The 55,837-nt window shown below is 64.2% G+C and carries 54 protein-coding genes and 1 pseudogene (1 of these 55 cut by a window edge); 33 read left to right on the top strand and 22 right to left on the bottom strand.

Annotation, left to right across the window (positions count from 1 at the left end):
• Positions 1-188 carry the start of a LysR substrate-binding domain-containing protein gene (locus PCA31118_RS25175; protein ID WP_150627684.1) on the bottom strand. 742 nt of this gene lie to the left of the window's left edge, so only the first 188 of its 930 coding nucleotides appear in the window; the start codon lies at positions 186-188; its stop codon lies beyond the left edge, outside the window.
• Between the two features lie 101 nt (positions 189-289).
• Here PCA31118_RS25175 and PCA31118_RS25170 point away from each other — a divergent pair, with 101 nt between their 5' ends.
• Entirely contained in the window at positions 290-1,501 is a 1,212-nt protein-coding gene (locus PCA31118_RS25170; RefSeq protein ID WP_150627683.1) for an MFS transporter, read from the top strand.
• Positions 1,502-1,639: 138 nt separating this feature from the next.
• Here the strand turns inward: PCA31118_RS25170 and PCA31118_RS25165 are convergent, their stop codons facing one another.
• A complete protein-coding gene (locus PCA31118_RS25165; protein ID WP_150627692.1) occupies positions 1,640-2,197 on the bottom strand; it encodes a MarR family winged helix-turn-helix transcriptional regulator in 558 nt (185 codons plus the stop codon).
• 147 nt (positions 2,198-2,344) lie between these two features.
• Here PCA31118_RS25165 and PCA31118_RS25160 point away from each other — a divergent pair, with 147 nt between their 5' ends.
• Positions 2,345-3,226 carry an EamA family transporter gene (locus PCA31118_RS25160; protein ID WP_425495402.1) on the top strand — a complete coding sequence of 294 codons (882 nt, stop codon included), beginning with the start codon at positions 2,345-2,347 and terminating at the stop codon, positions 3,224-3,226.
• A gap of 78 nt (positions 3,227-3,304) precedes the next feature.
• Here the strand turns inward: PCA31118_RS25160 and moaC are convergent, their stop codons facing one another.
• Both moaC and PCA31118_RS27140 read right to left on the bottom strand, forming a co-directional pair.
• Complete coding sequence (gene moaC, locus PCA31118_RS25155) at positions 3,305-3,784, bottom strand: cyclic pyranopterin monophosphate synthase MoaC (RefSeq protein WP_150627682.1); 480 nt, start codon at positions 3,782-3,784, stop codon at positions 3,305-3,307.
• A 171-nt stretch (positions 3,785-3,955) separates the two neighbouring features.
• Positions 3,956-4,102, bottom strand: a complete 147-nt coding sequence (locus tag PCA31118_RS27140) for a hypothetical protein (RefSeq protein ID WP_174990602.1) — start codon at positions 4,100-4,102, stop codon at positions 3,956-3,958.
• 177 nt (positions 4,103-4,279) lie between these two features.
• On the opposite strand from PCA31118_RS27140, the gene PCA31118_RS25150 reads away from it, so the two are divergent.
• Both PCA31118_RS25150 and PCA31118_RS25145 read left to right on the top strand, forming a co-directional pair.
• Positions 4,280-5,863 (top strand): M48 family metalloprotease, encoded by a 1,584-nt coding sequence (locus PCA31118_RS25150; protein ID WP_150627681.1) that lies wholly within the window; start codon positions 4,280-4,282, stop codon positions 5,861-5,863.
• A 174-nt stretch (positions 5,864-6,037) separates the two neighbouring features.
• The gene (locus PCA31118_RS25145) at positions 6,038-7,447 is read left to right on the top strand and encodes an MFS transporter (protein ID WP_150627680.1); all 1,410 of its coding nucleotides are present in this window, start codon (positions 6,038-6,040) and stop codon (positions 7,445-7,447) included.
• A gap of 4 nt (positions 7,448-7,451) precedes the next feature.
• On the opposite strand, the gene PCA31118_RS25140 is transcribed toward PCA31118_RS25145, so the two are convergent.
• From PCA31118_RS25140 to PCA31118_RS25120, 5 genes are all read right to left on the bottom strand, one after another.
• Positions 7,452-8,093, bottom strand: coding sequence for a DUF2946 family protein (locus PCA31118_RS25140; protein ID WP_150627679.1), 642 nt, complete (start codon positions 8,091-8,093; stop codon positions 7,452-7,454).
• 43 nt (positions 8,094-8,136) lie between these two features.
• The gene (locus PCA31118_RS25135; protein ID WP_150627678.1) at positions 8,137-9,168 is read right to left on the bottom strand and encodes a YheT family hydrolase; all 1,032 of its coding nucleotides are present in this window, start codon (positions 9,166-9,168) and stop codon (positions 8,137-8,139) included.
• A 16-nt stretch (positions 9,169-9,184) separates the two neighbouring features.
• Complete coding sequence (locus PCA31118_RS25130) at positions 9,185-9,640, bottom strand: nuclear transport factor 2 family protein (protein ID WP_150627677.1); 456 nt, start codon at positions 9,638-9,640, stop codon at positions 9,185-9,187.
• A gap of 60 nt (positions 9,641-9,700) precedes the next feature.
• The gene (gene waaF / locus PCA31118_RS25125) at positions 9,701-10,726 is read right to left on the bottom strand and encodes a lipopolysaccharide heptosyltransferase II (protein ID WP_150627676.1); all 1,026 of its coding nucleotides are present in this window, start codon (positions 10,724-10,726) and stop codon (positions 9,701-9,703) included.
• Between the two features lie 150 nt (positions 10,727-10,876).
• On the bottom strand, positions 10,877-11,071 hold the full coding sequence (locus tag PCA31118_RS25120; RefSeq protein WP_150627675.1) for a zinc-finger domain-containing protein: 195 nt from the start codon (positions 11,069-11,071) through the stop codon (positions 10,877-10,879).
• Between the two features lie 532 nt (positions 11,072-11,603).
• On the opposite strand from PCA31118_RS25120, the gene PCA31118_RS25115 reads away from it, so the two are divergent.
• The 5 genes from PCA31118_RS25115 (at position 11,604) to fba (ending at position 16,955) form a co-directional block, all read left to right on the top strand.
• Entirely contained in the window at positions 11,604-12,461 is an 858-nt protein-coding gene (locus tag PCA31118_RS25115; RefSeq protein WP_246190429.1) for an AzlC family ABC transporter permease, read from the top strand.
• On the top strand, positions 12,458-12,781 hold the full coding sequence (locus PCA31118_RS25110) for an AzlD domain-containing protein (protein WP_150627674.1): 324 nt from the start codon (positions 12,458-12,460) through the stop codon (positions 12,779-12,781). The genes PCA31118_RS25115 and PCA31118_RS25110 overlap by 4 nt, the downstream gene beginning before the upstream one ends.
• 86 nt (positions 12,782-12,867) lie before the next feature.
• Positions 12,868-14,073: a phosphoglycerate kinase gene (locus tag PCA31118_RS25105; RefSeq protein ID WP_150627673.1), complete on the top strand. Its 1,206-nt coding sequence runs from the start codon at positions 12,868-12,870 to the stop codon at positions 14,071-14,073.
• Positions 14,074-14,324: 251 nt separating this feature from the next.
• On the top strand, positions 14,325-15,758 hold the full coding sequence (gene pyk / locus PCA31118_RS25100; protein WP_150627672.1) for a pyruvate kinase: 1,434 nt from the start codon (positions 14,325-14,327) through the stop codon (positions 15,756-15,758).
• Between the two features lie 132 nt (positions 15,759-15,890).
• Complete coding sequence (gene fba, locus PCA31118_RS25095) at positions 15,891-16,955, top strand: class II fructose-bisphosphate aldolase (RefSeq protein WP_150627671.1); 1,065 nt, start codon at positions 15,891-15,893, stop codon at positions 16,953-16,955.
• A 23-nt stretch (positions 16,956-16,978) separates the two neighbouring features.
• Here the strand turns inward: fba and PCA31118_RS25090 are convergent, their stop codons facing one another.
• Positions 16,979-17,623, bottom strand: coding sequence for a hypothetical protein (locus PCA31118_RS25090; RefSeq protein WP_150627670.1), 645 nt, complete (start codon positions 17,621-17,623; stop codon positions 16,979-16,981).
• Positions 17,624-17,791: 168 nt separating this feature from the next.
• On the opposite strand from PCA31118_RS25090, the gene PCA31118_RS25085 reads away from it, so the two are divergent.
• The 5 genes from PCA31118_RS25085 to PCA31118_RS25065 all read left to right on the top strand — a co-directional run bounded on the left by PCA31118_RS25085 (position 17,792) and on the right by PCA31118_RS25065 (position 23,534).
• Positions 17,792-19,693 (top strand): hypothetical protein, encoded by a 1,902-nt coding sequence (locus PCA31118_RS25085; RefSeq protein ID WP_150627669.1) that lies wholly within the window; start codon positions 17,792-17,794, stop codon positions 19,691-19,693.
• A 135-nt stretch (positions 19,694-19,828) separates the two neighbouring features.
• Entirely contained in the window at positions 19,829-20,719 is an 891-nt protein-coding gene (locus PCA31118_RS25080; protein WP_150627690.1) for a phosphoribosylaminoimidazolesuccinocarboxamide synthase, read from the top strand.
• A 17-nt stretch (positions 20,720-20,736) separates the two neighbouring features.
• On the top strand, positions 20,737-21,243 hold the full coding sequence (gene purE, locus PCA31118_RS25075; protein WP_150627668.1) for a 5-(carboxyamino)imidazole ribonucleotide mutase: 507 nt from the start codon (positions 20,737-20,739) through the stop codon (positions 21,241-21,243).
• A gap of 41 nt (positions 21,244-21,284) precedes the next feature.
• Positions 21,285-22,478, top strand: a complete 1,194-nt coding sequence (locus PCA31118_RS25070; protein WP_150627667.1) for a 5-(carboxyamino)imidazole ribonucleotide synthase — start codon at positions 21,285-21,287, stop codon at positions 22,476-22,478.
• Positions 22,479-22,481: 3 nt separating this feature from the next.
• On the top strand, positions 22,482-23,534 hold the full coding sequence (locus tag PCA31118_RS25065; RefSeq protein ID WP_150627666.1) for an L-threonylcarbamoyladenylate synthase: 1,053 nt from the start codon (positions 22,482-22,484) through the stop codon (positions 23,532-23,534).
• Between the two features lie 51 nt (positions 23,535-23,585).
• Here PCA31118_RS25065 and PCA31118_RS25060 read toward each other — a convergent pair.
• Positions 23,586-24,413, bottom strand: a pseudogene (locus PCA31118_RS25060) (sterol desaturase family protein); the annotation flags it as partial.
• A 209-nt stretch (positions 24,414-24,622) separates the two neighbouring features.
• Positions 24,623-26,146 carry a D-alanyl-D-alanine carboxypeptidase/D-alanyl-D-alanine endopeptidase gene (gene dacB / locus PCA31118_RS25055; protein ID WP_150627665.1) on the bottom strand — a complete coding sequence of 508 codons (1,524 nt, stop codon included), beginning with the start codon at positions 26,144-26,146 and terminating at the stop codon, positions 24,623-24,625.
• 479 nt (positions 26,147-26,625) lie between these two features.
• On the opposite strand from dacB, the gene PCA31118_RS25050 reads away from it, so the two are divergent.
• Positions 26,626-27,318, top strand: a complete 693-nt coding sequence (locus PCA31118_RS25050; RefSeq protein ID WP_150627664.1) for a response regulator — start codon at positions 26,626-26,628, stop codon at positions 27,316-27,318.
• The gene (locus PCA31118_RS25045) at positions 27,318-28,712 is read left to right on the top strand and encodes an ATP-binding protein (protein WP_150627663.1); all 1,395 of its coding nucleotides are present in this window, start codon (positions 27,318-27,320) and stop codon (positions 28,710-28,712) included. Before PCA31118_RS25050 ends, PCA31118_RS25045 begins: the two co-directional genes overlap by 1 nt.
• Positions 28,713-28,763: 51 nt before the next feature.
• Here PCA31118_RS25045 and PCA31118_RS25040 read toward each other — a convergent pair whose 3' ends face one another.
• A complete protein-coding gene (locus PCA31118_RS25040) occupies positions 28,764-29,153 on the bottom strand; it encodes a hypothetical protein (RefSeq protein WP_150627662.1) in 390 nt (129 codons plus the stop codon).
• Positions 29,154-29,455: 302 nt separating this feature from the next.
• Here PCA31118_RS25040 and PCA31118_RS25035 point away from each other — a divergent pair, with 302 nt between their 5' ends.
• Positions 29,456-31,012, top strand: a complete 1,557-nt coding sequence (locus PCA31118_RS25035; RefSeq protein ID WP_150627661.1) for a DegQ family serine endoprotease — start codon at positions 29,456-29,458, stop codon at positions 31,010-31,012.
• A gap of 102 nt (positions 31,013-31,114) precedes the next feature.
• The gene (locus tag PCA31118_RS25030; RefSeq protein ID WP_150627660.1) at positions 31,115-31,564 is read left to right on the top strand and encodes a carboxypeptidase-like regulatory domain-containing protein; all 450 of its coding nucleotides are present in this window, start codon (positions 31,115-31,117) and stop codon (positions 31,562-31,564) included.
• Between the two features lie 304 nt (positions 31,565-31,868).
• Here PCA31118_RS25030 and PCA31118_RS25025 read toward each other — a convergent pair whose 3' ends face one another.
• On the bottom strand, positions 31,869-32,894 hold the full coding sequence (locus PCA31118_RS25025; protein ID WP_150627659.1) for an XdhC family protein: 1,026 nt from the start codon (positions 32,892-32,894) through the stop codon (positions 31,869-31,871).
• Positions 32,895-33,391: 497 nt separating this feature from the next.
• Here PCA31118_RS25025 and PCA31118_RS25020 point away from each other — a divergent pair, with 497 nt between their 5' ends.
• From PCA31118_RS25020 to PCA31118_RS25000, 5 genes are all read left to right on the top strand, one after another.
• Complete coding sequence (locus PCA31118_RS25020; RefSeq protein ID WP_150627658.1) at positions 33,392-34,018, top strand: SRPBCC family protein; 627 nt, start codon at positions 33,392-33,394, stop codon at positions 34,016-34,018.
• A complete protein-coding gene (locus tag PCA31118_RS25015; protein WP_150627657.1) occupies positions 34,008-34,502 on the top strand; it encodes a winged helix-turn-helix domain-containing protein in 495 nt (164 codons plus the stop codon). The genes PCA31118_RS25020 and PCA31118_RS25015 overlap by 11 nt, the downstream gene beginning before the upstream one ends.
• 251 nt (positions 34,503-34,753) lie before the next feature.
• Positions 34,754-35,389, top strand: coding sequence for a cytochrome b/b6 domain-containing protein (locus PCA31118_RS25010; RefSeq protein WP_246190427.1), 636 nt, complete (start codon positions 34,754-34,756; stop codon positions 35,387-35,389).
• A gap of 60 nt (positions 35,390-35,449) precedes the next feature.
• Positions 35,450-36,268, top strand: a complete 819-nt coding sequence (locus PCA31118_RS25005) for a molybdopterin-dependent oxidoreductase (RefSeq protein ID WP_150627655.1) — start codon at positions 35,450-35,452, stop codon at positions 36,266-36,268.
• A gap of 105 nt (positions 36,269-36,373) precedes the next feature.
• Positions 36,374-36,658, top strand: coding sequence for a pentapeptide MXKDX repeat protein (locus PCA31118_RS25000; RefSeq protein WP_150627654.1), 285 nt, complete (start codon positions 36,374-36,376; stop codon positions 36,656-36,658).
• A gap of 162 nt (positions 36,659-36,820) precedes the next feature.
• Here PCA31118_RS25000 and modC read toward each other — a convergent pair whose 3' ends face one another.
• The 4 genes from modC to PCA31118_RS24980 form a co-directional block, all read right to left on the bottom strand.
• A complete protein-coding gene (modC, locus tag PCA31118_RS24995) occupies positions 36,821-37,927 on the bottom strand; it encodes a molybdenum ABC transporter ATP-binding protein (protein WP_150627653.1) in 1,107 nt (368 codons plus the stop codon).
• Complete coding sequence (modB, locus tag PCA31118_RS24990) at positions 37,917-38,615, bottom strand: molybdate ABC transporter permease subunit (protein ID WP_044456641.1); 699 nt, start codon at positions 38,613-38,615, stop codon at positions 37,917-37,919. The genes modC and modB overlap by 11 nt, the downstream gene beginning before the upstream one ends.
• A gap of 24 nt (positions 38,616-38,639) precedes the next feature.
• A complete protein-coding gene (gene modA / locus PCA31118_RS24985; protein ID WP_246190426.1) occupies positions 38,640-39,518 on the bottom strand; it encodes a molybdate ABC transporter substrate-binding protein in 879 nt (292 codons plus the stop codon).
• Between the two features lie 495 nt (positions 39,519-40,013).
• The gene (locus PCA31118_RS24980) at positions 40,014-40,679 is read right to left on the bottom strand and encodes a TetR family transcriptional regulator (RefSeq protein ID WP_150627652.1); all 666 of its coding nucleotides are present in this window, start codon (positions 40,677-40,679) and stop codon (positions 40,014-40,016) included.
• Positions 40,680-41,159: 480 nt separating this feature from the next.
• On the opposite strand from PCA31118_RS24980, the gene PCA31118_RS24975 reads away from it, so the two are divergent.
• From PCA31118_RS24975 to PCA31118_RS24940, 8 genes are all read left to right on the top strand, one after another.
• The gene (locus PCA31118_RS24975; RefSeq protein ID WP_150627651.1) at positions 41,160-42,392 is read left to right on the top strand and encodes an efflux RND transporter periplasmic adaptor subunit; all 1,233 of its coding nucleotides are present in this window, start codon (positions 41,160-41,162) and stop codon (positions 42,390-42,392) included.
• Between the two features lie 15 nt (positions 42,393-42,407).
• Positions 42,408-45,587 (top strand): efflux RND transporter permease subunit, encoded by a 3,180-nt coding sequence (locus PCA31118_RS24970; RefSeq protein ID WP_150627650.1) that lies wholly within the window; start codon positions 42,408-42,410, stop codon positions 45,585-45,587.
• A 3-nt stretch (positions 45,588-45,590) separates the two neighbouring features.
• Positions 45,591-47,078 carry an AdeC/AdeK/OprM family multidrug efflux complex outer membrane factor gene (gene adeC, locus PCA31118_RS24965; protein ID WP_150627649.1) on the top strand — a complete coding sequence of 496 codons (1,488 nt, stop codon included), beginning with the start codon at positions 45,591-45,593 and terminating at the stop codon, positions 47,076-47,078.
• Positions 47,079-47,550: 472 nt separating this feature from the next.
• Positions 47,551-47,814, top strand: coding sequence for an acyl-CoA-binding protein (locus tag PCA31118_RS24960; RefSeq protein WP_150627648.1), 264 nt, complete (start codon positions 47,551-47,553; stop codon positions 47,812-47,814).
• 588 nt (positions 47,815-48,402) lie between these two features.
• Positions 48,403-48,726, top strand: coding sequence for a hypothetical protein (locus PCA31118_RS24955; RefSeq protein ID WP_150627647.1), 324 nt, complete (start codon positions 48,403-48,405; stop codon positions 48,724-48,726).
• A complete protein-coding gene (locus PCA31118_RS24950) occupies positions 48,723-49,691 on the top strand; it encodes a PilW family protein (protein ID WP_150627646.1) in 969 nt (322 codons plus the stop codon). Before PCA31118_RS24955 ends, PCA31118_RS24950 begins: the two co-directional genes overlap by 4 nt.
• Positions 49,670-50,311: a pilus assembly protein gene (locus PCA31118_RS24945; RefSeq protein ID WP_150627645.1), complete on the top strand. Its 642-nt coding sequence runs from the start codon at positions 49,670-49,672 to the stop codon at positions 50,309-50,311. Before PCA31118_RS24950 ends, PCA31118_RS24945 begins: the two co-directional genes overlap by 22 nt.
• Positions 50,312-50,354: 43 nt before the next feature.
• Positions 50,355-50,870, top strand: a complete 516-nt coding sequence (locus PCA31118_RS24940; protein ID WP_174990600.1) for a GspH/FimT family pseudopilin — start codon at positions 50,355-50,357, stop codon at positions 50,868-50,870.
• Between the two features lie 147 nt (positions 50,871-51,017).
• On the opposite strand, the gene PCA31118_RS24935 is transcribed toward PCA31118_RS24940, so the two are convergent.
• The 3 genes from PCA31118_RS24935 to PCA31118_RS24925 all read right to left on the bottom strand — a co-directional run bounded on the left by PCA31118_RS24935 (position 51,018) and on the right by PCA31118_RS24925 (position 52,367).
• Entirely contained in the window at positions 51,018-51,566 is a 549-nt protein-coding gene (locus tag PCA31118_RS24935) for a DUF3318 domain-containing protein (RefSeq protein WP_174990599.1), read from the bottom strand.
• Between the two features lie 13 nt (positions 51,567-51,579).
• Positions 51,580-51,963 carry a phage holin family protein gene (locus PCA31118_RS24930; RefSeq protein WP_150627642.1) on the bottom strand — a complete coding sequence of 128 codons (384 nt, stop codon included), beginning with the start codon at positions 51,961-51,963 and terminating at the stop codon, positions 51,580-51,582.
• Positions 51,964-52,058: 95 nt separating this feature from the next.
• On the bottom strand, positions 52,059-52,367 hold the full coding sequence (locus PCA31118_RS24925) for an ElaB/YgaM/YqjD family protein (RefSeq protein WP_044456631.1): 309 nt from the start codon (positions 52,365-52,367) through the stop codon (positions 52,059-52,061).
• Between the two features lie 213 nt (positions 52,368-52,580).
• Here PCA31118_RS24925 and PCA31118_RS24920 point away from each other — a divergent pair, with 213 nt between their 5' ends.
• Positions 52,581-53,219 carry a peroxiredoxin gene (locus PCA31118_RS24920; protein WP_044456630.1) on the top strand — a complete coding sequence of 213 codons (639 nt, stop codon included), beginning with the start codon at positions 52,581-52,583 and terminating at the stop codon, positions 53,217-53,219.
• Positions 53,220-53,401: 182 nt separating this feature from the next.
• On the opposite strand, the gene PCA31118_RS24915 is transcribed toward PCA31118_RS24920, so the two are convergent.
• On the bottom strand, positions 53,402-54,595 hold the full coding sequence (locus PCA31118_RS24915; protein WP_150627641.1) for an acyl-CoA dehydrogenase: 1,194 nt from the start codon (positions 54,593-54,595) through the stop codon (positions 53,402-53,404).
• A 162-nt stretch (positions 54,596-54,757) separates the two neighbouring features.
• Here PCA31118_RS24915 and PCA31118_RS24910 point away from each other — a divergent pair, with 162 nt between their 5' ends.
• Complete coding sequence (locus tag PCA31118_RS24910; protein ID WP_246190425.1) at positions 54,758-55,606, top strand: IclR family transcriptional regulator; 849 nt, start codon at positions 54,758-54,760, stop codon at positions 55,604-55,606.
• The last annotated feature ends 231 nt before the right edge of the window (positions 55,607-55,837 follow it).

Here is a 55,837-nt window from a genome sequence, read left to right as displayed (position 1 = left end):
GTCGGTATCATCCGGGCGCCTACGCGGCGAAACAGGGCGGTGCCGAGCTGCTGCTCCAGCGAACGCATGTGATGACTCACCGCACTGTGCGTCAAATTCAACTCTTGTGCGGCACGCGTAAAGCTGCGATGACGGGCAGCGGCCTCCAGTGCACGTAACGACTGGAGAGGAGGGAGGTGTGGGAACATGATGTCAAATTCTACTCACAATGCGAGCGCAAAGGTTTCGTTGGCCTGGACGCCCGGTTCCGCCGACAATCGAGCCCATGCAATTTGCTAGGGTTTACGCCATGTCGAAAGCATTCAGAATTTTCGTGCTGTTCGCCTGCGGATACTTCGTCTCATACGTGTATCGCGGTGTGAACATCGGATTTGCGCCATTCATGACGCGCGAATTGGGCCTGTCGTCCGCTGACCTCGGACTACTCACCAGTCTCTACTTCCTCGGTTTTGCCGGCGCGCAGTTGCCGGCGGGCGTGTTGCTCGACAAGTTCGGTCCTCGTCGCGTGGCGTCGCTCGTGTTGCTGCTGGCCGCCGCCGGCGCCGCATTGTTCGGTCTGGCGCAAGGCATTGCCGCACTCATGGTCGGCCGTCTGCTCATTGGTGTCGGGGTGTCGGTCTGTCTGGGCAGTGCGTTCAAGGCGCTCGCGCAGTGGTTTCCGGTCGCGAGGTTGCCGTTGGTCAATGGTCTCGTGATGGCGGTGGGCGGCATGGGCGGGGTCGTCGTCGGCACGCCGTTGAACTGGGTGCTGGGGCTGACGGACTGGCGCGTCGTGTCGTTCGGCCTTGCGGCACTTACCGTTTTCATGTCGGCCGCCTTGTGGTTCGGTGCGCCGGACAAGCCCGGCGCGCACGCACAAGGCGGGTTGTCCGAGGCGCTGCAAGGGGTGCGTCAGGTATTGGGCAGCGCCATGTTCTGGAAGGTGACGTCGCTCTCGGGAATCACGCAGGGCGTGTTCTACGCGATGCAGTCGCTGTGGATGGCGCCGTTCATGCGTGACGTCGAAGGGTTGTCCGAGACGCAGGCCGCCTCGGTGGTGTCGGTCGTCGGGCTTTCGATGATGGCTGGCAGCGTGGTGTTCGGCGCGGCGGCCCGCTCGCTGGAGCGCCGGGGTGTGAGTCTCTTCGCCTTCTCCGGCGTGGGCATGGTGCTGTTCGTCGTCGTGCAGTTGCTGCTCATGCTGCGAACGCCGGTTCCGCCGGCCTGGCTGTGGGCCGCGTACGGAATCTTCGGTGGCACGGGCATTCTCTCGTACGCAGTGCTCGCCGAATATTTCCACGGAACGCTGATCGGTCGCGTGAATACGTCGCTCACCCTCGTCATTTTCGTGCTGATCTTCCTGTGCCAGGTCGGCGTGGGGACGATATTGGGGGCGTATGCAGCGCACAGCGCACAGGGTCACTTCGTGGCGTGGACGATACTGGTCGTGCTGCAACTGATGGGCGCCGTGTGGTACTTCTGGCCGCAACGTCAGCGTGCCGGCAAAGCGGTTGCGGCGTGATGGAGGGGGAAGCCGAATTGGCTTGACGTCAAGACACAGGGTCGCCATGGCGGCCCTGTGTCTATTTCGGCGTTTTCACTTTGTTTTCACTTCGCCTTCACATTGCGCCTCGCTTCCGACCCGAGGCTTGTCCGCGGCTTATTTGCCGCCTGTGGGCGACTTACCCGATTCGAGTACACGCAACCAGTCGCACAGCCCGGCATCGATTTGGGTGAGCGATGCCGTCGTGAGCGGTGCCAGCATGCGGTGCTCGTTGGCGACATGGGCCTCCACCGCGCGCTCGATCACCGCGAACCCTTCGTCCGTCAACTGGACGAGCGTGCTGCGCGCGTCCTCCGGATTGGCGACACGGACGATCCATCCGCGGCCTTCGAGGCGCTGCAACCGGTGCGTCATCGTGCCGGAGGTCACCATCAGCGTGGAGAAGAGTGCCGTCGGTGCCAGCCGATACGGGGCGCCTGAGCGACGCAACGTCGCCAGCATGTCGAATTCCCAGCCGCTCATGTCGAATTGGGCGAACGTTGCGTCGAGTTGTTGCTGGACGAGCGCCGCGCAACGTTTGAGGCGACCGATCACGCCCATGGGCGAGACGTCGAGGTCAGGGCGCTCGCGGCGCCACTGAGCAAGAATCGCGTCGACGGCATCGCCGTTCAATGGCGCTCGGTGCGAACCGCCCGTGCGACGCGCGCGGGCCATGCCGTGTGCGTCCTCGTGTGCGTCCTGCACTCGCTGCGTCGCTTCATCCTCTGTCGACCCGTTAGGCATACGTCCTCTCAAGTTGTCTTGACATCAAGACAAAAGGATACCAAACTCCAATTTATCTTGAATTGAAGATAAATCATCATGATCATCATGACAACGACGTCACCCCCGAAACGCACCTGGTTCGATATCGTGTTGACGGCGCTCGCGCCGGTCATCTGGGGATCGACCTACATCGTGACGACACAGATTCTGCCGCCTGACCGACCTTTTACCGCCGCGCTGATTCGCGTGTTGCCTTCCGGACTGTTGCTTCTGCTGTATGCGCGACGGTGGCCGGCGCGCGGGGATTGGGGGCGTCTGCTGGTGCTCTCGGCGCTGAATATCGGTGCGTTTCAGGCGCTGCTGTTCGTCGCGGCGTACCGGTTGCCAGGCGGCCTCGCGGCGGTGGTGGGCGCGATTCAGCCGTTGCTCGTCATGGCGCTGGCGTGGGGCGTGGAACAGCGGCGTCCGTTGGCGAGCACGGTCTGGGCGGCGGTGGCGGGGGTGGTCGGCATGGGGGTGTTGCTGTTGTCGCCGGGCACGGTGTTCGAGCCGGTCGGTATCGTTGCGGCGCTGGCCGGTGCGGCGAGCATGGCGACGGGGACGTATCTCACGCGTCGCTGGCGACTCAACATGCCGGTACTCGCGCTCACGGGCTGGCAATTGCTGCTGGGCGGCTTGATGCTGGTGCCGGTGACGCTGATGGTCGATCCTGCGTTGCCCTCGCTCACCGGGTTGCAGATTGCGGGCTACGCATACCTGTCGATGGCGGGCGCTCTGCTGGCGTATGCCCTGTGGTTCCGGGGCATTGCACGTCTGGCGCCGGTGGCCGTGTCGTCGCTGGGACTGCTGAGTCCGCTCACGGCCGTGGTGCTGGGCTGGGTGTTGCTGGGGCAGGCGATCAGGGGCCTGGCATTCGTGGGACTTGCGATGGTGTTCGCGAGCATACTGGCCGTGCAGTGGACCGCGTCGCGAACCTGATCGGTGCTTGATCGACGCTAGATGCCGTCCGATGCCGGACGGCTTGCCGTCAAGTTTTCCTGTGAGTTTTCCGTTGTCTTATTCGGCGACGACCCAGTCACCCGACTTGCCGCCGTGCTTCTCGAGCACGCGCACGTCGGTCATGGTCATGCCGCGATCGACCGCCTTGCACATGTCGTAGATCGTCAGCAGGCCGACTTGCACGGCGGTGAGGGCTTCCATCTCCACGCCGGTGCGACCGATGGTCTCGACCTGCGCGCGGCAATGTACGGCGTTCTCACCCTCGTCGATCAGAAACTCCACCGTAACGCGAGTCAGCGCCAGCGGGTGGCACAGCGGTATCAGGTCGGCCGTGCGTTTCGCCCCCTGAATGGCGGCGATACGGGCGATGCCCAGCACGTCGCCCTTCTTGGCGGAGCCGCTGCGAATCAGCGCCAGCGTGTCCGGTTTCATGCGGATGGTGCCGCGTGCGACCGCAATGCGATGTGTGCTGTCCTTGCCGCCGACGTCAACCATGTGGGCCTGTCCGGCGGTGTCGAAGTGGGTGAGTTCTGCCATGAGTCGATGCTGAGAAGGTGCTGGGATGATGACCGAAAGTGCGCATGAGCGCGCGTCGGATGCGCCGGATCTGCCAGGCGCGCAAACGCGATTTCGCTGATGCCTCGGACGTACGGGCGATGGTGCGGAACGTGCGCGTCTGGCTGCTATCATAGCAGCAGCCCAGAATGATCAGCGCCGTGCTGCGCCCCTATCCATGACGTTCTTGACGTCCATGAAGCCGATCACGTCAATCACGCCGACTACGTCGACCACGCTGCTCATGCCGCCCATGTCGCTCATGTCGCTCATGTCGCTAATGTCGCTAATGTCGCTCATGTCACTCATGGCGACCATGCCAAAGCGACGTCATTCGCTGCGTTCGTCACAACCCTTCCGCTCGTTGTGCGCCGCCTGCCGCATCTTCGGCGTGTCCCTCGCGACATTCCCATCCCATTCGGTACGCTGGCGCCGTCTGCTTCAGCCGCTTCAGGCGCCTTGCCTCGCATGATGCCCATGCCGACGCGCGTCCGACTCGCCAACACCGCCATCGCCCGCACGACCCACGTCGCGCGCTGGCGACGCGCCGTTGCTTTGGCCATGTTGCCCGTGATGACGGCAATGACGTTGGCGAGTGCCGTTGTGCCGACGCACGCCGCAGCGCAGGGACTGCCGACGTTGGGGCAGAGTTCGGCATCGGACCTCTCGCCGGCGATGGAGCGCAAGCTGGGCGAGCGCGTAATGCGCGAGATTCGCGCCGACCCGGACTATCTCTCGGATCTGCTGCTCTCCGACTACGTCAATGCGCTGGGCAGCCGGCTCGTCGCGGCGACCCGCAAGGTCGGACTGGACGCCAGCCAGAGCTTTGAGTTCTTCGTCGTGCGCGATGCGGCAATCAACGCCTTTTCGCTGCCCGGCGGGTTCATCGGCATCAATACCGGGTTGATCGTCACGACGCGTACCGAGTCGGAGCTGGCGTCAGTGGTGGGTCACGAAACCGGCCACGTCCTGCAACACCATATCGCACGAATGCTCGGGCAACAGGCGCAGAACTCGTGGATTGCGCTTGGTGGGCTGCTGCTTGGCTTGCTGGCCGGTATCGGCGCGAGAAGCTCCGATCTCGGGATGGGCATTGCGATGGGCGGGCAGGGGTTGGCCGTGGACCGGCAATTGCGATTCTCCCGTGACGCAGAACGTGAGGCGGATCGGGTCGGTTTCCAGTTGCTGCAGGCGGCGGGCTTCGACACGTATGCCATGCCGACGTTTTTCGAGCGTCTGCAACGTGCCGATGCCATTAACGAAGCGGGGGTGCCGGAATACGTACGGACTCACCCGCTGACGACCGATCGCATCGCGGACATGCTCAATCGCTCGCGCGGCGCCGGTTACCGGCAACCCGAGCAGTCGCCGGAATACGTGTTCGTGCGTGCCCGCTCACTCGTGTTGCAGCAAAAATCGGCCAGCGACTTCGCAGCGATTGCCGAGGCCCAGCGCACCGCCATCCGAACGCAGACGGCACCGAGCGTGGCCGGCGCATGGTATGCCGTGGCGCTCGCCGAGTTCAAACAACGTCGCTGGGAGCCCGCGCGCGATGCGCTCGAGAAGTCGCGCTCGGCGTTTGGCGGAACCGGGCCGGGCACACCCAGTCTTGCCGTGCTTGGTTCGGACATCGCGCGCCTGTCGGGCAGAGCCGATGAAGCGCTGCGCATTGCCACGCAGGCGCGTGCCGCCTTTCCGCTCTCGCAGGCGGCCGATATGGCCTATGCGGATGCCCTCGTCGCGAGTCAGCGCATTGCCGAAGCCACGAAATTCCTGCAGTCGCAAGTGGAGCGCTACCGCAGCGAGCCGATCTGGTGGCGCGCGTTAGCCGGGGCGTGGGCTGCGGGCGGCAAGCGAGCACGCCAGCATGAAGCGCTCGCGGAACAGTACGCGTTGCAGGGTCAGTGGATGGCCGCCGTCAGCCAGTTGAAACTGGCGCGCGACGCGGGAGATGCCGATTTCTACGAGATGTCGACCATCGACGCGAAACTGCACGAGTTCCAGCGCCGCTTCCGGGAAGACAAGGAAGACGAGAAAGACTTCAACAAGCAGTTCGGTTGACGTTCGGTCCCATACCTCCACAACAAATCCGTAGCCGCATTTTCGAAAGGTCCGATGCCTTGAGGAAATTCGGAAATCCGACCTTCGACTGCGTTTGTGGCCGGAGGCTGAGGTTAAATACGACTGACACGCCCTGGCGGGAACCCGAGGGGCGGCTCACTCGCTCCCATTCCCATGACAGCCACACCTGACGTTTCGGTGTGGCTGTTGCTTATCTTCGTCACTGTGCCTTCGTTCGCCATCTATCTGTTGCTGGATGCGTTGCTTGCGGCCTATCTCGGCATGTGGAACGTGATGGTGCCTTTCGTCCTGCTTGCCCGCTTTGGCACCGCGAGCGTTGTGGCCTACGAGATGGCACTTGCCGTATGCGCCGTCATCACGTTGCCTCTCGCGGCCTTATGGACTGACCGATTACCGCGCAGTCGAGTCATGCAGTGGGCTTGCATCGTCATTGCGCTCTCCGGGGTGTCACGCTTGGCGGTGATGAGTGCGACGCACAGTCTCGCCCTCTGGATTGTGAACGATGTCGTCGCTGTGGCAGCCTTCGCGGTCGTACAACCATTGCTAAGCATCTATCCGGCTGAGACCACCGGAAAAGATCGCGTGTTGTCCGCGTTTCGCATGCGTCGGATCGTGGCGAACTTCGGTCGCATTGCCGGGCCGTTATTGGCCGGAGGCGCATTGGCGCGCTTCGGTCAGCAACAGGCCATGTATTGCGTTGCCGTGCTCGGATGTCTTGTACTCCCGCTGGCGCTGCGACTTCCGGCATTGCCTGCGAGGCATTTTGCGGAGCGATCTCCCCGATCTCCCGGATCTCAATTAGCCAGCCTGCGGTCCCATTGGCGTTCCGCCTTCGCTGGCTTCGTGCTTAAAGTACGCTTGCCCGCCGAACGGTTTTTTTCGTTGCAGGACATCTTGCTCGGCATTGCGACGGCAGGCATCGTGCCGATACTGATTCCTCAATGGGTCAAGCATGCAGGACTTCCGAGTTCACAAGTCGGGTGGCTGACCGCCATGTTCGTTGTCGGATCGATTGGCGGTGTCGTTGTCGTTCACCCGCTGTTGTGCGGCGTGCTGCAACGAAGGTATGGCTATCTGTCGGTGTGGGCCGCGTTCTGTATCGGTTCCGTCGCTATCACGATCTCACAGACTGTCGGCACGCTGGGCGCCGCACTAGTGGCGACGGGCGCCTTCGGCACCTGTCTGTCCATGACCGGCATCGACCGGCGAGTCCTGGCGATTCCGCCATCGGTACGCGTCAGAGTCGCAAGCGCCACGCTGCTGACCGGACAATTGACGAGCATGTTGTCGTTCGCGTTTTATGGTGCGCTGTATGGCACGTTTCATGGCACGTTGCATGGCGCGTCATATGGGGGGAGCAACACATGGCGCGACGTGGGCGGGCCCTATGGTTGGTATGTCGGTCTGGCTTGCATCGCCGCGCTGGCCGCCTATCTCGCACGTAAGCCCTGGCGGTTGCTCAATCCGAATGAGGCCGACGACGATATCGAGACGTTCTACATGCGCCGTTATCCCGACCTGTTCGATGAAAGCCAGCATGTCCGGGGCCACACCGTTGTGTAGCGAGTCAATCGTCGTGGTCGGTTTGCGGCTCGCGCTCAAAGCCGTATGTCTGCGGGAGCGTGCCTGCACGGACGGTGGAAAAGGGCAAGCTGTCGCCGTTCTTCCAGTGGAGATGGATGGCGGCACGGGCATCGGCCGTGTCGTCGGATGTCTGCGCAATCTCGAACGCCTGTGCCAGATCCGATACCTGCGTGAGCAGATCGATATCGTGGTCGTGAAGTAATGCCAACGATGCACGCGTGTCGCCATTGGCTGCGCCCGCAAATGCAACGCTGCCGTCTTCGTCGAGCAGGCATGCCTGCGGCACGAAGGGCTTGCCCAATTGATCCGTCAGCACCGGCGCGCCACGCCCCTCGTTCGCTGCGGCATCCCACGTCAACCGCACGACGAAGGGCGCATACGCGAGCGAAACATACACGCGTTGCGGACCGTTCTGGAAGTACCAGCGACCGGCGTCGTCACTGGCGTAGTTGCGTGCGATGAACGCGATCAGTGCCGTGTGACGAATCGGGTCGCCTGCGGCCCCCGCGGCTTGCGCAGCTTCGTCGCGCATGCGCCACTGACCGCGACGATCCAGTGCGAGCCAGCCGTAGCAATGCGGTACGTTGGGCCACTTGGCCATCGCCTGTCGAACGATCTCATCCATTCGGAATCCTTAATGTATAGGGAGCGCAGGCCGACGCCCTCGCTCACGCGGCATTCGGTACAAACTGACGGAAATAGTCGACGACCGTGCGCGGCATCCAGGTGAGGCCGCCCGGGAACGGGCCGCTCATGAAACCGACGTGTCCGCCGTGCGCCGGTTGCAGCAGTTGCACGAAGCGGCCGACGTCGTCCTCGCCGGGCAGGGCGCTCGCGGGCTGAAAGGGGTCGTTTCGTGCGTTGATGACGAGGGTCGGGACTTCGATGGCCGGCAGAATCGGCTTGCTGGAAGCGCGGGTGTAGTAATCGAACGCGCTGTGGAATCCATGCAGCGGCGCGGTCACCACGTGGTCGAACTCGCCCAGATCGCGCGCGGCCATCATGAGCGCGCGGTCGTAAAGGCCGGGATATTGATCGAGCTTGGCCAGCGCCTTCTTCTTGAGCGTGCCCAGGAAGTTGCGCGTGTACACCATGTTGAAGCCGCGCGAGAGCGCGAGACCCCCGGCGCGCAGATCGAGCGGTGCGGAGATCGCGCAGGCGGCGCTCACGACCTGCGCCGCATGTCCCTCGCGCTCGCCGAGCCAGCGCAGCAGCACGTTGCCACCGAGCGATACGCCCGCGGCGAAGATCGGCCCTGACGTGCTGGCACGCAGACGCTGGAGCATCCAGTCGACCTCGGTACTGTCGCCCGAGTGGTAGAAGCGCGGGGCACGGTTCATGCGACCGCTGCAACTGCGGAAGTGGGGGATGACACCGCGCCACCCCTGCGCCTGGACTTCGCGCATGAGGGTGCGGGCGTAGTGACTGCCCGAGCTTCCCTCCAGACCGTGAAACAACACGACGAGCGGTGTCTCGACAAGCCCACCTGGCGCGGGCGGAGGCTTTTCCATGGCGGGCGGTGCGACCAGCCAGTCGACGTCGACGAAGTCGCCGTCGGGGGTATCCCAGGTCTCGCGCCGGAATTCGACGAACGGGCGCCGGCCCAGCAGCGCGGGGTAGATCGTCTGACTATGCCCGTCGGGCAGCCACCGGGGTGGCCGGTAATCCGGGGGAAGAAAGACGGCCGGGCGCGCTGTCATCCGGGCTCCGGATCGATCAGTGCAGCCCGTCCGGACGCGCGTGCATCATCAGGCTGAATTGCTCGACGGCGTGCGGCGGCAGCGGGCTGGAGTGGATGTGGGCGAAGCGCCAATCGCCTTGCTCGTGGACCAGCACGTAAGTCGTGTGGATGAGCTGGGCAGTGTTCTGTTTGGCGTCTTCGTTGCCCACGCGCATGGCCTCGGTTGCCGTGTGCACGACCGTGCCGACGGTGTCGTACTCGGTCGTGTCCAGCGAATCGAGCAACACCACGCTCTGGGCGAACTGCGCGACGAGGCCGCTGCGGATCTGTTCGAGGCCATCCCAGCGGGTGCCGTCGGCGCGAATGTAGCTCACGAAGTCCTCGTTCGCCCAGAGCGCCATGGCGCGGTCCGTCTGCCCCCGGCGCAGTGCGTCATAAAAGGCCGTGATGGTTTCACTGGCGGCATCGAACAGACGGACGAAACGTGGCATGAGGATTTACCGTTGAGTGTTACCGGGATCGAACTGAGGCCTTTCGGTGTCTCGCTCGGTTCAGCGCTGCGTGAGCAGAATGTTGCGCAGATTCGCGAACACGTGCTCGGGCATCAGCTCGTTCAGGCAGCGCGTGTGCCCCAGCGGGCATTCGCGGGCGAAACACGGGCTGCACTCCAATTGTAGCCACAGGACATGCGCCTGATCCGACAATGGCGGGGTGTGGCGCGGATCGGACGAACCGAACAGGGCGATCTGCGGGCGGCGCAGGGCTGCCGTCACATGCATCAACCCCGAGTCGTTGCTCACGACGGCATTGGCCCGTGCCAGCAACGCGCACGCTTCCGCCAGCGACGTCTGACCGCAAAGATTGCGCACGAACGGGGCCTCGGCGGCGATCTGCTGTGCGAGCGCGCCGTCTTTGCCCGAACCGAGCGCAATGATCTGGGCGTACGGGAAAGACCGGCGTACCAACTGCGCCAACTGCGCGAAATGGCCCGGCGGCCAGCGCTTGGCCGGCCCGAACTCGGCGCCCGGGCAGAAGACGACCAGCGGCACGCGCAGATCGAGCCCGAAGCGTGCGAATACACGGGCCGATTCGTTGAGGTCGGCTTCGATACGCGGCGTGGGCAGCGTCTCGGGCAGCTTGGCCCCTGGGGCGAACGCCAATGCCGCGTAGTGCCGCACCATCGGCGGACGCTCGTCCTTGCGCGGATTGGCATGGCGCACGTTGAGCAGGCCGTAGCGCTGCTCGCCCTTGTAGCCGATGCGCAGCGGAATGCGCGCGAGCCACGGAATGAGGGCCGATTTCAGCGAATTCGGCAGCACGTAGGCGGCGTCGTAACCCTCGTCGGCCAGCACGCTCGCGAGCCGGTAGCGTTCGAGCGGCTGCAATTTGCCGTGCGCGAGGTCGGTAGCGACGACGCGCGAAATCTCCGGCATGCGTTCCAGCACCGGGGCGACCCAGCCGGGCGCGATCGCGTCGATGGTCAGACGCGGATGCAGACGCTTGAGCAGGGTAAACAACGGCTGCGCCATCAGCGCGTCCCCAATCCAGTTGGGGGCGATCACCAAGGCTTTATGCATCGTGGCGGAGACTCTGTACGTTAAGCGTGACGATGAAGCGGACGGAACATCGGGCGGGCCGTGCAGTCACGGCCTTCGCAGCGCGCCGACTGCGCACTGGCTGCGCGGTCGCTGCGTTGGGCCGGGTCCGTCTCGCGAGGCAAACAGGGGTCAGTGACCTTTGATCACGGTGCCGGGCTTCAGGCGATAACGCGTGCCACAGTAGGCACAGGCGGCTTCGCCGTGGCTCACGTCGATGAACACACGCGGGTGGCTGCTCCACAACGGCATCTTCGGATTCGGGCAGTGGACCGGAATTTCGTCGGCGCCGACTTCGACAACCGGCATTTGTTTGACTTCGCTCATGGGGTTCGGACCGTGATGGGTATTCGTTGGTATTGCGTTTGGTATTGCAAATAGTCTTGCAATTGGCGTGGCGGGCATCCGCCCGCTTACCAAAAGTCGCTATTGTAAAGCAGCAGCAGCCCTTTGCGGATGGCTCGCGGGTTCTGCGAGCAGGTGTGGGGCCGCCTAATAGGGTGCGGGAGGGTGCGGGAGGGTGCGGGAGGGTGCGAGAGGGTGCGAGAGGGTGCGGAGGTACGGACGCTTCCCGGTGCGCGCATGCGTGGTGCGCACGCGACAACGGTTCGGTTGCGCCAGAAAAAACCGGCGGGCGACAGGGTTTTCGCAACTAAGCAACCATTTACCGTGGCTATAATGGCCTGTCGTCCGCCGCCAACGATGAACAACGTCAAGAGACACTCCGGCAACCCTGGCGGGCGCAGTGGCCGCCAGCGGCCATATCGGGCGTGCCGGGCGCCGTCGGGACCGCTTTGCCCCGCAATGCCAGACACCGCGTCGTTCGCCACGACGCTCGCCCCCCAAGCCGACCATGTCAATGCTTCGTTTGCCTGCCGCTGAACGTGAAGGGTTCGCGGTCGGGTTTCGCATTATTTCGCCGCTTTTGCCCGCCATCTTTTCGTGGGGACTCGTCACCGGCGTCGCCATGAGCAAGTCGGTGCTCACGGTGCCGCAGGCCATCGGCATGAGCCTGATGCTCTACGCCGGATCGGCCCAGCTGGCGTCGCTGCCGCTGTTCGCCGCCGGCATGCCGCTTTGGACGATCTTGCTCACGGTCGGCATCGTCAATCTGCGCTTCGTCATTTTCAGCGCCGGGTTGCAACCGCATTTTTCCTATCTGTCGCTGCCGCGCCGCATCGCCCTTGGCTACGTCAACGGCGATCTCGGGTTCGTGATGTTCATGAACCAGAACTTCGCGAACGGCTACGTGCCGGGCAAGGAAGGCACGTATTACGGCATCACGCTCAGCAACTGGGCGGTGTGGCACGTGTCGTCGATTCTGGGCATCGTGCTGGGCGCGCTCGTGCCCGATAGCTGGGGGCTGGGGTTCGCCGGCACGCTGGCCCTCATTCCCATGATGGTCCACACGATCAACAGCCGCTCCACGATGCTGGCCGTGGCGCTCGCGTCGCTCATCGGCGTGCTTGCGTTCGATTTGCCGTATCGCCTCAACCTCGTGCTCGGCGTGCTGGGCGCGCTCGCCGCCGGTATGGTGTGCGACGAAATGGCCGCGCGGCATGCCAGGCGGCTCGCGCTGGCCAATCCTGTCAGGGTGCCGATTGCGACGCCACCAGGCGCCGGAACGCAGACGCAGGGCACTGTCGAGGTCCAGGAAGAGGGGAAGAAAGCGGCTGCACACGAGGAACGCCGTACGTCGGGGGATCGTCGCGCATGAGCACCTTTGAAATCTGGTTCGCCTTCGTGGCGATGACGGCCATCACGATCGTCACACGCACCTTCTTCCTGCTCGCCGGCGACCGGGTCACGTTGCCGCAGCGCCTGCAACGCGCGCTTCGGTACGCGCCGGCCGCAGCGCTTGCTGTCATCGTCGTGCCCGAAGTGGTGCTACTCGATCACCAGTTTGCGGTGCATCTGGGCAACCACAAGCTCGCGGCGGCGGTCGCGGCGACGGGCTGGTTCATCTGGCGGCGCAACATGATCGAGATGATCGTGATCGGCATGGCCGTCTACACACTCGGTCGCTTGTTCCTGTAGGCGGAACGGCTGGCCGTGAAAATGGGCATCCGGTGGGGCGGATCAGTTAAAATGTATGTTTTTCCCACTATTTATTCCGGATTCTCATGGCTTCCGTCGTACGTCTTTCCGATTTGATCGCTCAGGGCCGCCTCGCGGGCAAACGTGTCTTCATCCGCGCCGATTTGAACGTGCCGCAAGACGATAACGGCCGAATCACGGAAGACACGCGGATTCGCGCCTCGGTGCCGGCCATTCAGATGTCGCTCGACGCGGGCGCTGCCGTGATGGTCACCTCGCATCTGGGCCGCCCCACCGAAGGCGAATTCAAGGCGGCCGACTCGCTCGCCCCCGTGGCGCAACGTCTGTCGGAACTGCTCGGCCGTGACGTGAAGCTGGTGGCCGACTGGGTCGACGGCGGCTTCGACGTGGCCCCGGGCACGGTCGTGCTGCTGGAGAACTGCCGCGTCAACAAGGGCGAGAAGAAGGACAACGACGAACTGGCGCAGAAGATGGCCAAGCTGTGCGACGTCTATGTCAACGACGCGTTCGGCACCGCTCACCGCGCCGAAGCCACCACGCACGGCATCGCCAAGTACGCGCCGGTCGCCTGCGCAGGTCCGCTGCTCGCCGCCGAACTCGAAGCGCTCGGCAAGGCGCTCAACGCCCCGGCGCGTCCGCTCGTGGCCATCGTGGCCGGCTCGAAGGTCTCCACCAAACTCACCATCCTCAAGACGCTCGCCGACAAGGTCGACCAGCTGATCGTGGGCGGCGGCATTGCCAACACGTTCATGCTGGCCGCCGGCCTGCCGATCGGCAAATCGCTTGCCGAGGCCGATCTGGTCGAGGAAGCGAAGGCGATCATCGACGCCATGGCCGCGCGCGGTGCGTCGGTGCCGATTCCGACGGACGTGGTGTGCGCCAAGGAATTCAGTGCGAACGCCGAAGCCACCGTCAAGGCGGCAGCCGACGTGGCCGAAGACGACATGATCCTGGACATCGGCCCGCAAACGGCCGCCAAGCTGGCCGAGCAACTCGGCCAGGCCGGCACCATCGTGTGGAACGGCCCGGTCGGCGTGTTCGAGTTCGACCAGTTCGGTCATGGCACGCAAACCCTGGCGCGCGCCATCGCCGCAGCCAAGGGCTTCTCGATCGCCGGCGGCGGCGACACGCTCGCGGCCATCGCCAAGTACGGTATCGCCGATCAGGTCAGCTACATCTCGACGGGTGGCGGCGCGTTCCTGGAATTCCTGGAAGGCAAGACGCTGCCGGCTGTGGACGTCCTGCAACAACGCGCGGCGCAGTCGAACTGATCGCGCGCGCTGCGAGAATCGTGCAAAGGCAGGTGGGGCGGGGCTTGCGGGCAGGTTGAACGGTCTGCAATGCGTTGGCGCACGGCGATTTCGGTCGCTTTATTGCGAACGTATGAGATCGAATCAAACGATTTCGTACTGACAATACGAACTTTTTGGTTAACCTGCGGCGGCCTAATTGCGTTACAAACCTCTAAGCGCCAGTAATGTCGAAAGCGCTGTTACCAAAAGAGGATGAAGAGATGGATGTAATGAACCGCTCCACCAAGATCGTCGCCACCATCGGTCCGGCATCGAGCACGCCGGAAGTGCTTTCGCGCATGATCGCCGCAGGCGTCGACGTCGTTCGCCTGAACTTCTCGCACGGCAAGGCGCAGGACCACATCGAGCGCGCCGAAATGGTGCGCGCGGCCGCCAGAGCGGCGGGCCGCGAAGTGGCCATCATGGCCGACTTGCAGGGCCCGAAGATTCGCGTCGGCAAGTTCGAGAACGGCAAGACGACGCTCGAAGCCGGCGCCCGGTTCATTCTGGATGCGAACTGCGAGCTCGGTAACGACGAACGCGTCGGGCTGGACTACAAGGAACTGCCGCGCGACGTGCGCACGGGCGACGTGTTGCTGCTCAACGACGGGCTGATCGTGCTCATCGTCGATCGCGTGATCGATCAGGAGATTCACACGACCGTGAAGGTCGGTGGGGACCTGTCGAACAACAAGGGCATCAACCGCCAGGGTGGCGGCCTCACGGCCCCGGCGCTGACCGCCAAGGACATGGAAGACATCAAGACCGCGATGGCGCTGGGCGCCGATTACGTCGCGGTCTCCTTCCCGAAGAACGCGACCGATATGGAAATGGCGCGACGTCTGGCGAACGTGGCGGGCGAGCCGTACGGCATCAAGCCGCTGATGATCGCGAAGATCGAACGTGCCGAGGCGATTCCGGCGCTCGAAGAGATTCTGGCGGCGTCGGACTGCATCATGGTCGCGCGTGGCGATCTGGCCATCGAAGTCGGTAACGCGGCGGTCCCGGCGCTTCAGAAGCGCATGATCAAGCTCGCGCGCGAGATGAACAAGACGACCATCACGGCCACGCAGATGATGGAGTCGATGATCCACAATCCGGTGCCGACCCGCGCCGAAGTGTCGGACGTCGCCAATGCGGTGCTCGATGGCACGGATGCCGTGATGCTGTCGGCCGAGAGCGCTGCCGGCAAGTACCCGGTCGAGACGATCGAGACGATGGCGGCGATTTGCGTCGAAGCCGAGCGCTCGGAGACGGTGGAACTCGATCGCGACTGGCTGAACCAAACTTTTACGCGCATCGACCAAACGATTGCCGCCGGTGCGCTGTTTACCGCGTATCATCTTGGCGCGAAAGCCATCGTGGCGCTGACCGAGTCTGGCGCGACCGCGTTGTGGCTGTCCCGTCACAAGATCCATGTGCCGATTTTTGCCCTGACTTCGCAGTTGAGCAGTCATCGCAAAATGGCGCTGTATCGCAACGTCTACGCCATGCGCGCGGACGCCGCGCACGACCGCGACAGCGCGCTCAAGCAGGCAGAGCAGTTGCTGCTCTCGAGCGGTGTGGTCAAGCGCGGCGACACGATCGTGCTGACGGTCGGTGAGCCGATGGGACAACCCGGTGGCACCAATACGTTGAAGATCGTCCAGGTGGGTCACGCATGACGAAGCAGGCCGCGCGATGGCGGCGGGGTGAGAGTGCCAGGCACACACCCCGCCGCGCGCGAGCTGTCGTCATGAGGGGCGCCTCTGGATCGAGGAAAGATTTGCTTAGTTTTTGATTCCAAGGAGAACATCATGCCCCTAGTCTCTATGCGACAGCTGCTCGACCACGCCGCCGAAAACGGCTACGGTCTGCCGGCCTTCAACGTCAACAACCTCGAGCAGGTTTCCGCGATCATGGCCGCCGCCGACGAAGTCGGCGCGCCGGTCATCATGCAGGCTTCGGCCGGTGCCCGTAAGTACGCTGGCGAAGCGTTCCTGCGTCACCTGATTTCGGCGGCCGTGGAAGCGTACCCGCACATCCCGGTGGTGATGCACCAGGACCACGGCCAGTCGCCGGCGGTCTGTATGGCCGCGATCAAGAGCGGTTTCTCGAGCGTGATGATGGACGGCTCGCTCGAAGCCGACGGCAAGTCGGTTGCCAGCTACGAATACAACGTTGAAGTGTCGAAGAAGGTCGTCGAGTTCTCGCACTACATCGGCGTGACGGTGGAAGCCGAGCTGGGCGTGCTGGGTTCGCTCGAAACGATGAAGGGCGACAAGGAAGACGGCCACGGCGCCGACGGCACGATGACCCGCGAGCAACTGCTGACCGATCCGGATCAGGCCGCCGACTTCGTGCAGCAGACGCAGTGCGACGCGCTGGCCATCGCCATCGGTACCTCGCACGGCGCTTACAAGTTCAGCCGCAAGCCGACGGGCGACATTCTCGCCATCGACCGCATCAAGGAAATCCATCGCCGCATTCCGAACACCCACCTGGTGATGCACGGTTCGTCGTCGGTGCCGCAGGAACTGCTCGCCGAGATCCGTGAATTCGGCGGCGACATGAAGGAAACGTACGGCGTGCCGGTCGAAGAGATCGTCGAAGGTATCAAGCACGGCGTGCGCAAGATCAACATCGACACCGACATCCGTCTGGCCATGACCGGCGCGATCCGTCGCTATCTGTTCGAAAACCCGAGCAAGTTCGACCCGCGCGACTACCTGAAGCCGGCGCGTGAAGCCGCCAAGCAGGTTTGCAAGGCGCGCTACCTGTCGTTCGGCTGCGAAGGGCAGGCAGGCAAGATCAAGACCATCTCGCTCGAGAAAATGGCCGAGAAGTACAAGAGCGGCGACCTCGCTCAGATCGTGAAGTAAGCAGACTCGGGCGGCGTTGCCGCTCAGGTCGCCGGCCCGGCTTTTGCCAGCACTCGCTGGAACAGAAGCCGGGCCTTTTCTTTGGGCAACTGCAACTGAAACTTGCCGCCGAGCTCCGAGCGGATCGTTGCGGTGAGCATCTCCACGCCATCGACGATCAACGTCATCGGCTCGTTCATGTGCTGCCGTGAAAAGTCTCGCATGCGCGAGGTCGCACCGTCGCGCAGGCGCATCGTGATGACGACCTCCGTGTCCGGCGCGGCGTTGGCGGTCTGCGCCGGGAACTGCAAACCCAACTGCTCGATGTCGCGCGCCGCGTAAAGCGCGAAGCGGGCGATGTCGTCGTCGTTATCCGGCGGGGTGATGGCGACGAGGCGGGGCAGTGGGGAGCGTTCAGCGGTGGCCGATGGGGTGGCCGATGGAGTGGATGTGGAGGCGGTGGCTGGTGCATCGGAAGCGCGATTGCCCGTGGCTGGGTGAGGCGCCACGGCGCGATGGGATGGCGGCCCGGGCGTATGGGGTGCCGCCTGGGATGCGCCGGTTTGCGCCATGAGGCAGGTGCTTGCCAGCGTCAACACGACGGCAAGCGACGTGTGGGTAATCCCTTGCGATACGCGCCGTACGACCTGCGGCTGCCGGACATGGCTTCGTTTTGGCGTGGTTGTCATGGCAGCCCCTTGTTGGTCGGGTGTACGTTTCCATTCTAGGCAACATCCGTGGGCGTCGATGGGGGCCGCAAAATCCGAAACCCGAAACGCGAAACGCGAAACGCGAAACGCGAAACGCCGACCCCGGTGTGTGGACGCACACGCACGTGCGGCGTGCTCGAAGCCGACGTGAAACGACAGGCGGGCGTTCGATATCGCAAGTCCGATGGCAAGGCGCGTGGCAGTCTCCGGGCCTCCGCCAACCTGCCCATCATGGGCCACCCGGAGTTATCGATGCCGTTCACCCGCTTGCCAAAGTCCGTCACCCGGTGTCTTGGACTGTCCAGTCCGGAGGCGTCGCCCACGCCGTCCCGTGCCAACGCCATGGGCGGCGCGCTGACCGGGGCAGCCAACCGCGCGCTTGCGGTGCGGGGGGCCGCAGGCATGCCCCGCGTCGCACCGTCAGCCGCGCAAGCGCAAGGCGCACCCGCGTCGGCAGCGATCCGCGCGACGCCCCCGACCGACTCGCCGCTCGACGCGTTGTCCCCTATCTCCGACGGTACACCGACGGATATGCCGATGACGCTGGTCTCCGAATGGAAAAATCCGGCCCGATCTCGCGCGAGATCCGGGGAAAACATGGATATCCCGCCGATTCGACTCTGGGGATACGACGACCCGACGCCGGATTGGGTCTCGCCGACCCGCGTCATGGCGCAGGACTGGGCAGACCGCTACGGCGTGAACACCGCGCAACTCGTTCGCATCGGCGGCGAATGTACGCGTTACGGTCTGCTGGAGTTGGGAGGGCACCGCTTCATCGTCGGGCCGACGGCGACCCCGGCCGAAGCGCGCTCGCTCACACGCATGCTCAAGACGCATCCGCAAATCGGCGCGATCTTCTGCGTCGAGCCGGGCGCGATGCAGGCGCCGGGCGAGTCTGATGACGGGGCGGGCGGGCAGGAGGGCTATCGGGAAAGACCGATTAGCGCCTATTTTTCCAGGGTGATGCGGCGAAACGCCGGTCGGCATGACGCAACCAGCGCAACGAATGCAACGAATGCAACGAATGCAACGAATGCGACGAACGCGACGAACGCGACGAACGCGACGAACGCGACGAATGCGACGAATGCGACGAATGCGACGAATGCGACGAACGCCCCGGCCGGACCGGCCCCGTTGGCGCACGCGACGCGCTCGCCAGCGCCGTCCCGTGGCGTGCTCGATGGCGGCCTGTCTCATGTGCAGTTCATGGAATTCGAGGGCATGGCGCGTTTCGATGCCCAAATCGACGGCGCAACGCTCTGGCGTGCAGGCAAAGGCGTTGCGGACTTCATCCGAAGCCACCCCGGCAAGATCGCGCTGGTGTGTTCCGAGCATGGCATCGCAAGGCCCTGCGCGGTGATCGCCAGTGCGGCGCTGCAACTTCGCGACGGCGACGCCCGGCTGCGCAGCCAGCTCGCGACCGAAGCGATTCGTCAGCGCGCCGAAGCCAGCGATCACCATATCAACGCGGCGTCGCGCGCACTCGACCTCGTTGCCGAGTTATCCCGCCTGACGGCCATGCTGCGGGTGCCGGGGCGCGGCGATCCGCGCTGGGAGCGTAAGGTCATGCTGCTCAGGCAGCGTTTGCCCGAGCTGTCGCCCGGTACCGGCGTGGACTGGCAAAGCCATGGCGGGCGTCGCCAACTGGCCGACATTCTCGAGGCGAATTTCGACCGTGTGGCGCCCCTGCTGGCCTCGGGCGGGTTGCCACCCGGCACGGCGTTGCTCTGGTTTCGTCACGAAATCGACGTGCTGAGCGGCGTGCGGTTCCTTAGTCCGGGCTACGTCGGCACGCATATCGACCGCATCTCGCAGGACGACATCGATCCGCAAAGCCCGGATGCCGTGCGTCTCGTGTCGCTCGACGATTACGGGCTGACGTGCGACAACAAGTATTACGACCTCGACTCGGTGGTGCGGTGGTTCCGGCAATGCGAGCGTCAGGGCACGTTCATGACGCATCCTGTCTCGCGCTCGAGCGTCGTCGCGTTGCTCGTGCAGGATAGCGAGAAGGCACGGCTTGCCGAGGCGTTTCGGCGTTGAGCGCACGGCCGCGGGCGATGCGGGCGCAGGCCCCGCGCCTTGCCCGACCGACATCTTCGTGAAACGCGCCCCGACGCGCGTATAATTACGCCTTTGCCCTTCCTGATATTGGGTCCCGCCGTGACTACCCCCGCTCTGAACGCCCTGTACGAATCCTCCCTCAAGAGCCTGCCGCTGCTCTCGCGCGGCAAAGTGCGCGATAACTACGCCGTTGGCGACGACAAGCTGCTGATCGTGACCACGGACCGCCTCTCGGCGTTCGACGTGATCATGGGCGAGCCGATTCCGGGCAAGGGCCGCGTGCTCAACCAGATGGCCAATTTCTGGTTCGACAAGCTCGCACACGTCGTGCCGAACCACCTCACGGGGGTGGCGCCCGAGACGGTCGTGTCCGCCGACGAAGTCGCGCAAGTGGCCGGGCGTGCGGTCGTCGTCAAGCGTCTCAAGCCGATTCTCGTCGAAGCCGTGGTGCGTGGTTATCTGGCTGGTAGCGGCTGGAAGGACTATCAGGCAACCGGTGCCGTCTGTGGCGTGAAGCTGCCGGCCGGTCTGCAAAATGCGCAGCAACTGCCGGAGCCGATTTTCACCCCGGCAGCCAAGGCCGAACTGGGCGAGCATGACGAGAACATCAGCTTCGACGACATGGTGAGCCGCATCGGTCGCGAACTGGCCGAGCAGATCCGCGAGATCTCGATCCGTCTGTACAAGGAAGCGGCAGCTTATGCGGCCACGCGCGGCATCATCATCGCCGACACGAAGTTCGAGTTCGGTCTGGACGACAACGGCAAGCTGCACTTGATGGATGAAGCGCTCACCGCCGACTCGTCGCGCTTCTGGCCGGCCGATTCGTACGCCGTGGGCAGCAACCCGCCGTCGTTCGACAAGCAGTTCGTGCGCGACTGGCTCGAAACCCAGCCGTGGGGCAAGACCCCGCCCGCGCCGGCACTGCCGGCCGAAGTCGTCGAAAAGACGGCTGCCAAGTACCGCGAGGCGCTCGAGCGTCTGACCGGTCAGCAACTGGCTTGAGCGGGACGACTGAAGACATGAGCGAGAAACAAGCCGTGGCCCCGCGCGTCGGTGTGGTGATGGGGTCCAATTCGGACTGGGAAGTGATGAAGAACGCGGCGGCCATTCTGGCCGAGTTCGGCGTGCCGTACGAAGCGCAGGTCGTCTCGGCGCACCGCATGCCGGACGACATGTTCCGTTACGCCGAAGCCGCACGCGAGCGCGGTCTGGTCGCGATCATCGCCGGTGCCGGCGGTGCCGCACACCTGCCGGGCATGATCGCCGCCAAGACGACCGTGCCGGTCCTGGGCGTGCCGGTGCCGAGCAAGTACCTGCGTGGCGAAGACTCGTTGCTGTCCATCGTGCAGATGCCCAAGGGCGTGCCGGTGGCGACCTTTGCCATCGGGGAAGCGGGCGCGGCCAATGCGGCGCTGTTTGCGGTCTCGATGCTCGCAGCCGACGACAAGTCGCTCGCCGACAAGCTCGAAGCGTTCCGTGCGAAGCAGACCGAAGCGGCGCGCGGCATGACGCTGCCTGCGCTGTAAAAGAAAACAACGTCCCCGCCACTGTCTGCGCTTTCACGAAGATGAATTCTGCCTCCGCTGCGCCTGTCCTTCCCGGCCAATGGCTGGGCATGCTGGGCGGCGGCCAACTCGGCCGCATGTTCTGTTTTGCCGCCCAGTCGATGGGTTACAAGGTCTGCGTGCTGGATCCGGACCCGCGTTGTCCGGCCGGCGCCGTGGCCGATCGTCTGATCGTTGCCGATTATCGTGACGAGGCGGCGCTCGCCGAGTTGGCCTCGCTGTGCCCTGCCGTCTCGACCGAGTTCGAGAACGTACCGGCCCAGTCGCTCGATTTCCTCGCAAAGACCACGACCGTGAGCCCTGCCGGGCGCTGCGTTGCGATTGCGCAGGACCGCGTGGCGGAAAAGCGCTTCATCGAAAGCTGCGGCGTACCGGTGGCTCCCCATCTGGTGATCGAATCGAACGAGGCGCTCGCCGCCATTGGCGACGCGGCCATCGAAAGCGTGTTGCCGGGCATTCTGAAAACGGCGCGTCTGGGCTATGACGGCAAGGGTCAGGTGCGGGTCAACACCGCCGCCGAGGCGCGCGAGGCATACACCGCGCTGGGCGGCGTGCCGTGTGTGCTGGAAAAGCGTCTTGCGCTGGCGTTCGAAGTGTCGGTGCTGAGTGCGCGCGGTGCGGACGGCGCGGTCGCCACGTATCCGCTCGCGCAGAACGTGCACATCGACGGCATTCTCGCCACCACCACGGTGCCCGCTCCCGACGCAGCGCCGGCCATCGCCGATGCCGCCCGGGCGGCGGCTGCGGCGATCGCATCGCAAATGGATTACGTGGGCGTGCTGTGCGTCGAGTTCTTCATTCTGAAAGACGGCTCGCTCGTGGCGAACGAAATGGCGCCGCGCCCGCACAACAGCGGCCACTACACGATCGATGCCTGCGCATCGAGCCAGTTCGAACAGCAGGTGCGTGCCATGGCCGGGTTGCCGCTGGGCGAAACGCGTCAGCACTCGCCGGCCGTCATGCTCAACGTGCTGGGCGATGTGTGGTTTGAGGGACCCGCGAAGGATCAGCCGCGCACGCCCGCATGGGGTGACGTGGTCGCGCTGCCGTCCGCTCGCCTGCATCTGTATGGCAAGGAAGACGCGCGCGTCGGTCGCAAGATGGGCCACATCACGTTCGCCGGCGCCTCGCTCGACGAAGCGCGCAATGCGTGCGTGACGGCGGCCGCCAGTCTCGATATCGCGCTGGAAGACTGAACGATGACTTCGCCCGACGCGCCGCGCATCGTCATGCCGCCGGCTGACGCCATCACGCAAGCCGCCGAACGACTGGCTGCGGGCGAACTGGTCGCGTTCCCGACGGAAACGGTCTATGGCCTGGGTGGCGACGCCGAGAATCCGGCCGCCGTGGCGGCCATTTACGCGGCCAAAGGGCGCCCGGCCAATCATCCGGTCATCGTGCACTTTTCGCCGGATGGCGATCCCGGCTACTGGAGCGACGACGTCACGCCTGCGGCGCGCAAGCTGATGGACGCGTTCTGGCCCGGCCCCCTCACGCTCATTCTCAAGCGCGCGCCGCATATCCCCGACGCCGTTTCCGGCGGCCAGGATTCGGTCGGGCTGCGTTGTCCGTCGCATCCGGTGGCGCAGGCATTGCTGCGTGAACTCGAGCGCATCAAGGGCGGGCAGGGCGGTGTGGCGGCGCCGTCGGCCAATCGCTTCGGTCAGGTAAGCCCGACCGCTGCCCAACATGTGCGCGACGAGTTCGCCGGACTGCCCGGCGTGACGGTTCATGTGCTCGATGGCGGCGAGGCCGCCGTGGGTATCGAATCGACGATCGTCGATCTGTCGCGCGGCTTCCCGGCGCTGCTGCGCCCGGGCCATATCACCCCGGCGCAGATTGCCGAAGTGCTCGGGCAGATGCCGCGCCTGCCGGGGCAGGACAACGATGCGCCGCGCGCGTCGGGCACGCTCAAGGCGCACTATGCGCCGCGTACGCCGCTGTATCTGTGCGACCCCGGTCAGTTCGCGGCGGCCCTCGCGGTACACCCGGCGGGCGAGCGTGTGGCGGTGGTGGCCTTTGCGCCCACGCTGGCGACGCTGCCGGCCGCCATTACCGCCTCCGACGATGTCGTGAAGATCGAATTACCGGCCACGCCCGCCGCGCTCGCGACCGATTTGTACGCGATGCTGCGACGCCTCGACCGCGCCAACGTCACGCACATTCTGTTCGAACGACTGCCCGACACGCCCGAGTGGGCCGCCGTCGGCGACCGTCTCGGCCGCGCCGCCGCCGCCTTCGAGGGCGCCTGACGCGCTCGTCAACGTCCCGAGGCCGGCGCTCGCGCCAGCGCCGCTCCCGTTCGCACGCCGCCACTCCGGCGGCCCGAAAAGCGCCATCCACTTGTTGCGCCAGCCCGGCGTCGTGACGACGTCGCGTGCCATCGTGCGCCATTCGTGAAACGTCAGCGTGATCGGATTGTGCGTATGGATCTGATCGACGATGCCGAACTCGCAAGGCTCGGCGTCGCTCTCCTCGACATACGACCCGAACAGACGATCCCAGATGACGAGCACGCCCGCGTAATTCCGGTCGATGTAGCGTGGATTGCGTGCGTGATGCGCCCGATGGATCGACGGCGTGTTGAGCACGTACTCCAGCCAGCCCAGCTTCGGGATCGCCTGCGTATGCACGAAGAACTGAAAGGCGAGATTCAGGAGTACCACGCCCACGATTTGCACGGGCGTGAAGCCGATGAGCGCCATCGGTGTCCAGAACAGCCACATGCCGGCGACCGGATACATCAGGCTCTGTCGGAAGGCCGTCGACAGGTTCAGCCGCTCCGACGAGTGATGTACCACGTGCGCGGCCCACAGCCAGCGGATGCGATGACTCGCGCGGTGAAATACGTAGTAGAGGAAGTCCTGCACGAGGAACAGGAGCACGAAGCCGACCCATCCGGCGGGCATCGTGTAGACGCGATAGTGATCGTAGAGCCACGCGTAGAAGGGCACGACGAGCAGCCAGGCCAGCTTGTCCGCCCCCTGATGCATGAGGGCGAGCGTGGCGTTGCTGAGCGTGTCGCGCAGGCTGTACATGCCGGGGCGGCGACCACGCCAGTACCACGCTTCAATGCCGATGCACAGCACGAATACCGGCGCGAGCGCCAGCAGAATCAACTCGACGTTCATGACCTCGCGTCTCCTCACGATTGGGTCATCTGAACCGGTGTCCCCGCATCTCGTTGGTCTGGCGCGGGTGACACCGGTGGAACGTCTATTCTGACGCGAATGCGATGCGTCGGCGCGGTGGTTAGAGGGAAACGTCAAATGTCCGGGGCGCAGGCTCGTTAGCCGGTTACGGTGACCTCAGGGAAGGCGTACGGGGCTGCGCGACGTTGTCACGGAGCGTTCTCGTACACCCACGAGATGAGCGCGTCGTTAAATCCGCGCGCGTTGCTCGCGCGTGCATCGTTGACCAGCGACACCACGACATACGTGCTGCCCGAGCGGGTAGCCACATAACCCGCGACCGCGCTCACGTCGTCGAGCGTGCCCGTCTTTATATGGGCGTTGCCCGCCACGTCGCGGTTGACCAGGCGGTTGCGCATGGTGCCGTCCACGCCGACCGTCGGCATCGACTCGACGAGCACCTGCCCGGTGGGGCTGTTGATGCCGTGTTGCAGTAGTCGCGCCAGCTCCATGGCGCTGATGCGCTCCACGCGCGAGAGCCCGGAGCCGTTCTCCACGACGAGGCCGGGCATGGCGAGATCGTACTTGTCGAGCCAGCGACCGAGAACGTCGCGCGAGCGCGCGATGCTCGCCGGCGTCTTGCCGTCGGCGGCCAGTCCCAGCGTGAGAAAGAGTTGCCGCGCCATGACGTTGTTGCTGAACTTGTTCATGTCGTGCACGACTTCGGCCAGCGTCTGACCGCGATGCGTGACGAGCAGGCGCGCGCCGGGCGGCACGACCCCGGTACGCACATTGCCGTTGAACTGTCCGCCGGATGCCTGCCATAAGGCCCGGAAGCCACCGAGAAAGAAGCGGTCGCGGTCAGGGGCGGCGATGTTCCATCCCTTGTCTTCGCAAGACGCCGGGTACGGCCCCGAGAAGTGCGCCAGATAGGCGCCGTCGGCAGTCGTGCTCACGGAGGGATGAATGCGGCTCAGCCAGTCGCCGCAATTACCGGCAGGCGCCGACGACATCTCGTTGGCGACCTGCAGGTTCGCCAGCGGCGGCAGCACACCGACGTCGACCGTGCCGTTGGGATTGCTCGTGAACGTGAACGACATCGCCTTGAACGAGTAAAGCAACGGGTCCGGCGCTACGTTGTAGGGGCGATCGACGTCGCCATCGATCGGACCCTGCGCCCCGATATCGGCGCTGTACGCCGAGCGGTCGAGCACGATGTCACCGTTGATGTTCGTCACGCCCGCATTGCGCAGTTCCGCGATGAACTTCTCCATCTCTTCCGGCACGAGCTTCGGGTCGCCTGTGCCCTTGAAGTACAGATTACCGTTGAGCGTGCGGCCGTCCGACTGACCGTCGGTGAACGCCTGCGTGCGCCAACGGTAGTCGGGACCCAGCATGTCCAGTGCGGCTATCGTCGTGACGAGCTTCATCGTCGAGGCCGGATTGCGGGGCACGTTGGCGTTGAGCGCAAGCATCGGGGCGGGAACGGCGCCACGCGTCTGCAACGGATTGTCGACTTTCGCAACGATCACGCTGACGTGCGCGGCCGGGACCTGACTCGCGGCAAGCGCGCGCGCCAGCGGTTGCGGCAGCGGCGTGGCGTGCGCGGCGGTGACCGGCACTCTGGGGGCCTTCTTCGCTATCTTGGCCGGCTTGGCCTGCACCGGCGCACTCACGACCATGGCCACCGCCAGCGCTGCACTCAGCGCCGTCACTGTCTTTACTGTCGTCATGCCCGCACGAGCGACACCAACGATACGAGCGATACGAGCGATACGAGCGCCATCGGAAAGGTTGTCGATGGCGGTGCCGGCGCGAGACGATCCGGAGGCGGCAAGGTGGGGAAGCCAGGCGTGGCGTGAGGTGCCGAATGAATGGAATGAGCGCAATGAGCGGGGTAGGCCAGGGAAGTAGGGCACGCGCATGACGGGCGAATTTCTCCAGTGTTGCGCACAGCGAGCCCGCAGGGCCGAATGCGCGTGAGGCACGCGCATTCCCGGGCGGACGCGGCGACGCAGCAATGTTAAGCAATAGAGTCGGCCGCGCGTGCGTCTGGGCGCGCGGCACATGCGTGACATTGTAAGTCCGGCCTGCAACGAACTGTCGCTACAATGAGTCGAATTCGACGGCAGTGTCACTCGAAGGCAACATCATGCGACATGGCATGGGTTGCCGAGACGCCTCGACCAACGCATATAACGGTGCCTGATTCATGCGAATTCTGTTGGTGGAAGACGATGCGATGATCGCCGCGGCCGTCGCCAAGGGGCTGCGCCAGGACGGTTGGACCGTCGACCATGTCGGCGACGGGCAGCGCGCACTCGATGCGCTCGCCGTCGAGTCGTACGACGCTTTGTTGCTCGATCTCGGTCTGCCGCGTCGCGATGGCATCGACGTGCTACGTACGTTACGTTCTCGCGGCCAGACGCTGCCGGTCCTGATCGCCACCGCGCGCGATGCGGTGGCCGATCGCGTCAAAGGTCTCGACGCGGGGGCCGACGACTACCTCGTCAAACCTTTCGATCTCGATGAACTGGCGGCACGCCTGCGCGCGCTCGTGCGGCGTCAGGCCGGGCGCAGCGAACCGCTGTTGCGCCATGGCGCTATCGTGCTCGATCCTGCCACGCGCCAGGTATCGTGCGACGGCGCGCCCGTCGTGCTCTCCGCGCGCGAATACGCCGTGCTCGAAGCGTTGCTCAATCGCCCGGGGGCCGTGCTGTCGAAGACACAACTCGAAGAGCGCATCTACGGTTGGGGCGAAGAGGTGGCGAGCAATGCCGTCGAAGTGCACATTCACGGCCTGCGCAAGAAGCTCGGCGCTGATGCTATCCGCACCGTACGTGGTGTCGGATACATGATGCCAACCAAAACGAGCGATATGGACAACGCCCCGGAGGCGAACTGATGCGCTCGATACGTCGCCGCCTTCTCGTCGGCCTGTTGCTGACGCTGGCCATCGCGCTGGTGCTCGCGGGCATCGCGATCTTCCGTCAGGCGCGCACCGAGGCCAATGAGTTGTTCGACTTCCAGTTGCAGCAGATGGCCTTGTCGCTGCCGGCCGAATCGTTTTCCAGCGTGCCGGGCGAGCACAACGACACGGAAGGTCTCGTGATCCAGATATGGAGCCGCAACGGCGTGGAGTTGTATTACTCGCATCCGCGCACGCCGTTGCCGCCGCGGGCGGAACTCGGTTTCACCACCGTGCAGACGCCGGTGGGCGACTGGCGTGTCTATGCGGCGCGCGTCGGCGACAACGTCGTGCAACTCGCGCAACCGATGGTCATTCGCGATTCGCTGGCGGTCTCGATGGCGTTGCGCACGCTGCTGCCACTGGTCGTGGCGATGCCGCTGCTCGGGTTGCTCGTGTGGATCGTGGTCGGGCGTGGGCTGCGTCCGCTGCGTCGGGTGACGAAGGCGCTCGATGCCCGTGCGCCGGGGGCGCTCGAAGCGTTCCCCGAGGCGGGATTGCCGGATGAAGTGAGGCCGCTCGTGCGCGCCCTCAACAGCCTGCTCGGGCGCCTCGATGAAGCGCTGGTGCAGCAAAAGGCCTTTGTTGCGGACGCAGCGCACGAACTTCGCACGCCGCTTGCCGCGTTGCAGCTTCAGGTGCAGTTGCTCGAACGCGCCGATACGGAAGCGGCGCGCGCCGAAGCAATGCGCGATTTGCGCGAGGGCGTGCGACGCGCGTCGCACATGGTTGCGCAATTGCTCACGTTGGCGCGTCAGGAGCCCGACGCCGCGCGCGCTGCCGCCGCATTCGCCGACTTGCCGCTGTCGCCGCTGCTGCAGGACGTGGTGGCTCATCATGCGGCGCTCGCCGTCGCGCGAGGTATCGACCTGGGGCTGGACGCCCCCGATGCGCTGGCCGCCATCGCCCGCGTACATGGCGATGCGAACGCGTTGCAAACACTGTTCGGCAATCTCGTCGATAACGCGCTGAAATACACACCGCGCGGGGGGCATGTGGATGTGCGTCTGGTGTCGGCGCTGCCGTCGCCCGTCGTCGAAATCGAAGATACCGGCCCGGGCATTCCCGCTGCCGAGCGAGAGCGGGTGTTCGACCGTTTCTTCCGGGGCGGGGCCACTACGGCAGCGCACGCGTCGTCAGCCGTCTCTGCGTCGGGTCACGAAGAGGCCACCGCGCCGCGCGCGCAAGGCAGCGGCCTTGGGCTTGCCATCGTGCGCAACATCGCCCGGGCGCATGGCGCGCACGTGGAGTTGTTCGATGCCCGTAACGGCCACGGGCTGCGCGTGCGGGTGAGTTTCGGTGGCGCGACCTCGGCGCCTCCCGCGCTTTGATTCCGGTGCCGGCGTCGCCACCGGCACCCCGTTGACGGTTGGCCCAGACGCTTATCCGCGCGTGACTTCCGTCACCTTGTCGTGCTCGATGGTGAGCGTGCGGCGATCCGGGCGATGGTCGCGTGTGGTCGGCATGGCCTTGCCGTCCTGCATGCCGATGCGCCACGGGCATCCCCTCAGCATTGATTTCGCTTCCGTGAGCGACTTGCCCACGAGCGCCTGATCGGCAGGCGCATCGGTCGGGCAGGTGTTCTGCCCCTGCATCTGGCCTGACATCGGTCCCTGCGTCGGCATCGACTCAGCAGGGCCCTGCGTACCCGTGCCGTTACCGTTGCCCGACGCCGCATGTGCGGTCGTGGCGAATGCCAGACACACGACGGCGCCGGCGGTCCCCGTCCAGCGGAGCATTCGGCAAACGTGACGATCGATTTGCATAGCCATAGCGACTTCTCCTGAAGACGAATACTTGCGGCGCGGGATTGCGCCACTACGCCACCGTAGGCAACGGTGTCCCTCATCCGCAAGGCGAACCACGCGAGTTGCGCCTTCAAACGCATGCAGTCGTCACGCATAGCGCGCAATGATTGCGCTTGTCCTCGCTCGATGCGTGACCTTCACACGTCGACGCACGAAAGTGGCCGCGTGCAATGAGTCTCGGCTCGGTGCGCTTCTTAAGGTTCTCTTAAGGGAGCCTCTCTACGATGGCAGTCATGTTCAAACGTGGTTGTCGGAAGGAGAGACTCATGCGGACCTCGAAGCTCACTCGTACGCTGGTTGCCAGTGCCGTACTCGTCGCATTGACGGGCGGTTATGTCGCCGGGCGTCAGCACTGGCAGGCGCCGCTCGCCTCAGAAATGGTGGCCGACGCCAGCGCGGCAAGCGCTGCGGCGGCGACGCCGGTGGCCAACGTCCAGAATGCCCCCGCCAATGCGCCGAATACCGCGCCACGTATGCTCGTGCCGGACTTCTCGCAACTGGCGGAACAATACGGACCGGCGGTAGTCAACATCAGTGTGACGCACGATGGGAAACCTTCGGCGCAACGAGGCTCGGCCGCGAATCAATTGCCGCCGGGCATGGATCAGAACGACCCGCTGTTCCAGTTCTTTCGTCACTTTTATGGCGCGCCCGGCAATGACGGCGGCGACAACGGTGGCGGCGACGACAGCGGCGGGCCGACGCGCAGCCTTGGTTCGGGTTTCATCGTGAGTCCGGACGGTTACATCCTGACCAACGCTCATGTCGTGGACGATGCGAGTCAGGTGACAGTGAAACTCACCGACAAGCGCGAGTACAAAGCCAAGGTGGTGGGCAGCGACAAGGCGAGTGACGTCGCGTTGCTCAAGATTGCCGCCACGGATTTGCCGACGGTGAAGATCGGCGATCCGTCGAAGTCGAAGGCGGGTGAGTGGGTCGTGGCGATCGGTTCGCCGTACGGCTTCGACAACACCGTGACGGCGGGCATCGTCTCCGCCAAGGCACGTGCGTTGCCGGACGAGAACTACACGCCGTTCATTCAGACCGACGTGCCGGTCAATCCGGGTAATTCGGGCGGACCGCTGTTCAATCTGAACGGCGAGGTCATCGGCATCAATTCGATGATCTACTCGCGCACGGGCGGTTTCCAGGGCCTGTCGTTTGCGATTCCGATCGACATGGCCATGAAGGTCAAGACGCAGCTTCAGCAGTACGGCAAGGTAAGTCGCGGCCGCATCGGCGTAGCGATTCAGGAAGTGAATCAGTCGCTCGCGAAGTCGTTCGGTCTGCCCAAGCCGACCGGAGCGCTCGTGTCGTCCATCGATAAGAACGGACCGGCGGCGAAGTCGGACCTGAAACCGGGCGACGTGATTCTCGCGGTCAACGGCACGACCATCGACGATTCGGTGCAATTGCCGGAGAAGATCGCGGATATGCGCCCGGGGCAGACCGCCACGCTCACGGTGTGGCGCAACGGCGCAAAGCAGGACGTGAGCGTGAAGGTCGCGGCGCTCAACGAGACGAAGGATGTGGCAAGTGCCGACGATTCGGCGACGCACGGCCGTCTGGGACTGGCGGTTCGCGAGCTCTCGCCGCAGGAAAAGCGCGCGGCGCAGGTCACGAACGGTCTGCTGGTCGCACGGGCTGGCGGTCCGGCGGCGCAGGCGGGGGTGGAGCCGGGCGACATCATCCTCTCGCTCAACGGCACACCGGTCACGAGCGCCGCGCAACTGAGCGAGAAGCTCAGGAAGGCGGGTAATAACGTCGCGTTACTCGTGCAGCGCGACGGGCAACAGATTTTCATCCCGGTCGACCTCGGCTGAGGCTCGCGGCGTACGGCTTACCGCTACGCCTGACGTCGACAAGACCGCCATGGGATGCCATGGGCTTCCAGCATCGTGAATTCATGCAAGGGGAGGTTGACTATGTGGCAGAAACAATGGCAACGCTGGACGGTGGCTGCCGCCGCCGCAGCAGCACTGACGGGAAGTCTGGGCGGCGTCTCCGTCGCCCACGCGCAGGGCGGCTCGCTGCCGCCGTCGATGCAGCAGGGCAATGTGACCTACGTCTCTGGCGGTATCGATAGCGACGAATCGGGCACTTTCAAACGTGAAGCGTCGCGCTGGCCGCTGTCCATCGAGATGGCCGCGCGCGGCGACGGCAAGAACGAATACATTGCCGACGCGCAGGTGCAGATCATGCAAGGCGGCACGACGGTGCTCGACACCCGCTCGAAAGGTCCGTACATGCTGGTGAAGTTGCCCGACGGCAATTACACCGTGAAGGTGACGTACAACGGCAAGCCCATGACGAAGGACGTGAAGGTATCCGCCAAGGGGCACGCCGTCGCATCCTTCCTGTGGCCGCACGACTGATGTGCCGATCAGTCGGACGAGCGCTGCACCGCAGACGGTGAAGTGACCCAGGCAGTATCAGGCAGTCCCAGGCATCACCCGGTATCACCCGGCAACACCCAGCAACACCCAGCAACACCCAGCAGTAACACTCTGCAACGAGTGAGCGAGTTGCGCCGCCATGTCTATCGTGGCGGCGCTTTTTTTGTGTGAATGTCAGGCGGGCGCGACGTGGGCAAGATGCGCGAGATGCACCATAGGCCGGAGACGTGAAAGGCGCCGCGCCGCGATTTCAGCGCATGCGAGGCCCGCCCGTCGATGCCGCTCAGGCCGCGCTACGACACGCGTCGCTGGCTGTCTGCTCGGGGGAGGGAGGCTCGCCGGTACGCATGGCGAACGTCTGCGTGACCGCGATGCCGTTCTTGATCGCGGTCATTTCGGCGAGAATCGCGACCGCGATTTCGGCAGGCGTACGGGCGCCGAGATGCATGCCGACCGGGCCGTGCAGCCGCTCGATTTCGGTCGTGCTCAGATCGAATAGCGACAGACGTTCGCGACGTCGCGCATTGTTCACGCGCGAGCCGATGGCGCCGATGTAAAACGCCGGTGACTTGAGCGCTTCGAGCAGCGCCATGTCGTCGAGCTTCGGGTCGTGCGTGAGGGTGAGCACGGCGCTGTGCGAGTCGAGTTGCAGACGCACGATGAGGTCGTCGGGCATCTCGCGGGAGAGTTCGGTGCCGGGCACCTGCCATTCGTCTGCGTACTCGCTGCGTGGATCGCACACGATCACGTGATAGTCGAGCGCGCTGGCCATGCTCGCGACGTACTTCGAGAGTTGTCCGGCACCGATCACGATCAGCCGGTGACGCGGGCCATGCGATGTGATGAGCCGCTCGCCGTCGAATTCGACGGACGGCGTGTGATGTCCGGGCGCCATACGCACGGCGCCGGTCTTCATGTCCAGTTCGCGAACAACGAGACGAAACTTCCCGATGGCGTCGAGTAACTCCTCGATGCGCGAAGTGTCCCGCACGGGTTCGAGCACCAGTTGCAGCGTGCCGCCACAGGGCAGGCCGAAGCGATGAGCTTCCTCGGCGGTAACGCCATAGCTGGTGACCTGAGGGCGGTCCTGCGGCCAGTCGCCGGCGCGAATGCGGGCGACCAGATCGTCTTCGACGCAACCGCCCGACACGGAACCGACCAGATGACCGTCTTCGCGGATCGCGAGCATCGAGCCCACGGGGCGCGGGGCCGAGCCCCAGGTGCGCACAACGGTGCCCAGCGTGACGAAAAAGCCTGCGCGGGTCCACTGTACGGCGGACTTCAGCACTTCCAGATCGACACTGTCCATAGCACTCGTTTCCTTCGCCAATTCGCGAACGGCCGTTGATCCAATAATTTTCGAGTCAATCCGAGGGCAATCCCGGGTCAATCCCGGGTCAATCCCGATCCCGCCTCGGACCCTGCCGGGGGATGCCGACCTTCGTGCGTCACGAAGGCATGGGTTGCCCATAGGAGGCCACTCGATGTGATTCGGCGAGTATATCGCGCCTTGGCGTGCGCTGTATTCCACCCGATATTCCGGTCATCGGCCCTCTCGGCCCTGTTTGCGCATTAGCGCTTCGGCGCATCAGCACGATGGACGATGGATGCTGGACGAGGGACTGTTGGCGGCGTGCTCACGGGACGCCACTGCCAGGCGACCGGTCTCGTAGTCTGACGAGCGGTAACTCGTGTCACAATACTTCGATGTTCGAGACAACGCCGCATCACTCCACCGCTTTCCTTCACAATCGCGACAACGGTCATCGTTCACAACGGACCTGAGCACGCCAAGGAGACGAAGCCATGGAACTACAGAGCAGTCGGCAACTTCCGGTTGCCCGGGACGTCGCGTGGATCGCGTTGAACGATCCGGGCGTCCTGCAGGGATGCATTCCCGGTTGCGAGTCGATTGAGCGCGTGGACGAGACGACGTGGACCATCGTGGTGGCCGCAACGCTCGGACCTCTGGCCGGACGCTGGACCGGTCGCATCAAGCTCACCGATGTCGTCGTGCCTACGGCCTACACCTTGAACTTCGACGGGTTGGGCTCGTCTGCCGGGCACACGCGCGGCCGCGCTGCCGTTACGCTGCACGCGCAAGGACCGATGAGCACATTGCTCACGTATGACCTCAAGGCACAGCTCGGCGGAGAAGCCGGAGATCGCGCGGGCCTCGATTCGCCCGCAATGCAAGCCGCTGTGCGCAAGCTCGCCGACGAGTTTTTTCGCCGTCTGACGGCGGCCGTCGCGCCGCATCACGCGCTGAACGACCCTGTTGCCGCCGACGGCGAGATCGCGGCAGCGCTCGCCACGGACGCCGCCACACGCGACATGCCGTCCGCGCGGGGCAAGATGGCGCGCTGGTGGCCATGGGCCGTCGCGTTGCTGGTACTGATCTTCATCGTGATGTGGGGCAACCATGCCAGCTGAACGGCGTCAGGCAAAACAAGCTCAGATCGTTGCTGCGCCCGACGCGACCAGGGAATTGCTCGAGAGCGCTCAAGCGCCGGAAGCCGCCAGCAAGGAACCCGCTGTCGCCGGCGTAGCGGGCTACGATGTTCGCGTACGTATTCGCGATGGAGAAACGCCGGTGTTCGGGCCGGGGCGTCTCACGCTGCTGCGCGCCATCGAGGCGACCGGTTCGATCTCGGCGGCGGCACGGCGCATGAACATGTCTTATCGGCGCGCCTGGCTGCTGGTCGAGGCGATGAATCACGAGTTCCGCGAGCCGCTTGTCACGCGTCATATCGGCGGCGTATCCGGTGGCGGGGCGCAACTTACGCCCTTCGCGCAGAATCTCGTCGCTCATTACGACACCCTCATTAACGAAATTCGCTCATTGCTCGACGCTCACGTGCCGACTTTCGACGCATATCTCAAAAGCGGCAAGTCGATCGAACCGGACGACGTCTGATTAACGTCCCGCCAACCTCGGATTCGTCCGATCCCCGCCAGCCAAGGGTTTGCGGCCATCCCGCCCGCGAAATCGAAGGACTTTGCGCGCACACGCCGACGCATTTCCAGCGCATAGTCGACGCCGATTACCGCCCGAGATCCGAATATTTTTACGATCCTCACGAAAACGTTATTTTTTCGTGAGGACTTCGTCACTGGCCCGACGCGACACTAGCTCCATCGAACGCAATCGCTGCGATGGAGATGCCGATGTCCACCCTGACGAAGACCGCGCCCCCTGCGACACAGCCGCCCGCGCGGCGTGCGCCCGTCCAGCCGGCATGGCTGCGCGTGACCCACTGGCTCAACGTGCTGGCGGTCGTCGTGATGGTCATGAGCGGCTGGCGCATCTATAACGCCTCACCCATCTTCGCTTTCCGTTTTCCTAACGAGATGACCCTCGGCGGCTGGCTCGGCGGTGCGCTGCTATGGCATTTCGCCGCGATGTGGCTGCTCGCCGCCAACGGGCTGATCTATCTGCTCACGAACCTCGCGAGCGGACGTTTCGTGCGGCGCTTCTTTCCGCTCACACCGCGGGGCGTGGTGCGCGATCTCTTCGCCGCTGCGCGGGGTCGACTTGCGCACGACGATCCCCGTCACTACAACCAGGTGCAGCGTGCCGCTTATCTCTTCGCCGTGCTCGATCTCGTGCTGCTCATCGCCTCGGGGCTTGCGATCTGGAAGCCCGTGCAACTCGGCTGGCTGTGCACGCTTTTCGGCGGATTCCAGGGCGCGCGTCTCGTTCACTTCATTGCGATGGCCGCGCTGGTGGGGTTCGTCGCGATTCACGTGGTGATGGTGGCGCTGGTACCACGCACGCTGCGCACCATGATCACCGGGCGCTGAGCGTCGACGTCACCTTCTGAACGGTGACGACGCGAGATTACACATCAGGACGGCACTGTCATGAGCCTTGAACGCAAATCCAACATCGTCGCGCCCCACGCGCCGCTCATTCGCGACGGCGACGCGATTCTCCACGAAGCCCGCGCGCTGATGGCGCGTCGTGTGGCCGAACCCTCGCGCAGGGCGTTTCTCACGCGCACGTTGTCGCTCGGTGGTGTGGCGCTGCTCTCGGGCTGCTCGCTCGACGACAACGCGAGCGTGGAGTCGGCGCTGAACAAGATCTCTCGCTGGAACGACCGGGTGCAGGCCGCGCTGTTTCGTCGGGACGTGCTTGCCCCGACGTTCCCCGCCTCGGCGATCACGCGTCCGTTCCCGTTCAATGCGTTCTACTCGATCGACGAAGCGCCGGTCGTGGAAGAAGCCGACTACCGGCTGGAGCTGTCGGGGCTGATCGCGGACAAGGCGCCGTGGCGGCTCGACGCCTTGCGCGAGTTCGCAGCGCCACGGGCCGCGGAGCAAATCACGCGACACGTTTGCGTGGAAGGGTGGAGCGCCATCGGTCGCTGGGGCGGCGTGACGTTCGCCGATTTTCTGCGTCGCATCGGCGCGGACACGACAGCCAGATACGTCGGCTTCAAATGCGCGGACGATTACTACACGAGTATCGACATGCCGACGGCGCTGCACCCGCAGACGCTGCTCGCGCTGACCTACGACGGCCAGACGCTGCCGAGGGAGTACGGCTTCCCCATGAAGCTGCGCATTCCCACGAAGCTCGGCTACAAGAATCCCAAACATATCCAAGCGATCTACGTGACCAACACGTACTCGGGCGGGTACTGGGAGGACCAGGGCTACAACTGGTTCGGCGGCAGTTGATGTGACGGCCGGGGCGGCTCGACCGACCCCGGTGCGCATGGCTGCACGATCACGGGACGGACAGGAAACGTCTCACTAAAAATTCTCAATCATGGAGTCATAGCAATGAAGACGCGATATCTGGCAGTGATGGCAATGAGCCTGGCGCTCGGCACCGGCGCAGCATTTGCGCAGGACGCGATGAGCAAGACAGATGCGATGGGCAAGGGCGACGCCATGGCCAAGCCCGACGCCATGGGTAAAGGCGACGCCATGAAGAAGGGCGATGCGATGGCCAAGCACGATGCCATGGGCAAAGGCGACGCCATGAAGAAAGGCGACGCGATGGGCAAGGGCGATGCGATGAAGAAGGGCGACGCGATGGGCAAAGGCGACGCGATGAGCAAGTGAGCCATCGCGGCTGTGCAGGCGTAATTCAGCGCCATTAGGCCTGATGCGGCCTGATGCAGCCTGATGCGGCCCGACAAGGCGTCGCAACGCAATGCCGTTGCGACGCCTTGTGTTTTTGCGCGATGCGCCGAAGGGGACGCAGTGCATCGGCGCATGCGTGGACTACCGGGTCAGCGCAACCGATTTGATGAGCAGATAGACGTCATGGCCCGGTGCGAGGCGCAACTGATCGGCCGAGTATCGTGTAATACGTGCACGCAGCACGGTAGGCGTACCGTCGCCATGCAACGTCGCACTCACTTCTACCGCGTCGCCCATGTCGCGCAGTGTTGCGACCCGTGCACGCAACACGTTGAGCACGCTGGTGTCGACCGGCGCCGAAGTGGCAACGGCGACGTCGCGCTCGCGAACGAGGATGCGGCAGACGTCGCCTGCCTGTCCGCCCGCGCGCGGCACCCGCAGGCGAATCGTGTCGCCGCCGCCTACGGCCAGTTCGGTGAGGCCATACCGTGCGTCGTGCGCGACGATGCGCGTCTCCAGCACCGTGCCGGGGGCCTCGGCAGCGCTATCGAAGGCGTCACGATGCACGTTCAGAACGTCGGCCGGCGCCCCTTGCGAGATCGTGCGACCGTCCTTGAAGAGCACCACCTGATCGGCCAGCCGCATCACTTCGTCGAGCGAGTGCGTGACGTACAGCACCGGCAATTTCAACTCGTGCCGGATGCGATTCAGATAGTCGAGCACTTCCAGACGCCGCGCATGATCGAGCGACGCGAGCGGCTCGTCCATGAGGAGCAGGCGCGGGCACGACAGCAACGCTCTGCCGATACCCACGCGCTGCTTTTCCCCGCCCGACAAGGCGCCCGGACGCCGGTTCAGTAAATGTCCGAGGTTGAGCACGTCGACCACATGCTCCGGCGCGATGGCGCCGGTGCCCGCAGCCGCCACGTCGCGGCGTCGCAGCCAGCGACCGAAGAGCAGGTTCTGGCGGACGGTGAAGTGCGGCAGCAGGCGAGCGTCCTGAAACACGTAGCCGATGCGCCTGCGCCAGGCGGGCAGTGCGATGCCGGCGGCGCTGTCGAAGAGGACATCGTCGCCCACGACGATGCGCCCGGCGTCGGGCCTGAGCAGGCCGGACACCGCATTGACCACGGTGCTCTTGCCACTGCCGGACGGACCGAACAGTGCGCTCACGCCCATGCCGACGGCGAACTCGGCGTCGAGGGTGAAGTCACCGAAGCGATGTTGGAGACGAACGTCAACCGTCATGACCGAGCGCCTTGCGATTGCCGAAGCGGATCATGACTTCGGAGAAGATGAGCGTGGCGACGGCCAGCACGACCGATATCGCGCACAGGCGCCAGACCATGGCGTCGCCGTCGGGGACTTGCGTGGCGGTGTAGATCGCGAGGGGCAACGTCTGCGTTTGCCCGGGAATGTTCGAGACGAAGGTGATGGTGGCGCCGAACTCGCCGAGCGCGCGCGCAAATGCCAGCACGAAGCCGTGCAGCACGCCGGTGGCCGTGAGTGGCAACGTGACGGTGAGAAAGGTGAGCCACGGGCCTGCGCCGAGCGTCTGTGCCGCTTGCTCCAGCTTCGTGTCCGACGCTTCGAGCGCCTGCCGGATGGCGCGCACGAGCAGCGGGAATCCCATCACGCCGGCAGCGAGCGCGGCCCCCGTCCAGCGAAAGGCAAAGGTGAAGTGAAACCACTCGCGCAGAAGTTTGCCGATGGCGCCTTGTGCGCCGAACAGCACCAGTAGCGCGAAGCCGACCACGACGGGCGGCAGCACGAGGGGCAGATGCAGAACGGCATCGAGCAGCGCCTTGCCGGGGAAGTGCCGGCGGGCGAGCAGCCAGGCGGCGGCATAGGCGAAGGGCAGGCTGCAAAGCGTGCCCCACAGACCGACGCGCAGGCTGAGTTCGACGATGCCCCACTCGTCCGGGGTCAGGCCCATAACGGTCACTTCCTCGATGGGAGATCAGGGACGGCTGAAACCGAAACGCTGGAACGTGGCCTGCGCCGTGGGCGTTTGCAGGAATTTGTAGAACGGATCGGCATCGGCGCGGTTGGCCTGCTTCGTCAAGGCGACCGGGTAGACGATCGGCGCGTGGCTGTCTGCGGGGAATGTCCCGGCGATGCGCACCCGCTTCTCGGCGTTCGCGTCCGTCTTGTAGACGATGCCGTACGGCGCTTCACCGCGCGCGACGAGCAGCAGCGCATTGCGGACGTTATCGGCCGCAGCGACCTTGCCTTGGACCTTCGACCAGACCCCCAGCTTTTCGAGTGCAGCCTTGCCGTACAGGCCCGCCGGTACGTGCGCGGGGTCGCCCATTGCGAGTTTGCCGTTCGGTACGTGATCGAGCTTCGCTGCGAGGTCGGCGCCCGTCTTGAGGTCGACGTCGCCGGTGGTCGTGGCCGGTGCAATCAGCACCAGTTCGTTACCCAGCAGATTGCGGCGTGTGTTCGGGTCGATCAGATCGTGCTTCTGCGCGTAGTCCATCCAATCCTGATCGGCCGAGATGAACACGTCCGCCGGTGCGCCTTTTTCGATCTGACGGGCGAGGGTGGAGCTCGCCCCGTACACCAGCACCGGCTTCTTCCCCGTCTCCTTTGCGTAGCTGGCCGAAAGATCGTCGAGCGCGTCTTTCATGCTGGCCGCAGCGAATACCTGCTGGGCGGCGACGTGACCGGAAAACAACACGGCCGCGCCGATGGCGGTGACACTCAGCGCGCGGCGCAGCAACTTGCCGGTGGCTCTGATCGCTTCGGTCGGTTCAGTGGCTTTAGTGGCCTCAGTGACGCCTGATGCGAGGGACTTCGGGCAAACGGTGAGGGAAAAGGCAGCAGCGGCTTTCACGAAGCGGGTCTCCAGCATGGGGTGGGAAAGCTGATGTGTGGTCCGGCGGCAACGATCCGTGGCGATCCAGCGTGCCACCCCCGACTGACACGGGCGACCGGCGTGCCGGTCGCCCGGGCAATGTCATGCGTTGTGTAGGATTATATATAACGGTGCGGCGCTGTACAGCCATATGCCGTATCACGGCAGCCGAATGCGCGTCGGTGCGGCGTTTGCGCCTGAGGAAGTGGCGAAATCGGGACACCATGCGCATGCGAGTGGCATGACGTCATGACGGCACGAGCGGGCGGGGATGGTGGTGATGGCGGTGAGGGCGGTGAGGGGGAGGGGCGCGCCGAGCGACGAACCGAGTGAGAGAGGCGACTGGAAGAGGCGACTGGACGAGGGGCTGAAGGGACGGGGGCGGGGCGGCGGGGGATGGCAGCCGCCGCGCGCCTGCTAATTAATATATGTAGTAAATGGCGGCACCCGTCCGAGGTAAGGCCGCCCCGAGGCTCAGACAGCCATCGGCAATACTGCCTTGCCGCCCGGACGCAGCATTGCGGGACTCGTGCGCAGCATATCGAAGAAGCCGTCGACCACGGCGTCGCACTCCGCCCCGAGATCGTAGTCGGGCAGGAACAGCCAGTCGGACATCATGCCGACGACCAGCGCGTGCAGCATGATGGCCGCGCGCCGCGTATCGAGCGCTGCCGGTAATTGCCCGCGCTCGATGGCGCGCTCCATGTCGCGCATGATGCGCTGCTTACCGTCGGCACAGGCCTCGCGCTGGCGCTCCAGTACCGAGAGCATCTCGTTCGTGTATTCGCACTTGTGGAAAAGAATGTCGAGCACGCGACGGCGGCGCTCGTTGCGGGCGGTTTCCTTGAGCACGAGCTTGCAGATCTCGTGCATGCGCAACACCGGATCGCCGTTTTCCGGCTCGGCGCATTCCTCGTCGATCATGCGCTCCATCGGCAAACGGATGCGATCCGTCATGGCGTTGAAGAGGTCGATCTTGTTCTTGAAGTGCCAGTAAATGGCGCCGCGGGTCAGGCCGGCGGCCTCGGCGATGTCGGCCAGCGACGTGCGCGACACGCCCTTCTGAGCGAACACCGCTTCGGCGGTATCCAACAGCAGATTGCGGGTCTCGATCGCTTCTTCTTTCGTTCTGCGGGCCATCGTCGTGTCACAGGGGCAGCGGAAATTGTGAAATGCGATGTAAACGGCGCCGCATTATGTTGCGACGCAATGTGATTTACATACATTCATGAATGTATCTATAATAGCAGCCGCTTGCTCTATTGCACAGGGACCATTTAAGCTGCCTCCTCTAGGGGAAACCTCCCTGACCGGGGAAAGCGAATTGGGGAAGGCGCGCCGCCACACAGGATGTTAGGTGCGTGTCTCAAGGTCGCCTGATGTCCCGGAGCCTGTTCGACGATCTCACTCGAGTGCCAGCGTGCGCGGTAACCGCCGCGCCCGGGGACGTCTTGTTGGCCCGCCACACGGGCTTGTCTCCGATGGCCCGCACATCACGGGCCCTATTGGCACTCGCCGCCCGCCTTTGTGCGACGGGATTGCGGACCGGCCTTCGCCGTCGCAATCGTCGCAACGTATTCGTCATTTTGTTTGACCGCATTCCATTTATCGGGGGCGTATATGCACGTCAAGAGAAGTTCACTGGGGATGGTCACTGCCGTAGCGTTCGCGGTATTGACCCTGGCCGCGTGCGGCAAGAAGCCGCAGCAGCCGCAGGGCATGGTGCCGGAAGTCGGCGTCGTGACGCTGCAACCCCAGAGCGTTACGCTGACGACCGACCTGCCCGGGCGCACGGCGCCTTACCGCGTTGCCGACGTGCGTGCGCGCGTGGACGGCATCGTGCTCAAGCGCGATTTCACCGAAGGCGGTGACGTCAAGGCAGGCCAGCGTCTGTACAAGATCGATCCGGCCACGTATCAGGCCGCGTACGAAAACGCCAAGGCAACGCTGGCGAAGGCCGTGGCGAACCAGGCCTCGACCAAGCTGCTGGCCGATCGCTACAAGCAACTGGTCGCCGTCGAAGCCGTGTCCAAGCAGGACTACGACAACGCGGTCGCCGCCGCGCTGCAGGCCGACGCGGACGTTCAGGCCGGCAAGGCTGCCGTCGATACGGCGCGGATCAACCTGGGCTACACCGACGTGCCGGCCCCGATCTCGGGCCGTACCGGTCTGTCGCAAGTGACCGAAGGCGCGTACGTGCAGGCGGGCGCCGCCACGCTCATGACGACCGTGCAGCAGATCGACCCGATGTACGTTGACGTGACGCAATCGGCCGCAGACGGCCTGCGTCTGCGCCGCGCGCTTGCCGACGGCAAGCTCCAGAGCGCCGGCAAGAACGCCGCCAAGGTCGAACTGACGCTGGAAGACGGCACGGCATACCCGCTCGAAGGCAAGCTTCAGTTCTCGGACATCACCGTCGACCAGTCGACCGGTTCGGTGACGGTGCGCGCCATTTTCCCGAACCCGAATCGTGAGTTGCTGCCGGGCATGTTCGTGCACGCCAAGCTCCAGGAAGGTGTGAAGGAAGGCGGTCTGCTGGTGCCGCAACAAGGCGTGACGCGTGACCAGAAGGGGCAACCCACGGCGCTGATCGTGAACAAGGAAGGCAAGGTCGAGCTGCGTCAGCTCGTCACCGACCGTGCGGTTGGCGACAAGTGGCTGGTGAGCTCGGGTCTGGCCGCAGGCGATCAGGTGATCGTGTCCGGTCTTCAGAAGGTGCGCCCGGGCGCACCGGCGAAGGCAGTCCCGGCGCAGTTGCCGGGTGCACAGGCGCAAGCGCCGGCAGGTGCGAGCGCACCGGCCGCAGCGAGCGCATCGCAGGCCGACGCCGCCTCTAGCGCCAAAGCCCAATAACGCGGAGCCTCATTCATGGCAAAGTTTTTTATCGATCGCCCGATCTTTGCTTGGGTGATCGCCATTGTCATCATGCTGGCCGGTGCGCTGTCGATTCTGAAGCTGCCGGTCTCGCAGTACCCGCCGATCGCACCGCCGTCCGTGCAGATCACCGCGACCTATCCGGGCGCTTCGGCGCAGACCGTGCAGGATACGGTCACGCAGGTGATCGAGCAGCAGATGAACGGTATCGACCACCTGGAATACATGTCGTCGACGTCGGACGGCTCGGGTACCGCCCAGATCACGCTGACGTTCGCGCAGGGGACCAACCCCGACATCGCCCAGGTGCAGGTGCAGAACAAGCTGCAACTCGCCACGCCGCTGCTGCCGCAGCAGGTGCAACAGCAGGGTATCAAGGTGGCCAAGGCGACCAAGAACTTCCTGCTGGTGATCGGCGCGTATTCCGATGACGGCACGATGACCGACATCGACCTGGCGAACTACATTGCCGCCAACGTGCAGGACCCGATCAGCCGTGTGAACGGCGTGGGGCAGGTCCAGCTGTTCGGTTCGCAGTACGCCATGCGCGTGTGGGTCGATCCGCAGAAGCTCAACGGCTACAACCTGACCGTCATCGACGTCTCGAACGCCATTCAGGCGCAGAACGTGCAGATCTCGGCCGGTGAGCTGGGTGGCGCGCCTGCGGTGAAGGGTCAGCAGCTCAACGCGACCGTGACGGCGCAAAGCCGTCTGCAAACGCCGGAGCAGTTCCGCAAGATTCTGCTCAAGGTCAACAAGGACGGCTCGCAAGTGCGTCTGGGTGACGTGGCGCGCATCGAGCTGGGCGGCGAATCGTATCAGGTGGTGGCGCGTTACAACGCCAAGCCTGCCGCCGGTCTGGCCATTACGCTGGCGACGGGCGCGAACGCATTGCAAACGGCGACAGCGGTCAAGCAGCAGGTCAAGGAACTCGAGCCGTACTTCCCGCAGGGCATGAAGGTCGACTATCCGTACGACACCACGCCGTTCGTGAAGATCTCGATCGAGGAAGTGATCAAGACCCTCATCGAAGGGATCGTGCTGGTGTTCCTCGTGATGTATCTGTTCCTGCAAAATCTGCGGGCAACGATCATCCCGACGATTGCCGTGCCGGTGGTGCTGCTCGGTACGTTCGGCATCATGGGCGCAGCGGGCTTCTCCATCAACACGCTGTCGATGTTCGGCCTGGTGCTGGCCATCGGTCTGCTCGTCGACGATGCCATTGTGGTGGTCGAAAACGTCGAGCGGGTGATGGCCGAGGAGGGGCTGAGTCCGAAGGAGGCCACGAAGAAGGCGATGGATCAGATCGTCGGCGCGCTGGTGGGTGTGGCGCTCGTGCTCTCGGCGGTGTTCGTGCCGATGGCGTTCTTCGGCGGCTCGACCGGTGCCATCTATCGCCAGTTCTCGCTGACGATCGTGGCGGCGATGGCGCTGTCGGTGCTCGTGGCTATCGTGCTCACGCCGGCCATGTGCGCGACGATCCTCAAGCCGATCAAGAAGGGCGAAGTCCACGAAAAGCGGGGTTTCTTCGGCTGGTTCAACCGCAAGTTCGACAGCGGCTCGAAGGCGTATCAGGGGCAGGTGGAGCGCATTCTGAAGCGCACCACCCCGTTCGTGGTCGTCTACGTGGTGATCGTGGCCGTGGTGGGCTTCCTGTTCGTGCGCATGCCGACCGCATTCTTGCCGGACGAAGACCAGGGTTACTTCTTCAACCTCGTGCAATTGCCGCCGGGGGCGACGCAGGAGCGTACGCTCGACGTCATGAAGCAGGTCGAGAAGCACTACCTCGAGAAGGAAAAGGATTCGGTTCGTTCGATCTTTACGGTGACGGGCTTCGGCTTTAACGGCCGGGGTCAGAACGTGGGTCTCGCGTTCACGATGATGAAGCCGTGGGAAGACCGCCAGGCATCCGACCTCAAGGTGCAGGCCGTGATCGCGCGTTCCTACCAGGCGTTCGCCAGCGTGAAGGACGCCATGATCTTCGCCATCAACCCGCCGTCGGTGCCGGAACTCGGTAACGCGGGCGGTATCGACTTCGAGTTGCAGGATCGCGCGGGCCTCGGCCACGACGCGCTCATGGCAGCCCGGAATCAGTTGCTGGGCATGGCCGCGAAGAACCCGAATCTTGCGAACATGCGTCCGAACGGTCTGGACGATACGCCGCAGTACAAGGTGGATGTCGACGAGGAAAAGGCCGCAGCACTGGGTCTGTCGATCTCGGACGTGTACCAGACGCTCTCGGCCTCGTGGGGTTCGTCGTACGTGAACGACTTCATCGACCGCGGTCGTGTGAAGAAGGTCTACGTGATGGCGGAACCGAAGGACCGGATGCTGCCGCAGGACATCAACAAACTCTACGTGCGTAACAGCAGTGGAACGATGGTGCCGTTCTCGGCTTTCGCCACGGGCAAATGGACGTACGGCTCGCCGCGTCTGGAACGCTACAACGGCGTGCCTGCCGTGGAAATTCAGGGCATGCCGGCACCGGGCAAGTCGTCTGGCGACGCGATGAAGGCGGTCGAGGAAATCGCGAAGCAACTGCCGCCGGGCATCGGTCTGGAGTGGACGGGGCTGTCGTTCGAAGAGCGCATCTCGGGCTCGCAGGCACCGGCGTTGTATGCGATCTCCATCCTGATCGTGTTCTTGTGTCTGGCCGCGTTGTACGAAAGCTGGTCGATCCCGTTCTCGGTGATTCTGGTGGTGCCGCTGGGTGTTTTGGGCGCACTGCTGGCGGCCACGTTGCGCGGATTGTCGAACGACGTGTACTTCCAGGTGGGTCTGCTCACGACGGTGGGTCTGTCCGCGAAGAACGCGATTCTGATCGTGGAATTCGCCAAGGATCTGCAAGAGCAGGGACGTACGCTGATGGAAGCAACGATGGAAGCGGTGCGACTGCGTTTGCGTCCGATTCTGATGACGTCGATGGCGTTCATTCTCGGCGTGTTGCCGCTGGCGATTTCGAACGGTGCCGGCTCGGCGTCGCAGCACGCGATCGGTACCGGCGTGATTGGCGGTATGCTGGCCGCGACGTTCCTCGCAATCTACTACGTGCCCGTCTTCTTCGTGCTGGTGCGCAAGCGCTTCGCACATGAGGATCTGGACACGGTGGAGCATCCGGAGGCACGTCATGAAAACCCGGACGCAACCGACGGTCCCGCCAAGGAAGGAAACTGACCTATGAAGCACAAAGCATTGCCGATTGCCTTGGCGGCAGCGTTCCTGGCAGGCTGTACCCTCGCGCCGACCTATGAGCGGCCCGAGGCGCCGGTTGCCACGTCGTTCCCCACCGGCCCGGCTTACAAGACGCCCGCTGCGGCAAACCAGAACGGCGCCACCGACAGCAATGTCGTGGCAGCCGAGCTGGGCTGGCGCGAGTTCTTTACCGATCCGCGTTTGCAGAAGCTGATCGAGATCGCGTTGCAGAACAACCGCGATCTGCGCGTCTCGATGCTCAATGTCGAAGCGGCGCGTGCGCAGTACCAGATCCAGCGCTCGGCGCTGCTGCCCTCGGTGGGGGCGGCAGGTCAGGCGTCGGTGCAGCGCTCGCCGGCGGACTTGTCGTCGTCGGGACGTGCGGGCATCAGCCGCAGCTATCAGGTCGGCGTAGGGTTCACGTCGTACGAACTCGATCTGTTCGGTCGCATCCAGAGCCTGAAGGATCAGGCGTTGGAGACGTATCTGGCGAGCGAGGACACGGCCAAGGCAGCGCATATGACGCTCGTCTCGGAAGTGGCGACGGCTTATCTCACGTGGCTGGCCGATCAGGAACTGCTCAAGCTCACGCAGGACACGCTCAAGAGCCAGCAATCGTCGTATGACCTGACCAAGCGCAGCTACGACGTGGGTACGGCTTCCGGGCTGGATCTGCGTCAGGCGCAAACGCCGGTCGATACGGCGCGGGCGAACTTCGCGCAGTACACGCGTCAGGTGGCGCAGGACGAGAACGCGCTGGCGCTGCTCATCGGCCAGCCGTTGCCGGCCGATCTGCCGCCGGGGCGTCCGCTCGACGGGCAGGGCCTGCTGGCCGATCTGCCGGCCGGGTTGCCGTCGGACCTGCTGCTGCGCCGTCCGGACGTGACGGCGGCCGAGCACACGCTCAAGGGCGCCAACGCGAACATCGGCGCAGCACGTGCGGCCTTCTTCCCGTCGATTTCCCTGACGGCGAGTGCAGGCACCGCGAGCGCGTCGCTGAGCAATCTGTTCAAGGGCGGGCAGGGGGCATGGTCGTTCGCGCCGACCATTACGCTGCCGATTTTCGCGGGTGGGCAGAACATCGCCAACCTCGATCTGGCCAAGGTGCAAAAGCGTATCGAGATCGCCAACTACGAGAAGTCGATTCAGACGGCGTTCCGCGAAGTGTCCGACGGGCTGGCCGCGCGCGGCACGCTCGACGATCAGATCGCGGCGCAGGAATCGCTGGTCAAGGCGAGCGACGAGAGCTACAAACTCTCGGACATGCGTTACCGCCGGGGCGTGGACAGTTATCTGAACGCGCTCGTGGCGCAGCGCTCGCTGTATGCGTCGCAGCAAACACTGATCGCGACGCGTCTGGCGCGCTGGACCAATCTCGTCACGCTGTACAAGGCGCTCGGCGGCGGTTGGGAGGAGCACAGTGTGCCGGCGAATGCCGGCGGTGCATCAGCCCCTGCGGCATCGTCGTCGTGATGTCGTGATGTCACGGCGGGAGGGGGCGAATAGGTCCGTTGCTCCCGAGCCTGCCGCCGTGATGTGAGCTTTGCAAATCGAAACGCCCGGCGCGTCACTGCGCCGGGCGTTTTGCATGGCGCGTCATGTCTGGCCGACGTTCGCGTTATGGTGTCGCAATGGTCTCGCTAGGGTCTCGCTAGGGTCTCGTTACGGTCTCGTTTCGGTCTCGATATGGACCCGTTATGTTTGCGCGGTTTTGTCTCGTCGCTTTGCGGTCGTGTTCACTGAAAAATCGGCTCAGTTCCCAAGAGGTTTAGACGCAGGGTTCTACGCTGGCCCCTACCTTGCTCAGGCCATCGTCGCTATCCTTGATCGCGTTGTATTCGCAACACCCCGAGCGTCGACGCTTCTGCCACCAATGTTCTTCTGACATCGCCTGGTCGTCGCGCGGGTCACTTATAAGCTGACAGTTTTTCCAGGGAGAGACACCATGAGCGATCTTCAAGCGCGCTTCGACGAAGCGGTAGCCCAATCCAAGACGCTGCCCGAACGCCCCGACAATCTCACGTTGCTGCGCATTTACGCGCTGTTCAAGCAAGGCACCGAAGGCGACGTGACCGGCTCCCGCCCCGGCGCGATGGATTTCGTCGCGCGCGCCAAGTTCGACGCCTGGGACGCGCTCAAAGGCAAGTCGAAGGAGGAAGTGCAGAAGGCCTACGTCGAGCTCATCGAATCGCTCAAGGTCAAGGGCTGACGATGCGCGCGGTGCTCGCATTGGAGCAAGCGTGAGCGCGCCGCGCACGCCTCATTGAGATGGGGTGCGGGACATGCCAGAAACGGCGACTTCGGTCGCCGTTTTTTTATGGGCGAACGCATCGTGGCGCCGGCCGGGCGTCTTGTTCCGGCATATGGCGTGCGGCATGCGGCGTTTGAAGAGTGCGGTGGCCGATAACGGGGTCGGTTTTGCGGTGCCGTCCGATTGGCGTGGTGATGGCGGTGCGCGACGATGGGTGCGTCGTCAACGATCAACGAGATGAGGACTCGCACCATGCAACAGGATCGCCACCACGTGATGCATATGACCGGCCAACATACGGCGCGCGACACGCGCGCCGCAGTGCGAACGAAACGCGCGCGACCGCTCGAGTCGCGAGCGCTCGGCGCGCCGGGGAGGCCCGGAGGGGCGTTTCACGGGCCGGCGCAAAGGCGGCAACCATTGGGCGTGACTCGCGTCATCACACGGTCGCGCAAGACGTCGTGCGACACGTCTGTCTCGCGGGTTTGCTGCGCACGGGAGGCGCCCGGCCGACGTCGTACGCGAGGGGCGGCGTTGCTTGATGTGATGTTCACGCTGACAGCGCTGATGGCCGGAGCACAGGGCTTCGCGCACTGGCAGGCCGCCGGTGGCATGTCGTCTGCGGCGCTCATGGCACGGCCGCAGGCGATGACGATGGCGATGCCACCGGTTTCCGTCGGCGAACGCGCTGCGCAGGGGCATGACTGGCACGACGGGCGTGATGGGCGTGATGGGCGTGATGGGCATGATCGCTCGCGCTCGCCTGACGATTTGTCGGTGGCGTCGATGATCGTCGATGGTCACCAGGGCGAGATCACGATGTCGTCGCTCGGGGCTGAGGTGATGCCGGTGATGGGGCGCCGTTCATGACGACATTGCACAGGCGCGTTCGCCGGGCAACGCCAATGCGCGATGCCAACGGCTTCACGTTACTCGAATGGCTGATCGCCATGCCGTTAGGGCTGCTGATCGTCATGGCGGCGACGGCGATCTATCTCGCAGGAATCCGGTTGTGGCGTGTGCAGGCCGAGCGATACGACGTGAACGAGCGTGCCATCTTCGCGTTGACACAACTCGCGCGCGCGGTCGGCATGGCGGGCTATCGGAACTGGGATCCGGCAGAAGGGCTGATCCGCGCCCTGGACGACGACGGCAAGCGTGACTGGCCGTCCCTGCGAGCGAGTGCCGAGTGCGCGAGCACGATCGACACGTGTCCGAAACGCGGCTGGCAGGGGAGTTCCATCCTTGAGGTGCAATTCCACGGTGCGGGCTTTGGCGACGACAACGGCAATGGCAGCGGCGCCGTGCAGAACTGTGCGGGCATCAATGTGCGGGCGCGCAGCGGTGGTGACAACCGCAATCTCAGCATCTTCTACGTGGACAAGGGCGAGGACGGCGTCCCGTCGCTCTTTTGCCGCTACGGTGAGCGCGCAGCGCACTTCACCGATCTGCATCCCGCACAGGCGTTGGTGATCGGTGTCGAGGCGATGTACGTTCGCCTCGGGATTCGGGCAAACGGCAGGGGGCCGTTGCGCTGGGTGGCGCCGCTCAAGAGTGCGCGACGCAAGCCGCCCAATGCGCCAGCCGGCACCGGCGGTTGGGAAAACGTCAGTGCCGTAGCGTTCTCGCTGGTGCTGCGGGGCGCGCCGCGCGCGGGCGGTAAGCAGCGCACGGGGCGGACGGTCGAAGTGTTCGACAAGGCGACGGGCGGCCGCGAATACAAGTGGTTTTCCAATGCGGGCAACGTCCATCTGCATGTGTTCAATGCGGTGGCCTATCGCCGTAATGACGGTGGCGTCGGCAAGGAGGCACGATGGTTGGTGTCTTCATCGTGATGTGGCTGGCGGCGCTCATGGCGCTGGCGGCTTCGGGCATGCAACATCGGCAGATGGCGACGCGCTTCGTCGCCTACACGAACGACCGGGTCGAAGCTTTCACCGCAGCCGATCGGGCGCTTCTGATCGCGCGCGACAGGCTCGTGAACGGCGACGAAGCCGCCGACATTGCGGCATTGTCCGAGTTCGACACCGGGCCCCACGGCGTGATCGCCGCGAGCTATCGCGACAGCGCCCGGGTGCCGAATCTCGCGGCGGGATGGGTGAAGGTCGACTGGAACGGTCATGGTGTCGTTGCCGTGGATAACGCACGGTACTTCATCGAGCGAGTGGCTTTCACCGGCGTTTTTCCCGATGCAGCGCTGGCAAAGATGGCGAGGGAGTCGTCCATCCGCCGCTATCGGGTGAGTGCGATGGGATGCGGCAAGTTGCCCGGCACGCGCGTCTTCTTGCAAGCCGTTTATGAGGTAAGCGCACCGCGTACGCGTACAGATATCCGTAGCGCAGCGTCCGACGCATTCTCATCGCGGATGTTGAACTGGCGCGAGGTCGTGGCCTGGCACGACAGCTCGATCGTCAAGGCCGACCCCGAAAGGCGGCGTGAACGTTGTGATGTGTAAGCGGCGGCGTGGCGGGCGAAGCATGAGACACACGATGTGCACGATGCGCACATATCGTCCGATGCGTGGCGTCACCTTGATCGAATGCCTTGTCGCAATGGCGATACTGGCAATTGCATTGCTGGCGGTTGCGCCGTCGATGGAAGCGGTGCGTCGCCGCGTGAGTGTGGACGTGACGGCTCGGGCATTTCTGGCAACGATGCAGTGGGCGCGCGCCGAGGCGTTGGGACGACACCGCCGTATTGCGATCGCGCCGCACGACGGCGCGAGCCTGAGCGGCGGCTGGGTGACGTTTGTCGACGAGAACCGGAATCATCGTTTCGATGACGGCGAACTGCTGTTGGCCCGGTATGCGCCGCTGCCGCAAGGGGTCTCGATCGAGGCGAAGTGGGGCTTGTACTACACCGAGGGACTGGCGTTCTCGGAAAGCGGCTTCATACGAACGGAAGCACGCAAATGGCTGTCGGGGACGGTGCGCATTACCGGGCATGATCGACGCATCTGCATCACCATCAATGCCTATGGCCGTGCACGCGTGGCGAAGCGCTGCAATGCGTAGCGAGCAGCCGATTACCGTAATGGGAACGGGCGACAGTGGTTTGCGGTGGTGTGCGGCGGTCGGCAGTCGGCGGCCTACAGCCTAGGGCCGGCGCTCGGCACCGGTCAGCTCGTGGGCGCGATGACCCACCGAGCATGACCTGGATCCTTACATCAGCGGCGGGGTACCGCGATCGTCCCTCTTGGATTCGGGCGGAGTCGTCGTACCCGAAGCGCGCGCCACCGAGGGCGCGCTGCTATCCGGTGCTTTATCCGGTGCGTCGGTCGGCTGAGGCGACGACTTCGTCGATTCCTGCCAGAGCTTGATGCCCTGCCAGGCGAGTACGCCGAGGCTGCCCCATTTGAGGCCACGTCTTGCCAGGCGTCCGACAGGGGTATGCGACAAGCCGGTCAGGGCAATCGATGCCACCGAGCTCACTAGCGGGTATCGCTCGAGCAGGCTGCCGAGTTTGAGGCCCGAACTGGCGAGCCCGCCGAGACCGGTGAGATGGGAAAAACCGCCGGGCAGCAGATAGCGAACCCAGCGGAAGTTGCGCAGACGTTCGCGCGTGACATGTGACGCCTGAATCAACTCGGCACGTTCGACGGCGATGCGCGTGAGCACGAGTTCCTTGCGAATGGCGAGGAGTTCATGACGCGAGCGCCGCGACTGCCGAGGGCGGCGCGGACGTTGAGAGCGGTTCGGTTCCAGCGGCACGGGCAGATCTCCTTCAGTCCGGACGCAAGGCGTCACGGTCCTTTTCGAATTCGGCCAGCGTGGCTTCGAACGGCATTGGCGCATCGCGCAGGATATTGCGCGCGCGCATCGCACACCAGCTCGCGAGCAGCAGATACACGATGAAAACGCCGCACATGGCCTGGAGGCGGTAGGTGTCCCAGAAAATCACGATCACCAGCGCGGTCAGCGACACCAGGGCGAGAACGCCGAAGAGCATCGCAGCAAGGCCGAGAAAAGCCACGCCCATCAGGCGTTCCTTTTCTTCGGTCAGTTCAATGCCGATGAGTTCGATGCGCGACTGTACGATCTCGAGCAACGCACCGGCGAGGCGCCGCAGCGAAGGCCGCGGCGGGGTCGTGCGATCATTGTCGGTCATGGGCAGAGCTGGGCGGCCCGCCTGACCCGTCGCACCGGTCAGGCAGGCTCCGCCTCGGGCAGAGTAGGCGAGAGAGTGACTTGCGTCGGCGAAGCTTACTTGCGATTGAGCAGCAGACCGATCACCACGCCGATGCCGGCAGCGATACCTACGGCCTGCCACGGATGATCATGCACGTAGTCATCGGTCGCGCGCGCGGCTTGCTTGCTCTTTTCCACAACGACGACCTGAACGTCCGAGGCCTTTTCCTTGGCTTGCTTGAGCAGCGCAAGGGCCTTGTCGCTCAACTCGGAAGCGCGCTCGCCAGTCGTGTTGGCAGCTTGCTTGAGCAGGTCTTCGGCGTCGGCGAGTACGGATTTGATATCGGTCATGAACTTCTCCTTGTTGGTATGCACTTGCGACATAGTCGTTACCCGATTCGGGGAGGAAAATGCGTAAGGAATGGACGGTATACGGGGCTTATCGTACCGCTTTCAACGCGTCGTTGCCAGAAAACAACAGCCGGTTCACGGTATATTGCGATTGGTTATTTGGAACAAATTTTTTATTCGTTCTGACTAAGCTTAGCATCCTTTAGTCTAGATCCCACTGAGTTTTAGGTTCTCAAGGAGACCGTAATGACATTGCGTTTGGGTGATATCGCTCCCGATTTCGAGCAGGATTCGTCGATCGGCACGATCAAGTTCCATGAGTACCTTGGCGATGGCTGGGGTGTCCTTTTCTCGCACCCGGCCGACTACACCCCGGTGTGCACGACCGAACTCGGTCTGACCGCGAAACTCAAGGGCGAGTTCGAAAAACGTAACGTCAAGGCGATTGCGCTGTCGGTGGACGACGCCGAGTCGCACAAGGGCTGGATCAACGACATCAACGAAACGCAGAACACCACGGTCAACTTCCCGATCCTGGCCGACAAGGACCGCAAGGTTTCGCAGCTGTACGACATGATTCACCCGAACGCCAGCGAGACCGTGACGGTGCGTTCGTTGTTCGTGATCGATCCGAAGAAAAAGGTGCGTCTGATCATCACGTACCCGGCCAGCACCGGTCGTAATTTCGACGAGATCCTTCGCGTGATCGATTCGCTGCAACTGACCGACAACTATTCGGTCGCCACGCCGGGCAACTGGAAAGATGGCGAAGATGTCGTGATCGTGCCGTCGCTCAAGGACGAAGCCGTGCTCAAGGAGAAATTCCCGAAGGGCTACAAGGCAGTGCGTCCGTACCTGCGCCTGACGCCGCAACCGAACAAGTAAGCCGTTGGCCGACTGTGTGCGTCGGTGAATAGAAAAGCCAGCTCCAATGAGCTGGCTTTTTGTTTGGTACGCGCCGTCACTCGTGGGATTGACGGTCCGCGGCATGCGGCTCGAGAACGACGCGTACCAGACAAGCGTGCCGCTTTCGCAACTGTCGCCGCTTTCGCAGCGACGGGCTTCGATCAGAAGAACGCCTGAATGCCGGTTTGCGCGCGTCCGAGAATCAGGGCGTGGATGTCGTGCGTACCTTCGTAGGTGTTCACCACTTCGAGGTTCACGAGGTGACGGGCGATGCCGAACTCATCCGAGATGCCGTTGCCGCCGAGCATGTCGCGAGCGAGACGAGCTACATCGAGCGCCTTGCCGCACGAATTGCGCTTCATGATCGACGTGATTTCGACGGCGGCCGTGCCTTCGTCCTTCATGCGGCCCAGCCGCAGGCAGCCCTGAAGGCCCAGCGTGATTTCCGTTTGCATGTCGGCGAGCTTCTTCTGAATCAACTGATTGGCTGCCAGCGGACGACCGAACTGCTGACGGTCGAGCACATACTGTCGCGCCATGTGCCAGCAGAACTCCGCCGCGCCCAGCGCACCCCAGGCGATACCATAGCGCGCCGAGTTCAGGCACGTGAACGGTCCCTTCAGGCCGGAGACGCCCGGCATCAGGTTCTCTTCCGGCACGAACACCTGATCCATCACGATTTCGCCGGTGACCGATGCGCGCAGGCCGACCTTGCCGTGAATCGCCGGTGCCGACAGACCCTTCCAGCCCTTCTCCAGGATGAAGCCGCGAATCTTCTCGTCGCCGTTTTCGTCGGCGAGCTTGCCCCACACGACGAAGACGTCGGCGATGGGCGAGTTCGTGATCCACATCTTGGCGCCGCTCAGCTCGTAGCCGCCGGCGACCTTCTTGGCGCGCGTCGTCATGCCAGCCGGGTCCGAGCCATGGTTCGGTTCGGTCAGGCCGAAACAGCCGATCCATTCACCGCTCGCGAGCTTGGGCAGGTATTTCTGTTTCTGTGCTTCGCTGCCGAACTCATAGATGGGGACCATCACCAAAGACGACTGCACCGACATCATCGAGCGGTAGCCCGAGTCCACGCGCTCGACTTCGCGGGCGATCAGACCATAGGCCACATAGTTCAGGCCGGGGCCGCCATATTGTTCGGGAATCGTGGGGCCCAGCAGGCCGATCTCGCCCATTTCGCGAAAGATCGATGCGTCGGTGCGCTCGTGACGGAACGCCTCGAGCACACGCGGCGCGAGCTTGTCGTTCGCATACGCTGCGGCAGCGTCGCGAATCATGCGCTCGTCGGTGGTGAGCTGTGCGTCGAGCAACAGCGGATCTTCCCAATGAAACTGTGCATTGCCTGCCATGACCCATCTCCTCCGTTCAACTTGACGAAAGTTCCGCAATGCGGAACAATGTTCTGAAATCGAAGTTAGTTTAACACTAAAGTTTTTTGCCCGGCAATGGCCGATGTTTGCATTGGCGCGAGCCTGTTGTCGGGCGAAGCAAAATTTGAAGCGGAGCGCGCGATGGCTGTGATCAAAACGTCCCTGTCTTCCCTGACCGGTGCACCGGCGCATGGGGTGCCGCCGTCACACGATGAGCGCAAGTTCGTGACTGCGCTCGCGCGCGGTCTGGATCTGCTGCGCGCTTTCGGGCCGGACGACGTATTGCTCGGCAACCGTGACTTCGCGGCCCGCACCGGGTTGCCGAAGGCCACTGTCAGCCGACTGGCCTATACGCTCACCGAGCTCGGCTATCTGCGCTACGACGCGGAGCTCGGCAAATACGCGCTCGATGCAGGCGTACTCGCGCTGGGCTACGCCTTCCTTAACGGCACGGACATGCTGACGCTCGCTCGCCCGCATATGAGGGCTCTGGCCAGGGAGATGGGGTGTTCCGTCTCGCTGGGTTGTCGCGAAGGCATCGACATGATGTATCTGGAGACGATCCGTAGCGACTCCGCGCATCTCACGCTCGGTCTTACCGCGGGGTCTCGCCTGTCGATGTTGACCAGTTCGATGGGGCGCGTCTACCTCGCGGCCATGACGCCCACGGAGCGCGAGACCATGCTCTCCGATTTGCACGATGCCTACGAGGCGAATCCGGCCGCGTTGCGCAATGTCGGATGGGATGCTTTGCAATCGGGCGTTGACAAAGGCATCGAGTCATTCAAGAGGGAAGGATGCTGTTACTCGTTTCGCGAGTGGCATGAAGGGGTGAACGCGGTCGCGGTGCCGCTAAGAGACGTGCGCCAAAATCGCTGGCTGGCGATGAGTTGCAGCGGGCCGTCGTCGTCGATCCCCGATGCGGTGTTTCGCGATGAGATCGGACCCCGGCTCAAGCAACTGGCTGCGCGGCTGAGCGGGCAAGCCTGATCGAATCGAGTCGCTTGATCTGTTGTCCGTGCTGCCTGAGGTTAATCGACTCGGGTGTCGCCCGCGGCGCTCCACTGCCTTTTAAGTCGCACCGCGGGCGACACCCGAGCCGATCCGCAACCGCCATCGACGCGACGACACCCACCGAACAGGACAATGGATGGCGGTGATTGTCCGGCCCCTGACGCAGCGACTTAACAAGCATTGGAGCGGAGTCAGGGGCCGGGCAAG

It is taken from the genome of Pandoraea captiosa (assembly GCF_902459775.1).
Taxonomy (GTDB): Bacteria; Pseudomonadota; Gammaproteobacteria; order Burkholderiales; family Burkholderiaceae; genus Pandoraea; species Pandoraea captiosa.
This window is presented reverse-complemented; position numbering and strand designations above follow the sequence as displayed.

Coding starts and splice junctions, on each gene's coding strand:
- PCA31118_RS25050 (WP_150627664.1), top strand. CDS start 26,626: ATGCGAATTCTGTTGGTGGAAGACGATGCGATGATCGCCGCGGCCGTC.
- PCA31118_RS25040 (WP_150627662.1), bottom strand. CDS start 29,153: ATGGCTATGCAAATCGATCGTCACGTTTGCCGAATGCTCCGCTGGACG.
- PCA31118_RS27140 (WP_174990602.1), bottom strand. CDS start 4,102: ATGAGCGACATTAGCGACATTAGCGACATGAGCGACATGAGCGACATG.
- PCA31118_RS24955 (WP_150627647.1), top strand. CDS start 48,403: ATGTTCACGCTGACAGCGCTGATGGCCGGAGCACAGGGCTTCGCGCAC.
- PCA31118_RS25070 (WP_150627667.1), top strand. CDS start 21,285: ATGAATTCTGCCTCCGCTGCGCCTGTCCTTCCCGGCCAATGGCTGGGC.
- PCA31118_RS24915 (WP_150627641.1), bottom strand. CDS start 54,595: ATGGCAGGCAATGCACAGTTTCATTGGGAAGATCCGCTGTTGCTCGAC.
- PCA31118_RS25065 (WP_150627666.1), top strand. CDS start 22,482: ATGACTTCGCCCGACGCGCCGCGCATCGTCATGCCGCCGGCTGACGCC.
- PCA31118_RS25005 (WP_150627655.1), top strand. CDS start 35,450: ATGAGCCTTGAACGCAAATCCAACATCGTCGCGCCCCACGCGCCGCTC.
- waaF (WP_150627676.1), bottom strand. CDS start 10,726: ATGCATAAAGCCTTGGTGATCGCCCCCAACTGGATTGGGGACGCGCTG.
- PCA31118_RS24910 (WP_246190425.1), top strand. CDS start 54,758: ATGGCTGTGATCAAAACGTCCCTGTCTTCCCTGACCGGTGCACCGGCG.
- PCA31118_RS25150 (WP_150627681.1), top strand. CDS start 4,280: ATGCCGACGCGCGTCCGACTCGCCAACACCGCCATCGCCCGCACGACC.
- PCA31118_RS25000 (WP_150627654.1), top strand. CDS start 36,374: ATGAAGACGCGATATCTGGCAGTGATGGCAATGAGCCTGGCGCTCGGC.
- fba (WP_150627671.1), top strand. CDS start 15,891: ATGCCCCTAGTCTCTATGCGACAGCTGCTCGACCACGCCGCCGAAAAC.
- PCA31118_RS25135 (WP_150627678.1), bottom strand. CDS start 9,168: ATGACAGCGCGCCCGGCCGTCTTTCTTCCCCCGGATTACCGGCCACCC.
- PCA31118_RS24930 (WP_150627642.1), bottom strand. CDS start 51,963: ATGACCGACAATGATCGCACGACCCCGCCGCGGCCTTCGCTGCGGCGC.
- PCA31118_RS24920 (WP_044456630.1), top strand. CDS start 52,581: ATGACATTGCGTTTGGGTGATATCGCTCCCGATTTCGAGCAGGATTCG.
- pyk (WP_150627672.1), top strand. CDS start 14,325: ATGAACCGCTCCACCAAGATCGTCGCCACCATCGGTCCGGCATCGAGC.
- PCA31118_RS24980 (WP_150627652.1), bottom strand. CDS start 40,679: ATGGCCCGCAGAACGAAAGAAGAAGCGATCGAGACCCGCAATCTGCTG.
- PCA31118_RS24970 (WP_150627650.1), top strand. CDS start 42,408: ATGGCAAAGTTTTTTATCGATCGCCCGATCTTTGCTTGGGTGATCGCC.
- PCA31118_RS24950 (WP_150627646.1), top strand. CDS start 48,723: ATGACGACATTGCACAGGCGCGTTCGCCGGGCAACGCCAATGCGCGAT.
- PCA31118_RS25115 (WP_246190429.1), top strand. CDS start 11,604: ATGCTTCGTTTGCCTGCCGCTGAACGTGAAGGGTTCGCGGTCGGGTTT.
- PCA31118_RS25170 (WP_150627683.1), top strand. CDS start 290: ATGTCGAAAGCATTCAGAATTTTCGTGCTGTTCGCCTGCGGATACTTC.
- modB (WP_044456641.1), bottom strand. CDS start 38,615: ATGGGCCTGACCCCGGACGAGTGGGGCATCGTCGAACTCAGCCTGCGC.
- PCA31118_RS25110 (WP_150627674.1), top strand. CDS start 12,458: ATGAGCACCTTTGAAATCTGGTTCGCCTTCGTGGCGATGACGGCCATC.
- PCA31118_RS25035 (WP_150627661.1), top strand. CDS start 29,456: ATGCGGACCTCGAAGCTCACTCGTACGCTGGTTGCCAGTGCCGTACTC.
- PCA31118_RS25105 (WP_150627673.1), top strand. CDS start 12,868: ATGGCTTCCGTCGTACGTCTTTCCGATTTGATCGCTCAGGGCCGCCTC.
- PCA31118_RS25090 (WP_150627670.1), bottom strand. CDS start 17,623: ATGACAACCACGCCAAAACGAAGCCATGTCCGGCAGCCGCAGGTCGTA.
- PCA31118_RS25140 (WP_150627679.1), bottom strand. CDS start 8,093: ATGGATGAGATCGTTCGACAGGCGATGGCCAAGTGGCCCAACGTACCG.
- PCA31118_RS25015 (WP_150627657.1), top strand. CDS start 34,008: ATGCCAGCTGAACGGCGTCAGGCAAAACAAGCTCAGATCGTTGCTGCG.
- adeC (WP_150627649.1), top strand. CDS start 45,591: ATGAAGCACAAAGCATTGCCGATTGCCTTGGCGGCAGCGTTCCTGGCA.
- PCA31118_RS25030 (WP_150627660.1), top strand. CDS start 31,115: ATGTGGCAGAAACAATGGCAACGCTGGACGGTGGCTGCCGCCGCCGCA.
- PCA31118_RS25160 (WP_425495402.1), top strand. CDS start 2,345: ATGATCATCATGACAACGACGTCACCCCCGAAACGCACCTGGTTCGAT.
- PCA31118_RS25025 (WP_150627659.1), bottom strand. CDS start 32,894: ATGGACAGTGTCGATCTGGAAGTGCTGAAGTCCGCCGTACAGTGGACC.
- PCA31118_RS25120 (WP_150627675.1), bottom strand. CDS start 11,071: ATGAGCGAAGTCAAACAAATGCCGGTTGTCGAAGTCGGCGCCGACGAA.
- PCA31118_RS25010 (WP_246190427.1), top strand. CDS start 34,754: ATGTCCACCCTGACGAAGACCGCGCCCCCTGCGACACAGCCGCCCGCG.
- PCA31118_RS24925 (WP_044456631.1), bottom strand. CDS start 52,367: ATGTCGCAAGTGCATACCAACAAGGAGAAGTTCATGACCGATATCAAA.
- purE (WP_150627668.1), top strand. CDS start 20,737: ATGAGCGAGAAACAAGCCGTGGCCCCGCGCGTCGGTGTGGTGATGGGG.
- PCA31118_RS24975 (WP_150627651.1), top strand. CDS start 41,160: ATGCACGTCAAGAGAAGTTCACTGGGGATGGTCACTGCCGTAGCGTTC.
- moaC (WP_150627682.1), bottom strand. CDS start 3,784: ATGGCAGAACTCACCCACTTCGACACCGCCGGACAGGCCCACATGGTT.
- PCA31118_RS25165 (WP_150627692.1), bottom strand. CDS start 2,197: ATGGCCCGCGCGCGTCGCACGGGCGGTTCGCACCGAGCGCCATTGAAC.
- PCA31118_RS25020 (WP_150627658.1), top strand. CDS start 33,392: ATGGAACTACAGAGCAGTCGGCAACTTCCGGTTGCCCGGGACGTCGCG.
- dacB (WP_150627665.1), bottom strand. CDS start 26,146: ATGACGACAGTAAAGACAGTGACGGCGCTGAGTGCAGCGCTGGCGGTG.
- PCA31118_RS24945 (WP_150627645.1), top strand. CDS start 49,670: ATGGTTGGTGTCTTCATCGTGATGTGGCTGGCGGCGCTCATGGCGCTG.
- PCA31118_RS25130 (WP_150627677.1), bottom strand. CDS start 9,640: ATGCCACGTTTCGTCCGTCTGTTCGATGCCGCCAGTGAAACCATCACG.
- modC (WP_150627653.1), bottom strand. CDS start 37,927: ATGACGGTTGACGTTCGTCTCCAACATCGCTTCGGTGACTTCACCCTC.
- PCA31118_RS25045 (WP_150627663.1), top strand. CDS start 27,318: ATGCGCTCGATACGTCGCCGCCTTCTCGTCGGCCTGTTGCTGACGCTG.
- PCA31118_RS24940 (WP_174990600.1), top strand. CDS start 50,355: ATGCGCACATATCGTCCGATGCGTGGCGTCACCTTGATCGAATGCCTT.
- PCA31118_RS25145 (WP_150627680.1), top strand. CDS start 6,038: ATGACAGCCACACCTGACGTTTCGGTGTGGCTGTTGCTTATCTTCGTC.
- PCA31118_RS24960 (WP_150627648.1), top strand. CDS start 47,551: ATGAGCGATCTTCAAGCGCGCTTCGACGAAGCGGTAGCCCAATCCAAG.